This is a genomic window from Streptomyces sp. NPDC008313, assembly GCF_042956125.1.
Classification (GTDB): domain Bacteria; phylum Actinomycetota; class Actinomycetes; order Streptomycetales; family Streptomycetaceae; genus Streptomyces.
In genome coordinates this window covers 57672-115342 of record NZ_JBIBFR010000013.1, presented here as the reverse complement: position 1 = coordinate 115342, position 57671 = coordinate 57672, and the positions used below count along the sequence as shown (strand labels likewise).

The following is a 57671-nucleotide window of genomic DNA, read 5'->3' as shown; positions in this document are numbered from 1 at the left end:
AGCGGGAGGCGACGTCGCAGACGGCCTCGATCGCGGCCCGGGTGCCGTCCTTGGCGAGCGCCAGACAGGCGCCGACGACCGAGTCCGGGCCGGCGCCGGGTGCGCAGGCCGCGGCGACGGCCGCCGCGAAGACGCCGGCGGCCTCCCTCCCGTACGACGACTGGTGGGCGCCCGCGACGTCCAGCGCCTCGGCGTACGCGCGCGCCGGGTCGGCGGCGTTGACCAGGCCGACCGGGGCCATGTACATCGCGGCACCGCAGTTGACGATGTTGCCCGTGCCGGCCTCACGGGGGTCCACGTGGCCGTAGTGAAGCCGCGCCACCAGCCACTTCTCGGCGAGGAAGATCCGCTGCAGGGGGAGTGCCTCGGCCTCCAGCTCGGGGATCCAGCGCGGGGTGGTCATCAGGTCGGGGACCAGGTGCTCGGCGACGGCGTACGCGTCGAGGTGGTCGCGGACGGCCGCGTACACCCGTACCAGCGCGTGCGTCATCAAGGTGTCGTCGGTGACGTGCCCGTCGCCTTTGTGGTACGGGGCGATGGGGCGGGCGGTGCGCCAGGCGTCGCCGTTCCAGGGGCCGACGACGCCGTGCACCCGGCCGCCGTGCCGTTCCGCGATCTGCTCGGAGGCGTACCCCTCGACGGGGCCGCCCAGCGCGTCGCCGACGGCGGCTCCGACGAGGGCGCCGGTGATCCGTTCGTCGAGACCCGCCGTTCCTGTTGCTTTGGGCGTCATGCCCGAATCATCCCGCTGTGGCGGCCAGTTCCGTGGCTTCCAGGAGGTCGGCGAGTTGAACCAGGTCCGTGCCGGTGAGGCGGGGCAGGGCGCAGCCGGAGAGGGTGCGGCAGGACTCCCGCCAGGCGGCGGGGATCGCGGCGCCGCCGCCGAGTGCGCCGGTCAGCGCGCCCACGAGGGCGGGAGCGGAGTCGGCGACGCGGGAGAGACAGGCCGCGGCGGGCACGGCCTCCGCGATCCGGCCGCGGGCCGCGGTGGCGAGGGCGAGGGCGACCGGGACGGTCTCGGCGGCGGCGATGCCGTAGCTGTAGACGTGGTCGACGATCTGGTGCTCCAGGAGGGGTACGAGACCGAAGACGCCGTCGGCCTCGCGGGCGAGGGCGATCGCGTGCCGTGCGTTGCGGCCGATCTCCGTCGCCTCGGGGAGTTCGGCCAGCGCGGCGGTCACGCAGGCGTCGACGTCCGCGCCGGCCAGGGCCAGCGCGAGCGCCGCCGCCATGGCGCGGGCGCCGTGCACGCCGTCCCCGTCCTGGGTGTAGCGGGCGTCGAACTCGGCGAGTCCGGCGGCGGACCGCGGCTCGCCCGGGTGGACCACGGCCAGCACGCAGGCCCGGACGCAGGCCGCGTCGTCGAAGTAGTGCGGATTGTCATGGCCGGTGGCCGGCGGGCGCAGCCCCGCGGCGAGGTTGCCGAGACCCGCCCTCACGGAGATCCGGGCGCGCAGCGGCAGCACGGCCGACTCGACCTCCGGGGCGCGTTCCGCGGCGGCGGCGACCTCGCCGGCGACGGCGCTCCACGACAGGTCGATGCTCGCCCGGATCCGCCGCTCCCGGCTCAGGTCGCCGAGCACGCTGCCGTCCCCGGCGCGCAGCACGGCCTGCGCGGTGAACACGGCCCACTCGGCGTCGTCGGAGGGGCCGAGCCTGAGCGGTTCCGGCGGCTGGTTCAGCGCGATCGGCACGGGCAGGGTCGTGGTCGCGTTCTGCTCGGCGAACGTGTCGAGTTCCCGGGTGAGGCGCCGCGTCCACTCGGGCATCCGCGCGGCCCGGTGACGCGCGGCCGGCCACCCGGAGGCGTCCCCGGCGGCCAGCCCCAGCAGCAGCCCCTCGACCCGCCGGACCGCGCCCGCCCCGGCCCCGGCGGCCGGGGCGACGACGGCGTCCGGGAAACCGGGCGGCAGCAGGACCACGGTGCCGGCCGGGGACGCGCCGCCCGGACGGGCCGAGCCGTCCCCGAAGGTGCCGGTCGGGCCCCCGCCGCCCCCGTCGGCGTTCGGGGGTCCGTCCGGCCGGCCGGCGCTCATGAGAGCACCCCGTCCGCCGCGCCCGCCCCGGCGTTCGCGTGCGTGCCCGGTGCCGCCTCGTCCGGGGCGGGGCGGGGCGTCTGCGGGGGCCATCTCTCGTCGTCGGCCGGGGTCAGCAGGTCAGCGACGTCCAGGACGTGGTGGCCCGCCATCGAGGGGAGGCAGGTGCCCCGGGCCGGGCCGATGGCGGCCGCCCAGGCGGCGGGGACGGCGGCGGCGCCCCGGCTCGCGCCCGCCAGCGCGCCGGCCACCGCCGCCGTGGTGTCCGCGTCGCGGCCCATGTTGACCGCCGCCAGCACCGACTCGGTGAAGTCGCCGTCCGCGGCGGCGTACGCGCCGAAGGCGAGGGCGACCGCCTCCGGGGCGAGATCCGTCCAGGGGTAGCCGCCGATCACCACCGCGGAGCGGACCGCCCGCTCGCCGCCCTGCGCCGCGGCGACCGCGCGCCGCAGCGACCGCGCCGTCCACGAGTCGTCGGGGACGACCGCCAGCGCCGAGGCGACGACCACGACGGCCGGCGCCCCCACCATCGCCGCCGCGACCCCCGCCGCGACGGCCTGGCCGCCGTAGATGCCCTCGCCCTCGTGACTGACCGAGCCGTCGATCGCCACCAGGCGTGCCGCCTCGGCCGGGCGCCCCGCCGCGAACACCCCGAAGGGCGCCGCCCGCATCGCCAGCCCGTCGCTCCACGCGTGCCGGTGCTGCGCCGAGATCGGCGCGGCCAGCCCCCGGCGCAGGTTCTCCAGCGTGCCCCGCTCGCTGAACCCCGCGCCCCGGAACGGCCCCTCGTCCCGGTCCGCGATCCACTGGTGCCAGGCCGTCTCCACCTGCGCCACCGTGAGCGCCGAACCGTGGCGGGCGAGCAGCAGGCCGGAGAAGATCGCGTACTCCGTGTCGTCCGTACCGGCCGGGTTGTCGACGACGTACCCGGTGATCCGCCCCCAGCGGGCGCGGATCTCGGACGGTTTCATGTTCTCGGCGGGTGCGCCCAGCGCGTCACCGACGGCGAGACCGAGCAGCGCGCCGCGGGCCCGATCGCGCAGACCGACGGCCTCTTGGGGCGCCGGGACCGAGGGAATGCAGGCGGTGGAAGCCATACGTGCCTCTCCTCTCGGGGTTCCGGCCGGCACGCGGAGGGTGGTGGGCGGCGCTCGGAACCCTCCCCGCATGTGTCCCACCGGAGCGGCCCGCCCGAGCCTCGCGGGCACCGGCGTCACCCGGTCGACATCTGTGCACAAGGCTCCACGGATGAGCGAAGCGGCGTGAAAGCGCAGGTAAGTACGGCCTTCCTTGCTGGCGGGAAGGAAATTCGAGGCGTACGTTCAGTGTTGTCCAAAAGTGGAAACAGTCCAACGAAGCAGGTGGGGGACCCCGATATGGCCATCATCGACACCGAGGCGACGCTGCACGAGGCGCACCGCGACAACCACACCCACCGGGATGTGAACGGCGGCTGGCTGCGCCCCGCCGTCTTCGGCGCCATGGACGGCCTCGTCTCCAACCTCGCCCTCATGACCGGCGTCGCCGGCGGTGATGTCTCCCACCGCACGATCGTCATCACCGGTCTCGCGGGCCTCGCCGCCGGTGCCTTCTCCATGGCCGCGGGCGAGTACACCTCCGTCGCCTCTCAGCGCGAACTCGTCCAGGCCGAACTGGACGTCGAGCGACGCGAGTTGCGCAAGCACCCCAAGGACGAGGAGCGCGAGCTCGCCGAGCTGTACGCGTCCCGTGGCGTCGAGCCCGCGCTCGCCCGCGAGGTGGCCAGGCAGCTCTCCCGCGACCCCGAACAGGCCCTGGAGATCCACGCCCGCGAGGAGCTCGGCATAGACCCCGGCGACCTGCCCTCCCCGGCCGTCGCCGCCGTGTCCAGCTTCGGCTCCTTCGCCCTGGGCGCCCTGCTGCCCGTACTGCCGTTCCTGCTGGGCGCCACCGCCCTGTGGCCCGCGCTGCTGCTCGCCCTGCTCGGACTCTTCGCCTGCGGCGCCGTCGTCGCCCGGGTGACCGCGCGGTCCTGGTGGTACAGCGGGCTGAGGCAGCTCGTGCTGGGCGGCGCCGCGGCCGGTGTGACGTACGTCCTGGGCAACCTGTTCGGTACGGCCGTAGGATGACACCGCCGGAACGATCATTTATGCAGGACCCCGCATAAATAGTTGTTACTCGGCGGTTTCGATCGTATGACCACGGGGCATGAGCCGTAAGCGCCGCGGGCAATGACGCCCACGCCGCACCACGAGACACCCCTGTGACACCCTGAGACACCTCGCGAGGCGGGCGACGCTGCCCGCCGCGCCCCGGTCCCACGGGCACTGATCTGCCCGGCCGGACCGCCCCCCGCCGCCACCCCGCGGTGCCCCCCGCCGCACCCCGCCACGCACCCCCCGCGACACTCGCTGCCACCCTCGCGAGTGTCCACATGCTGGAACGAGTCATTCAGTTCACGAGATGCGCTCCATCATGTAACCTGCACCAAATTTCAGCACCCCACAGCAGAGGGCCAACGTCGTCCCTCGGCAACAGCACATTGCCACGACGACGACGGGAGAGCCGATGCGTACGCCGCGCCAGCCGTCCCAGCACTCCGCGAATGGCCAGAACTGGTCCTTCATGGATGCTCGCCCTGCCGCGCAGGGTATGTACGACCCCCGCAACGAGCACGACGCCTGCGGCGTCGGCTTCGTGGCCACCCTCACCGGCGAGGCGAGCCATGCGCTGGTCGAGCAGGCGCTCACGGTTCTGCGCAACCTCGAGCACCGCGGCGCCACCGGCTCCGAGCCCGACTCCGGCGACGGCGCGGGCATCCTGTCCCAGGTCCCCGACGCCTTCTTCCGCGAGGTCGCGGACTTCGCCCTGCCCGAGGCGGGCGCGTACGCCGTGGGCATCGCCTTCCTGCCCGAGGACGGCACCGACGCCGCCGTCTCACAGATCGAGACGATCGCCGCCCAGGAGGACCTCACCGTCCTCGGCTGGCGCGAGGTCCCGGTCGCCCCCGGACTGCTCGGCGCCACCGCCCGCTCGACCATGCCCGCCTTCCGGCAGATCTTCGTGAGCGCCGGCGACGCCCGGGGCATCGAACTCGACCGCAAGGCGTTCGTGCTGCGCAAGCGCGCCGAGCGCGAGGCCGGCGTGTACTTCCCGTCGCTCTCCGCCCGGACCGTCGTCTACAAGGGCATGCTGACCACCGGCCAGCTGGAGCCCTTCTTCCCGGACCTGTCCGACCGCCGCTTCGCCTCCGCGATCGCGCTCGTGCACTCCCGGTTCTCCACCAACACCTTCCCGAGCTGGCCGCTCGCCCACCCGTACCGCTTCGTCGCCCACAACGGCGAGATCAACACGGTCAAGGGCAACCGCAACTGGATGAAGGCCCGCGAGTCCCAGCTCGTCTCCGACGTCTTCGGCGGCCGCGACCTCGACCGGATCTTCCCCGTCTGCACGCCCGACGCCTCCGACTCCGCGTCCTTCGACGAGGTCCTGGAACTGCTCCACCTCGGCGGCCGCAGCCTCCCGCACAGCGTGCTCATGATGATCCCGGAGGCGTGGGAGAACCACGACTCCATGGAGCCGGCCCGCCGCGCCTTCTACCAGTACCACGCCACGATGATGGAGCCCTGGGACGGCCCCGCCTGCGTCACCTTCACCGACGGCACCCAGGTCGGTGCGGTCCTCGACCGCAACGGCCTGCGCCCCGGCCGCTACTGGGTCACCGACGACGGCCTCGTCGTCCTCGGCTCCGAGGTCGGCGTCCTCGACATCGACCCCTCCAAGGTCGTCCGCAAGGGCCGCCTGCAGCCCGGCCGCATGTTCCTCGTGGACACCGCCGAGCACCGCATCATCGAGGACGACGAGATCAAGGCCTCCCTCGCCGCCGAGAAGCCGTACGCGGAGTGGCTGGAAGCCGGCGAGATCGAGCTGTCCGACCTCCCCGAGCGCGAGCACATCGTGCACACCCACGCCTCGGTCACCCGCCGCCAGCAGACCTTCGGCTACACCGAGGAAGAGCTGCGCGTCATCGTCGCGCCGATGGCCAAGGCCGGCGCCGAGCCGATCGGCTCGATGGGCACCGACACCCCCATCGCCGCGCTGTCGCAGCGCCCGCGGCTGCTGTTCGACTACTTCACCCAGCTGTTCGCGCAGGTCACCAACCCGCCGCTGGACGCCATCCGCGAGGAGCTCGTCACCTCGCTGCGCTCCTCGCTGGGCCCCCAGGGCAACCTGCTGGAGCCGACCGCCGCGTCCTGCCGCAGCGTCACCCTGCCCTTCCCGGTCATCGACAACGACGAGCTCGCCAAGCTCATCCACATCAACGCCGACGGCGACATGCCCGGGATGAAGGCCGCGACCCTCTCCGGCCTGTACCGGGTCAGCGGCGGCGGCGACACCCTCGCGGCCCGGATCGAGGAGATCTGCTCCGAGGCCGACGCGGCCATCGACAACGGCGCCCGCCTGATCGTCCTGTCCGACCGGCACTCCGACGCCGAGCACGCGCCGATCCCCTCGCTGCTGCTCACCTCCGCCGTCCACCACCACCTCATCCGCACCAAGCAGCGCACCCAGGTGGGCCTGCTGGTCGAGGCCGGCGACGTCCGCGAGGTCCACCACGTGGCCCTCCTCATCGGCTTCGGCGCCGCCGCCGTCAACCCGTACCTGGCGATGGAGTCCGTCGAGGACCTCGTCCGCGCCGGCACGTTCCTCAGCGGCATCGAGGCCGAACAGGCCATCCGCAACCTGATCCACGCCCTCGGCAAGGGCGTCCTCAAGGTCATGTCCAAGATGGGCATCTCCACCGTCGCCTCCTACCGCGGCGCCCAGGTCTTCGAGGCCGTCGGCCTCGAGGCGGCCTTCGTCGAGAAGTACTTCAACGGCACCGCCAGCAAGATCGGCGGCGCCGGCCTCGACGTCATCGCCAAGGAGGTCGCCGCCCGGCACGCCAAGGCCTACCCCGCCTCCGGCATCGCCCCCGCGCACCGCGCCCTGGACATCGGCGGCGAGTACCAGTGGCGCCGCGAGGGCGAACCGCACCTGTTCGACCCGGAGACGGTCTTCCGCCTCCAGCACTCGACGCGCACCCGCAGCTACGACATCTTCAAGAAGTACACGGACCGCGTGAACGAGCAGTCCGAGCGCCTGATGACGCTGCGCGGCCTGTTCGGCTTCAAGAGCGGACGGCAGCCGATCCCCGTCGACGAGGTCGAGCCCGTCTCCGAGATCGTCAAGCGCTTCTCCACCGGCGCCATGTCGTACGGCTCCATCTCCCAGGAGGCGCACGAGACCCTCGCCATCGCCATGAACCAGCTGGGCGGCAAGTCCAACACCGGTGAGGGCGGCGAGGACCCGGAGCGCCTGTACGACCCGGCCCGCCGGTCGTCCATCAAGCAGGTCGCCTCCGGCCGCTTCGGCGTGACCTCGGAGTACCTGGTCAACGCCGACGACATCCAGATCAAGATGGCGCAGGGCGCCAAGCCCGGCGAGGGCGGCCAGCTGCCCGGCCACAAGGTCTACCCGTGGGTGGCGAAGACCCGGCACTCGACGCCGGGCGTGGGGCTCATCTCCCCGCCGCCGCACCATGACATCTACTCCATCGAGGACCTCGCCCAGCTCATCCACGACCTGAAGAACGCCAACCCCCAGGCGCGCATCCACGTCAAGCTGGTCTCCGAGGTCGGTGTCGGCACCGTCGCCGCGGGCGTCTCCAAGGCCCACGCGGACGTCGTCCTCATCTCCGGGCACGACGGCGGCACGGGTGCCTCGCCCCTGACGAGCCTCAAGCACGCGGGCGGCCCCTGGGAGCTCGGCCTCGCCGAGACCCAGCAGACCCTCCTGCTCAACGGACTGCGCGACCGCATCGTCGTCCAGACCGACGGCCAGCTGAAGACCGGCCGCGACGTCGTCATCGCCGCGCTGCTGGGCGCCGAGGAGTTCGGTTTCGCGACCGCGCCGCTCGTCGTCTCCGGCTGCGTCATGATGCGCGTCTGCCACCTGGACACCTGCCCGGTCGGCATCGCCACCCAGAACCCGGTGCTGCGCGACCGCTTCTCCGGCAAGGCCGAGTACATCGTGAACTTCTTCGAGTTCATCGGCCAGGAGGTCCGCGAGATCCTCGCCGAGCTCGGCTTCCGCTCCATCGAGGAGGCCGTCGGCCACGCCGAGAACCTCGACGTCACCCGGGCCGTCGACCACTGGAAGGCGCAGGGCCTCGACCTCGCCCCGCTCCTCCACGTGCCCGCGCTGCCCGAGGGCGCCGTCCGCCACCAGGTCGTCGCCCAGGACCACGGACTGGAGAAGGCGCTCGACAACGAGCTGATCAAGCTCGCCGCCGACGCCCTCGCCGCGAACTCCGAGGCCGACGCCCAGCCGGTCCGCGCCCAGGTCGCCATCCGCAACATCAACCGCACGGTCGGCACCATGCTCGGCCACGAGGTGACGAAGAAGTTCGGCGGCGCCGGCCTGCCCGACGACACCATCGACATCACCTTCACCGGGTCCGCAGGCCAGTCCTTCGGCGCGTTCCTGCCGCGCGGTGTCACGCTCCGCCTGGAGGGCGACGCCAACGACTACGTCGGCAAGGGCCTCTCCGGCGGCCGTGTCGTCGTCCGCCCGGACCGGGCCGCCGACCACCTCGCCGAGTACTCGACGATCGCCGGCAACACCATCGCCTACGGCGCGACGGGCGGCGAGCTGTTCCTGCGCGGCCGCACCGGCGAGCGCTTCTGCGTCCGCAACTCCGGCGCGACCGTCGTCTCCGAGGGCGTGGGCGACCACGGCTGCGAGTACATGACCGGCGGCCACGCCGTGGTGCTCGGCGAGACCGGACGCAACTTCGCGGCCGGCATGTCCGGTGGCGTCGCCTACGTCATCGACCTCGACCCGGACAACGTCAACGCCGGCAACCTCGGCGCCGTCGAAGCCCTCGACGACACCGACAAGCAGTGGCTGCACGACGTCGTGCGCCGCCACCAGGAGGAGACCGGCTCCACGGTCGCCGAGAAGATCCTCGCCGAGTGGGACAGCGCCGACGCAGGCGTCTCCCGCTTCAAGAAGATCATCCCCAGCACGTACAAGGCAGTGCTCGCCGCCAAGGACGCCGCCGAGCGAGCCGGACTCCCCGAGTCCGAGATCACCGAGAAGATGATGGAGGCGGCGACCAATGGCTGATCCCAAGGGCTTTCTCAACCACGGCCGCGAGGTCGCCAGGACCCGCCCGGTCGGCGAGCGCGTCAAGGACTGGAACGAGGTCTACGTGCCCGGTTCCCTGCTCCCCATCATCAGCGAGCAGGCGAGCCGCTGCATGGACTGCGGCATCCCGTTCTGCCACAACGGCTGCCCGCTCGGGAACCTGATCCCCGAGTGGAACGACTACGCCTACCGCGAGGACTGGTCGGCCGCGCAGGAGCGTCTGCACGCCACCAACAACTTCCCGGAGTTCACCGGCCGCCTGTGCCCCGCCCCGTGCGAGTCGGCGTGCGTGCTCGGCATCAACCAGCCGCCGGTGACCATCAAGAACGTCGAGGTGTCGATCATCGACCAGGCGTGGGACCGCGGCGACGTCGCGCCCCAGGCCCCGGAGCGCCTCTCCGGCAAGACGGTCGCGGTCATCGGCTCGGGCCCCGCCGGCCTCGCCGCCGCCCAGCAGCTGACCCGGGCCGGCCACACGGTCGCCGTGTACGAGCGCGCCGACCGCGTCGGCGGCCTGCTGCGCTACGGCATCCCCGAGTTCAAGATGGAAAAGCGCCACATCAACCGCCGTATCGAGCAGATGCGCGCGGAGGGCACCAAGTTCCGCACCGGCGTGGAGATCGGCCGCGACATCGACGCGGCGAAGCTGCGCAAGCGCTACGACGCGGTCGTCGTCGCCGCCGGCGCCACCACCGCCCGTGACCTGCCCGTCCCCGGCCGGGAGCTGAAGGGCATCCACCAGGCGATGGAGTACCTGCCGCTCTCCAACAAGGTGCAGGAGGGCGACTTCGTGGCGCCCCCGATCACCGCCGAGGGCAAGCACGTCGTCGTCATCGGCGGCGGCGACACCGGCGCGGACTGCGTGGGCACCGCCCACCGCCAGGGCGCCGCCTCCGTCACCCAGCTGGAGATCATGCCGCGGCCCGGCGAGGAGCGGAACGCGGGCCAGCCGTGGCCGACCTTCCCCATGCTCTACAAGGTCACCTCCGCGCACGAGGAGGGCGGTGAGCGGGTCTACTCCGTCAACACCACCCACTTCGAGGGCGACGAGGACGGCAACGTCCAGTGGCTGCACATGGTCGAGGTCGAGTTCGTCAACGGCAGGCCGGCCCCGAAGCAGGGCACGGAGCGCAAGATCCCCGCCCAGCTGGTCACCCTCGCCATGGGCTTCACCGGTACGGACGTCGAGAACGGGCTGGTTACCCAGTTCGGCCTGGACCTCGACGAGCGCGGCAACATCGCCCGCGACGCGGACTTCGCGACCAACGTCCCCGGCGTCTACGTCGCCGGTGACGCCGGCCGCGGCCAGTCGCTGATCGTCTGGGCCATCGCCGAGGGCCGCTCCGCCGCCCGCGGCGTCGACCGCTTCCTCACGGGCGCGAGCGAACTGCCGGCACCGATCCGCCCCACGGACCGTTCCCTGACGGTCTGACCCGCCCCACAGTCGTCCCGTACAAAGGCGTACGGAACTGAACACGGCGCCTGCCAGTCCCCGACCGGACTACGGCAGGCGCCGTGGTGCCTCCCGGCCCCGCCGCAGCAGGCGGGCGCCCCGGTCCGGTCAGCCCCTGGGGGGTGTCTGACACATGCCCGTGGCGTCGCGCACGCCCATGTGTCAGACACCCCCCAGCGCCCCCACCTTCCCCACCGCCAGCAGCACCAGCAGCACCAGCAGCCCCGCACACACCGCCCCCTGCACCACACCTCGCCGCGGCCCCCGGGGGACATAGGCGAAGGCCAGCGTCACCACCGCCCCCGACAGCAGCCCCCCCAGGTGGCCCTGCCAGGACGTCAGCCCCGCCGACACCAGCAGCCACACGAGCAGCCCCGCCATGAACCGGTTGACGCCCCGCATGTCCGCGCCCAGCCGGCGCGCCATGACGTAGTACGCCGCACCCAGCCCGAAGACCGCCCCGGACGCGCCGACCGTGCTCGCGCCGGGCGCGAGCAGCAGCACGAGGACCGAACCGCCGAGCGCCGAGAGCAGATACAGGGCGAGATAGCGGGCGCGGCCCAGCTGCGCCTCCACGACCCGCCCCAGGTTCCACAGCGACACCATGTTGAGCAGGATGTGCATGATCCCGAACGTCCCCTGGTCCGGCGGCAGGTGCAGGAACGCCCCGGTCAGCAGCCGGTACCACTCCCCGTCCACGACCCCCTCCGCGTGGAACCCCGCGGGGTAGGCGTCCTGCCACAGGTAGTGCCCGCCGTCCGGGCCGACCAGACCGGCGCCCAGCATGGCGAACCGGTCCACGACCGACGTCCGCACCAGCTCCGCGAGGTAGGCGAGCACGTTGAGCCCGATCAGCGCGTACGTCACCACGGGCACCGTCGAGACCCGGCCGCCGAAGACCGTGCGGGCCTGCCGGACGGAGCGCGCCCCCTCCCGCACGCACTCCACGCACTGGTGGCCGACGGCCGCCTCGCGCATGCAGTCCGGGCAGATGTAGCGGTCGCAGCGGGTGCACCGGACGTGCGACTCCACCCTGGGGTGGCGATAGCAGGTGGTGACGGCGGACTCGGATTCCACGTCCGGCTCCTCAAGGACTCATGGTGGTACGGGGACGATGAACGAGCCGGTGGGGACGGCGACGAACAAAATAGCGAACACGCTCGGACAAGCGGGCGGTGAGGGTCGGCCGTGACGTACTCTCACCACGCCCGTCACCGGCACGGCCGTTGACGGACACGCGTTCGCACAGGTACCGAGGGGGAGCTCGATGGCGGCGATCAGCCTGACCAAGGTGAAGGAGACCGCGCCCGCGCTGGTCGACCTGTACAAGAAGGCGGGCGACAGTCTCGGCCGGCACGGGCTCGACGGCCGGCGGGCCGCCGTCTACCTCGTCGTCGACTACTCGGGCTCCATGAAGCCGTACTACAAGGACGGCAGCGTGCAGGCCCTCGCCGACCGGGTCCTCGGCCTGGCCGCCCACCTCGACGACGACGGCAGCGTGCCGGTCGTCTTCTTCTCCACCGACATCGACGCGGTCACCGACATCGCGCTCGCCGACCACCAGGGGCGCGTCGACCGGATCGTGGCCGGACTCGGCCACATGGGCAAGACCAGCTACCACCTCGCGATGGACGCGGTCATCGACCACTACCTGGACAGCGGCTCGACGGACCCGGCGCTCGTCGTCTTCCAGACGGACGGCGGCCCCATCAACAAGCTCGCCGCGGAACGGTACGTGTGCAAGGCGGCGCGGCTGCCGCTGTTCTGGCAGTTCATAGGCTTCGGGGACCCCGGCAGCCGCCAGTTCGAGTTCCTGCGCAAGCTCGACGAACTCGCGGTGCCGCAGAAGCGGGTCATCGACAACGCCGGGTTCTTCCACGCCGGCCGGAACCCGCGCAAGGTGTCGGACAAGGAGCTGTACGACCAGATCGTCGGCGAGTTCCCGGCCTGGCTCGCGGCGGCACGCGCCCAGGGCATCATCGCCGCCTGAGCGGACCGGGCCCGCACCCCGGGGGCCCGGCGCGCTACGTGTTGCACTCCAGCACCGTCCGGCACAGCCCGCAGCGCGCCTTCACCCGGCCGCGCACCGGCACCCTGATCCGCTGCCGGCAGACCGGGCAGGGGAACGAGACGCGCAGCCGCCCGTCGTCACCGGAAGCGAAGGCGTACGGGATGCCGGTCAGGGCACCCCGCCCGCGGCCCGGGGACGGACGGCCGCCCTCACCCCGCGCGTGCCGCCGGTGACCGGCGTACCGGCGGCGGTCCGTCCAGCCGGCCGCCGCCAGCGGAGGCTGCCGTTCGTCACGGCGGGCCAGCGCCATGCCCTCCGTGTACGCGGTGTACGCCTGCGGGCTGGTGAACCACACCGCCGGATCCTCGCCGAACACCAGCGCCCGCTTGGCGAGGACGTAACCGAACTCCTCCGGGGTGAGATACCCGAGCTTCTGCGAGGACGCCGCGTCCTCCCGGTAGGCGTCCAGGAGCAGCCAGCCCGCGCCGAGATACGTCGCCGCCGTGTCCGTGAGGATCTCGTTGTCCCGGGTCCCCGGGAACGACAGGCCGAGCCGGTGCAGCAGGACGTGCATCACCTCGTGCGCGAGGGCCGCGCCGATGTCCCGCCGGTGGGTGCGGAAGCGGTCGTTGAGCTCGATGAAGTACTCCGGTCCCGCCGCGAGTTCGACGTTCGCCGCGTGCGTCATCTCGCGGAAGCCGACGATCATCCGGGCGTCCGGCAGCCGGTAGTGGCGGACCATCTCGCGGGCCACGCGCTGCGCGCCCAGATGCAGGTCATCGGTGTCGCCGAAGGCCACGTCGGCGGGGGGCACGCTGGTCGCGAACGCGTGGACGGTGTCGTACGAGAGCCGCTTGTAGAGCGCGTTGACCGCGGCCCGCACCGTCTCCAGATGCGGGTAGCCGTGCTCGACCGGTCCGCCGTCGGCCACGTCCGCACCCCCTGAGGACCGCTGAGACCCCGAGTGGACTCCCGGATGGGACCCGGGTTCGTCGCCTCCACTGTAGGCGGCGCCCCGCCCGCGGGCGGAGCGCCCGGCCCGCGGGGGAGCGGTTGGCCGGAATGCCGTCCTTGTGGCCGGGGAGACCACGTTCCGATAATCCGAACGCGCGCACATGTCGGGTCCATGACATTACGATGGCCGGGTCCGCCCCCGTGCGCGACCCCCCCACGAAAGGAACCACGATGCACGCACCGAAGAAGCCGGGCCTCCTCGCGAGACTCTCCCCCCGCAGGACCACCCGAATTCTCCGGCGGGCCCTCGCCACCGGCGCCGTCGTCCTCGCCGCGGCCTCCCTCCAGCCACTGACCGCCCACGCCGCCCCCCAGCCCGTCGTCGGCGGAACCCGCGCGGCCCAGGGCGAGTTCCCGTTCATGGTCCGCCTCTCCATGGGCTGCGGCGGCGCCCTCTACGCCAAGGACATCGTCCTGACCGCCGCACACTGCGTCGACGGATCCGGCACCGACACCTCCATCACCGCCACCGCCGGAGTCGTCGACCTGCGCAGCAGCAGCGCGATCAAGGTCAGATCCACCAAGGTCCTCCAGGCACCCGGCTACGACGGCAAGGGCCGCGACTGGGCACTGATCAAACTGGCCAGGCCCATCGACCGGCCCACCCTCGAGATCGCCGCCACCACCGCCTACAACCACGGCGACTTCACCATCGCGGGCTGGGGCGCCGCCCGCGAGGGCGGCGGCCAGCAGCGCTACCTGCTCAAGGCCACCGTCCCCTTCGTCGACGACGCCACCTGCGAAGACGCGTACGGCGACGACCTCGTCCCCGGCGAGGAGATCTGCGCCGGCTTCGTCGAACGGGGCGGCGTCGACACCTGCCAGGGCGACTCCGGCGGACCCATGTTCCGCAAGGACGACACCGGCGCCTACCTCCAGGTCGGCATCGTCAGCTGGGGCGAGGGCTGCGCCCGCGCCGGATACCCCGGCGTCTACACCGAGGTGTCCACCTTCGCCGCCGACATAGCCCGAGCGGCCTCCGGACTCTGACCCGACCCGGGGGCGGCGCCCGCCGAACCCCGCGCGAACGCCGCCCCCGGGAACCCACCGCCCCCGCAGCCCCACCGGACTCACCGGCGCATCCCCGAATACCGTGATCACCCCCGCCCCCGCCCCGTAGGGTGGACGCCCATGACCACCAGCAACACCGACCAAGCCGGCGCCGGACCGAACGGTGACGCCGACCCCGCCGTCCGCGCCGAACTCGCCCGGCTGCGCGACAGCATCGACAACATCGACGCCGCCGTCGTCCACATGCTCGCCGAGCGCTTCAAGTGCACCCAGCAGGTCGGCCACCTCAAAGCCACCCACCAGCTGCCGCCCGCCGACCCCGCCCGCGAGGCCCGCCAGATCGCACGGCTGCGCCAGCTCGCCGAGAACGCCAAACTCGACCCCGCGTTCGCCGAGAAACTGCTGAACTTCATCATCGCCGAGGTCATCCGCCACCACGAGCGCATCGCCGACGACGTCGGCAACGGCGGCGACACGGGGGAGTGACACCGGACCCTCCCGGCCCTCCCCGCCCTCCCGCGACGGCACCCAGCACCCAGCACCCCGCACCACGCCGGCACCCGCCCGGCACCCGTCCAGGGCCCGGACAAAAGCCGTAGAACGCGCCCTCCTCTGTGCCGTGCCGAAGGCATCGGGCAGCATGGCCCCATGTCCGTACTGACGCGCGACGAAGCGCAGACCCGTGCCAAGCACCTCGACGTCCACCACTACACGATCGACCTCGATCTGACCACCGGCGACGAGACCTTCGACTCCCACACCGTCATCCAGTTCACGGCCCGCACGGACGCGGACACCTTCGTCGAGCTCAAGCCCGCCCAGCTGCGCTCCGCCACCCTCGACGGACAGCCCCTCGACCCCGGCACCCTCACCGAGAACCGGCTCCCCCTCACCGCCCTCACCGCCGGCCGGCACGAACTGCGCGTCCACGCCACCATGCGGTACTCCCGCACCGGCGAGGGCATGCACCGCTTCACCGACCCCACCGACGGCGAGACCTACGTCTACACCCAGCTCTTCATGGAAGACGTCCAGCGCGTCTTCGCCGCCTTCGACCAGCCCGACCTCAAGGCCGTCTTCGACCTCACCGTCACCGCACCCGACGGCTGGAGCGTCCTCGCCAACGGCATCACCGAACACCTCGGCGACAACCGCTGGAAAGCCCGCACCACCCCCCTCATCTCCACCTACCTCGTCGCCGTCGCCGCCGGCCCCTGGCACTCCGTCCGCACCACCCACGCCGGACTGCCCTTCGGCATCCACTGCCGCCGCTCCCTCGCACCCCACCTCGACGCCGACGCCGACGAACTCCTCGACATCACCCGCGCCCTCTTCGACCGCTACCACGAGAAGTTCGAGGAGCCCTACCCCTTCGACTCCTACGACCAGGCGTTCGTCCCCGAGTTCAACGCCGGCGCGATGGAGAACCCCGGCCTCGTCACCTTCCGCGACGAATTCGTCTACCGCTCCGCCGTCACCGACACCGAACGCCAGACCCGCGCCATGGTCATCGCCCACGAGATGGCCCACATGTGGTTCGGCGACCTCGTCACCCTCCGCTGGTGGGACGACATCTGGCTCAACGAGTCCTTCGCCGAGTACATGGGCTACCAGACCCTCACCGAAGTCGCCCACAGCAACGCCCGCGGATGCCCCGCCGCCCTCCGGGGCACCAACACCTGGACCGACTTCGGAGTCGCCCGCAAGTCCTGGGGATACGACGCCGACCAGCGCCCCTCCACCCACCCCGTCGCACCCGACCCCGACGCCGTCCCCGACACCGCGTCCGCCATGCTCAACTTCGACGGCATCTCCTACGCCAAGGGCGCCTCCGCACTGCGCCAGCTCGTCGCCTGGCTCGGCGAGAAGGACTTCCACGCCGGCATCAACAACCACTTCAACCGGCACAAGTTCGCCAACGCCACCCTCGCCGACTTCATCGACTCCCTCGGCGACGCCACCGACCGCGACGTCCACGCCTGGGCCGACGCCTGGCTGCGCACCACCGGCGTCGACACCCTCACCCCCCGCATCACCCCCGCCGCCGACGGCACCCGCACCCTCACCGTCGACCAGCAGGGCAACCGCCCGCACCGCATCGCCGTCGGCCTCTACGACCACGACCTCACCGAGGAAGGGCGCCTCACCCTGCGCGAACGCGTCGAGATCGACGTCCCGCAGACCGGACCCGCCCTGCCCATCGGCAAACAGCCCGCACTGCTCGTCCTCAACGACGGCGACCTCACCTACGCCAAGGTCCGCTTCGACACCGACTCCTTCACCACCGTCCGCGCCGCCCTCACCGGCCTCCCCGACCCCCTCACCCGCGCCGTCGTCTGGAACGCCCTGCGCGACGCCGTACGCGACGGCGAACTCCCCGCCACCGCCTACCTGGACACCGCCCGCACCCACCTCCCGCACGAGACCGACCTCGCCATCACCCAGGGCGTCCTCGCCTTCGCCACCACCCAGATCGCCGACCGCTACCTCACCGCCGAACAACGCCCCGCCGGCCTCGCCACCCTCAGCGACCTCTGCCGCGACCTGATCCGCCGCACCGAGGACGGCTCCCACCCCGGCCTCCGGCTCACCGCCGTACGCCACTTCATCGCCGCCGCCGCACAGCCCGACACCATCAGCGCCTGGCTCTCCGAGGGAACCGTCCCCGGCGGACCCGAACTCGACCCCGAACTGCGCTGGCGCATCCTCGGCCGGCTCGCCGTCCTCGGCGCCATCGACGACGACGTCATCGAAGCCGAACTCGTCCAGGACCCCAGCGCCAGCGGCCAGGAAGGCGCCGCCCGCTGCCGCGCCGCACTGCCCGACCCCGAGGCCAAGCGCCAGGCATGGCAGAAGATGTTCGCCACCGACGACCTCTCCAACTACGTGTTCACCGCCACAGCCCAAGGCTTCTGGCAGCCCGAACAGGCCGGCCTGCTCGCCCCGTACGCAGACCGCTACTGGGCCGACGCCGTCGCCCTCGCCGCCCGCCGCGGCCCCGCCATCGCCGAAGCCGCCGGCCGCTACGCCTTCCCGGCCCACGCGGTCTCCGCCGACACCCTCGCCCAGGGCGAGACCTGCCTCCGCGACGCCGCCCCCATCCCCGCCCTGCGCCGCAAGCTCACCGACCAGCTCGACGACCTCCGCCGAGCCCTCAAGGTCCGCGAGGCGTAACCCCCCTCCGGCACCGACCAGTTCCCCGCGCCCCACAAGGGACGCGGGGAACTGCGTGCTCACCCCCCACAGCCCCGCAGCAACCCACCGGACCGGGGGAGCCCGTCAAGAGGCGCGGGCAACCCCGCGAACCCAGGGGCGCGGGCAACCCCGCGAACCCCCTCACCCCCCACCCCGTCCCCCTTTCGGGTTCCCCTCACCCCGCATCCGGGCGCGCCGCCCCCCCCACGCGTACAAGCTGGAAACCGCAGCCCCGCGCCCCGGAGGACCCATGAGCACGCTCCGTCTCGCCTCAGGACCCGACGGGCCCGCCGCCCTGCGGCCACTGATCGCCACCGTGCTCCACGCCCTCGAAGACGGCGGACGCGCACGCGGCGGACCACTGCCCGCCGGAGGCCCCCACACCACCACCCGACGCCTGCGCGACGCCGCAGGCGACATCCTCCCCCCACACGGTCACCCCGACGCCCTCCACACCCTCGTCCACGCACTCGCCGAAGGCGCCGCCGACCCCGCCCACCCCCACTGCGCCGCCCACCTGCACTGCCCGCCCCTCGCCGTCGCCACCGCTGCCGACCTCGCCGCGAGCGCCCTCAACCCCTCCCTCGACTCCTGGGACCAGGCCCCCGCCGCCTCCGCACTCGAAACACTCGTCACCGACACCCTCGCCGCCGAGATCTACCCCCACACCCCCATCGACGGCACCCCACCACCCGACGCCCTCATCACCACCGGCGGCACCGAAGCAAACCAACTCGCCCTGCTCCTCGCCCGCGAGACACACGGACCCGTACAACTCGTCTGCGGAGCAGCCGCCCACCACTCACTCCACCGCGCCACCTGGCTCCTCGGCCTCCCCACACCCATCACCCTGCCCACCCCCACCGGCACCCTCGACCCCACCGCCCTCCACCACACCCTCACCCGCCTGCACGGCACCCCCCTCCTCGTCGCCGCCACCGCCGGAACCACCGACGCCGGCCACATCGACCCCCTCCCCGAGATCGCCGACCTCACCACCCACCACGGCGCACGCCTCCACATCGACGCCGCCTACGGAGGAGCCCTCCTCCTCAGCGAACGCCACCGCCCCCTCCTCACCGGCCTCGACCGCGCCCACACCGTCACCCTCGACCTGCACAAACTCGGCTGGCAACCCATCGCCGCAGGACTGCTCGCCGCACGCGACCCCCACGACCTGCACCCCCTGCGCCACCACACCGACTACCTCAACGCCGACGACGACACCCACGCCGGCCTCCCCGACCTCCTCGGACGCTCCCCGCGCACCACCCGACGCGCCGACGTCCTCAAAATCGCCGTCACCCTCAAAACCCTCGGACGCACCGGACTCGCCGCCCTCATCGACCAGGTCTGCGCCGCCGCCCAGCACCTCGCCACCCTCGTCGAAGCCCACCCCCGCCTCGAACTCCACGCACCGCCCACCATCAGCACCGTGCTCTTCCGGCCCACCGGCGCCCCCGACACCACCGTCGCCCACCTGCGCCGAACCCTCCTGCACGAAGGCCGCGCCGTCCTCGGCCGGGCCACCCTCGACAACCGGCTCTGGCTCAAAGCCACCCTCCTCAACCCCCACACCCGGCCCGCCGACCTCGCCGCACTCCTCGACCTGGTGGAAGGACACACCCCCCGATGAACCCCACCCCCACCCCCACCACCGCACCCCGCGACCTCGTCGGCATCGGAATCGGCCCCCTCAACCTCTCCCTCGCCGCCCTCGCCCACCCCCTCGCCGAACTCGACGCCGTCTTCTACGAACAACGCCCCACCTTCGACTGGCACCCCGGACTCCTCATCGACGGCGCCACCCTCCAAGTCCCCTTCCTCGCCGACCTCGTGACCCTCGTCGACCCCACCAGCCCCTGGTCCTTCCTCAACTACCTCAGAACCCGCGACCGGCTCTTCCCCTTCTACTTCGCCGAACGCTTCCACATCCAGCGCGCCGAATACGACGCCTACTGCCGCTGGGTCAGCGACCACCTGCCCGCACTCCACTTCGGCCACCACGTCGACAGCGTCCACTGGAACCCCCGGCACGGCCTCTTCGAAGTCGACCACACCCACCTCGACGACCACGGACACGCCCCGACCACCACCCGCACCCGAACCCGCAGCATCGTCCTCGGAATCGGCACCGCCCCCCACATCCCCGAACCCCTCAAACCCCTCATCGACGCCCCCGGCCCACCCGTCCTCCACGCAGCCGACTACCTCGAACACCGCGACCGCGTCCTCGCCGCCGACCACATCACCGTCATCGGCGCCGGCCAGTCCGGAGCCGAAGTCTTCCTCGACCTCCTCAGAAACCGCCCCACCGGACGCGAAAAAATCCACTGGCTCGCCCGCACCGAAGCCTTCGCCCCCATGGAGTACTCAAAACTCGGCCTCGAACACTTCACCCCCGACTACACCCGCTACTTCCACGCCCTCGACGAACCCGTACGCGACCGCCTCGTCGCCGCCCAATGGCAACTCCACAAAGGCATCGACGCCCACACCATCGCCGCCATCCACGACGAGCTCTACCGACGCAGCCTCCACGGCGGATGGCCCGACACCGTCCTCACCCCCGGCGTCCACGTCCGCACCGCCGGACGCCTCACCACCACCAAAATCGAACTCCACCTCGAACACATCCAGCAGAACACCCGCACCCGCCTCACCACCGACGCCGTCGTCCTCGCCACCGGCTACCGAGAACGCCCCCTCGACCGCTTCCTCGCCGGCCTCCACCCCCACCTCCACCGCGACAGCGCCGGACGCCCCCACATCGACGACCACTTCCGCCTCGCCCTCGACCCCACCGTCACCGGCCACATCTACGTCCAGAACGCCGAAATCCACACCCACGGAGTCGGCACCCCCGACCTCGGCCTCGCCGCCTGGCGCAGCGCCGCCATCCTCAACACCATCACAGGCAAAAACCCCTACCCCCTCCCCGACCGCACCGCCTTCACCACCTTCGGCCTGGAAAACAACCGGCCCCAGATCCCGCCCACACGCCACAACCGGACAAAAAAGCCCCTGGCGGACAGAATCTGAGGCCGACCCCCACCCCACACCACAGATCAGAACAGCGGCGAACCCTCACGCGTCAGACGCCAGTCCACCGACGCGAAGTCCGCCGGATCCAGCACACCCTTCGCCGTCACCCACTCCGCGATCCGCGTACGAATCTCCGTCGACTCCGCCCACACCTCCGGCGCCGACGCCACATGCGGGAACGCACCACCACCATTCGCCCGGTAATTGTTCACCGCCAGCACGAACCGCTGCGCATCATCCAGCGCCGCACCCCTGTACGTCAGATTCACGATCCGCGAACCCGGCACCTGCGCGACGTCGATGTCATACACCAACCCCGACACATAGTCGTAGTTGTAGTCCGGACGGTCGTTCGCGTTCGTCAGCTTCTCCACGTCGACCACCTCACCCACCGCCGTCCGCACGAAATACTCCGCCGAATACTCCAGATACGCCCGCACCTGCGCACCCGTCAGCACCTTCGCCACCAACGTGTTGTCATACACGTACAGACTCGACAGATCCCGGATCGTCACCTCACCCGCCGGAATCTCCGACGTACGCGAGAACGGCGACGCCTGCGCGATCACCGGCAACGACGCGTACTCCGTCCCCACCAACGCCGCCCGGACCACATCCTCCTGCACCCGCGTGATCAGATCGATGATCGGCGCATCCTTGTACCGCGCCTCCACCGTCGTCAGCGTCTCGGTCGCACTCCCCACCACCTGATTCACATACGCCACCACCGCCGCATGCTCATCCTTCAGCAGCCGCGTGATCCGCGGATCGTCCTCGACCGACCGCGCATCCCGCAACGACGCCGCCACCGACTCGACCTGCCACCGCCCCCTCTCGAAAACCAGCTCGAAGTCGAACAGCGACAACCGCTCCGCCCAGCACAACGGCTCCGACAACACCACCGTCCGGCCCGTCTTCTCATTCACCACCCGCAACTCCGGAATCTCCAGATGCGCGTGACCCACCAAAATCGCGTCGATACCCGGCACCTGCTGCGCCACCAGCGCCGCCGAGTTCTCCACGTACGGCAACTGGTCACCGTACGACGACGTCCCCGACGCACCGCTGTGCGCCGACACCACGACGACATCCGCACCCATCGACCGCAGCTTCGGCACCCACTTCGCCGCCTGCTCCTCCAGCCCCGGGAACGTCAGCTTCCCCTGCACGTACGCCTTGTCCCAGATCGCGATACCGGGATTCGTCAACCCCAGCACCGCCACCTTCACCGGCGGCAGACCCCGAGGACGGAACGTCTTCATGAAGTACGGGGGAAACGCCGGCTTCAGCGTCTTCGCGTCCAGCGCGTTCGCCCCCAGCAGCGGGAAATCACACTGCGACTCGAACTTGCGAAGCGTCTCGATCCCGTAGTTGAACTCGTGGTTCCCGAGCGCCACCGCGTCGTACTTCATCGCGTTCATCGCCTGCGCCATCGGATGCACCGGACCACCCTTCGCGGTGATCGGATCCACCTTCGCGAAGTAGTACGTCAGCGGCGTGCCCTGAATCGTGTCACCCGCGTCGATGAGCAGCGTGTGACCCCGCCCCTTCTCCTCACGAACCTGATCGACCAGCGTCGAGATCCGCGCCAGACCGAGCGCGTTGCCCTTCGCGTCGGAGTACTCAGCGTCTTTGAAGTAATCCCAGTTGAAGACGTGGCCGTGCGTGTCGGTCGTCCCCATCACGGTCAGCGAGAACCGCTTCTCACGCCGCCTCCCGCCCCCCTTCACCGACTGCGCCGCCTCGGCGGCCGGAGCGGCGGCCACGCCCGTCAGGGCGACCCCCGCACCCGTCACAGCGGACTTCTTCAAGAACTTCCGGCGGTTCAACGGCATGTCTCTCGCTCCTCGCGCGACGATCGGACAACGCGCGTAGATTCTGACGCGGCCATGACTCTGCGCAACAGGCCCATCAGGTTTCAAAACGATGACTGTCAGAAGCGGCACCCCACCCGCCCACCCGCCGACGCTCATCGGAGCACCCCCACGCACACGTCAACACTTGTCAACACCCCTACACGCAAAGGACGTTGAGTAGTCACCCGCGACCAACTACCTACCCACCGGTAAGCCCTAGGGTCGAACCATGCGCCGAGCGAAAATCGTCTGCACCCTGGGCCCCGCCACCGACTCGTACGACCAGATCAAAGCACTCGTCGAAGCCGGAATGGACGTAGCCCGCTTCAACCTCAGCCACGGCAGCCACGCCGAACACGAGGAGCGCTACCAGCACGTACGCAAGGCCGCCGACGAGACCGGCCGCAGCGTCGGCATCCTCGCCGACCTACAAGGCCCGAAGATCCGCCTCGGGCACTTCACCGAAGGCCCCGTACTCCTTGAACGCGGCGACACCTTCACCATCACCGTCGAACCCGGCGCCCAAGGCGACCGCCAGAGCTGCGGCACCACCTACAGCGGCCTCGCAGCCGACGTCACCCCCGGTGAACGCATCCTCGTCGACGACGGCAAAGTCACCCTCGAAGTCACCGGCATCGACGGCCCCCGCGTCCACACCCACGTCCTCGAAGGCGGAATGGTCTCCGACCACAAGGGCCTCAACCTCCCCGGCGTCGCCGTCTCCGTCCCCGCCCTCTCCGGCAAGGACGAGGCCGACCTCCGCTGGGCCCTCGACACCGGCTTCGACATCGTCGCCCTCTCCTTCGTCCGCAGCGGACGCGACATCGACGCCGTCCACCGCATCATGGACGAAGAAGGCCGCCGCCTCCCCGTCATCGCCAAGATCGAGAAACCCCAGGCCGTCACCGCCATCGACGACATCGTCGCCGCCTTCGACGGCATCATGGTCGCCCGCGGCGACCTCGGCGTCGAAATGCCCCTCGAACAAGTCCCCGTCGTCCAGAAGCGCGCCATCAAACTCGCCAAGCGCAACGCCAAACCGGTCATCGTCGCCACCCAGATGCTCGACTCGATGATCGAGAACTCCCGCCCCACCCGCGCGGAAGCCAGCGACGTCGCCAACGCCGTCATCGACGGCACCGACGCGGTCATGCTCTCCGGCGAGACCAGCGTCGGCGCGTACCCCGTCGAAACCGTCGCCACCATGGCCCGCATCGTCGAGGCGGCGGAAGAGGACATCCTCGCCAAGGGACTGGCACCCCTCACCGAACGCAACAAACCCCGCACCCAGGGCGGAGCCGTCGCCCGCGCCGCCGCCGAGATCGGCGACTTCCTCGGCGCCACGTTCCTCGTCGCCTTCACCCAGTCCGGCGACACCGTCCGCCGCCTCTCCCGCTACCGCTCCCCGATCCCCCTCCTCGCCTTCACCCCCGACCCGGCCACCCGTTCTCGGCTGAGTCTCACCTGGGGCGTCGAGACGTTCCTCGGCCCGCACGTCGACTCCACCGACGCGATGGTCGCCCAGGTCGACGAGGAACTCCTGAGGATCGGCCGCTGCCGCGAGGGCGACACGGTCATCATCACCGCCGGCTCACCCCCCGGAGTCTCCGGCACGACAAACCTGGTCCGCGTCCACCACATCGGCGAGTCCCGCCCCAAGTAACGGGGACACCTCAGTACTTGGGCCCCACGTGAGCATCCATCAGGGCGACGGAGGCTTTGCGGGCGATGGAGATGTTCAGTGGGTCACTGCCACGGGAAAGGGTGGTCCACCCCACGCCAACCGTGTCCAAGGTGTCGGTGAACAGCTTCCGGATGTCGTCCGATTTGTTGGTGAAGAAGTAACGGGGGTACTCGTAGCGCTTCCGCTCGCCACCGACGAGCCGGGTCGTCCAGTTGGTGATCCGACACCCGTCGGAATGGATAAGTCCCCGGATGAATTCCCAGGGGTAACTGTCCACGATCTCCTGTTGCCAGCTCTCAAGGACGATGGCGCGGTCGTGCTTCTTGCCGGGGCCATGCTGAGGGAAGAGGCAGGGCCAGTGCTTACTTGAGCTGGTGACTGCCTTGCAGCCTTGCTTCTTGACGCGGTAGACACTGTTCTCGGGACGGACGCTGCGCATCGCGGCTTCACACGCATCGATGAGGCCGGGCCAAGCGTTGTCGCAGACGATACGCAGGACGTAGACACCTCTGCGGCTGGCGTTGATGCAACCGTCCCCGAGGTAGAAGCCCAGCAGGTACGCGTACGCCGCCGGGTCCTCGGGTTTGTCCGGTTGCTTTCGGCAGCGTGGGCAAGGTTGGCCGGTGCGCCGATGGGGCTCAAGACGGACCTGCCATGAGCGGATGGCAGCCCGGGAAATACCGGTTTCCTTGCTGACGGAGTTGAGGCTGCGCCCCTGAGCGACGTCGGCGAGGATTCGCTCCCGCGTGTGGGTGTCGTACATGCGGCCACTCTGCGTGACTGGCGATCGCGACGCGCAACAAAAAGTGGATGTTCACGAGAACGAGAACATCCACTTCGTTGTGCTCATCTTGGAATCCAAGGAAAAGTGCCCCAGGTGGGATTCGAACCCACACTGTCCGCTGTTTGAGAGCGGCCTCTCTAACCAGTTGGAGTACTGGGGCCTTGGAAAAAAAGGGATAGCGCGACCCCTCGGGAACCCACCATACCGCAGCTAGGTAGGCTCTTGACAGCAGTATCTGCCTGCCCTGGAACGAGGAGCCACCGTGACCGCCCCCGAGTCGCCGCAGCCCGTAGACGTGCCCGATGACGACAAGTCGCACGTGCCTCCGCTGACGACCCGCGTCGTCATCGCCGAGGACGAGGCGCTGATCCGTCTCGACCTCAAGGAGATGCTGGAGGAGGAGGGCTACTCCGTCGTGGGGGAGGCCGGGGACGGTGAGCAGGCCGTCGCGCTGGCCCGGGAGCACCGGCCGGACCTGGTGATCCTCGACGTGAAGATGCCGAAGCTGGACGGCATCTCCGCGGCGGAGAAGATCGCCGAGGAGTCGATCGCGCCGGTGCTGATGCTGACGGCGTTCTCGCAGCGGGATCTGGTGGAGCGGGCGAGGGACGCCGGGGCGATGGCGTACTTGGTGAAGCCGTTCAGCAAGAGTGATGTGGTGCCGGCGATCGAGATGGCGGTGTCGCGGTTCACGGAGTTGAAGGAGCTGGAGAAGGAGGTCGCCGACCTCAGCCAGCGTCTGGAGACGCGGAAGCTGGTGGACCGGGCGAAGTCGGTGCTGCAGACGGAGTACGGGCTGACGGAGCCGGCGGCGTTCCGGTGGATCCAGAAGACGTCGATGGATCGGCGTATGTCGATGCAGCAGGTGGCGGAGGCGGTCATCCAGGACGCGGAGGAGAAGAAGTCCGCGAAGGGCTGATGGCTGTTCCGGGGTGTGCATGAGGCCCGCGTCCCCTGGTGGGGGGCGCGGGCCTCGTCGTGTGCGTGGGTGGTTGCCGTCAGTCTTCGCCGAGGTAGGCCTTGCGGACGGATTCGTCGTGGAGGAGGTTCTGTCCGCTGCCGGAGAGGACGATGTTGCCGACTTCCATGACGTGGCCCTGGTCGGCCAGGGAGAGGGCGGCCTGGGCGTTCTGTTCGACGAGCAGGATGGTGGTGCCGCCGGCTTTGAGTTCGGCGATGGTGGACATGATCTTCTGCATCATGATCGGGGAGAGGCCCATGGAGGGTTCGTCGAGCATGAGCAGTTTGGGCTGGGACATGAGGGCGCGGCCCATGGCGAGCATTTGCTGTTCGCCGCCGGAGAGGGTGCCGGCGGCTTGCTTGCGGCGTTCTCCGAGGATGGGGAAGAGGTCGTAGGCGCGCTGGATGTCTTTTTCGATGCCGGCTCTGTCGCTGCGCAGGAAGGCGCCGAGGCGCAGGTTGTCCTCGATCGTCATGCGCGGGAAGATGTGCCGGCCCTCGGGGGAGTGGGCGAGGCCGAGGGAGACGATCTGGTGGGCGGGCACCTTCTTGAGTGACTTGCCGCCGAACTTGATCTGGCCGCCGACGGGCTTGAGCAGTCCGGAGAGGGTGCGCAGGGTGGTGGTCTTGCCGGCGCCGTTGGTGCCGATGAGGGTGACCACTTCGCCGGCGTCGACCTTGAAGGAGATGCCCTTGACGGCTTCGATCTTGCCGTAGGCGACGCGGAGGTCTTCGACCTCGAGCAGTGCGGTCATCGGTCGTTCTCCTTGCCGGCCGCGGTGTCCGTGGTGGTGTCGGCCTGTGCTGCCTCGGTGGCGTCGGGCTCCGCTGCCTGGGCGGTGTCCGTGTCCGCGGGTGTCGCCCGGTCGGGTGTGGCTGCTGCTGCCTGGGCGGCTTCGGCGGCTTCCACTTCGGCGGCTTCCGCGGCGCCGGGGTCGTTCTCGAGGGGTTCGCCGAGGTAGGCGGCGACGACGCGTTCGTCGCCCTGCACGGTGGCGCTGTCGCCTTCGATGAGCTTCTGGCCCTGGACGAGTACGGCGACGCGGTCGCAGAGGTTGAAGATGAAGCGCATGTCGTGCTCGATGACGAGGACGGCGATGCCCTTGTCGCGGATGGCGAAGACGAGTTCTTCGGTGGTGCGCGTCTCCTGCGGGTTCATGCCGGCTGTGGGCTCGTCGAGGAGCAGGAGGCCGGGTTCGCTGGCGAGGGCGCGGGCGATCTCGAGCTTGCGCTGTTCGCCGTAGGGGAGGTTGCGGGCGAGGTGGTCGGCTTTGGCGGCGAGGCCGACGAACTCGAGGAGTTCGAGGGCGCGTTCGCGGGAGGCCTTCTCCGCCTTGTGGAAGCCGGGGCCGCGCAGGACGGCTGACCAGAAGCCTTCCTTGGTGCGGGTGTGGCGGCCGACGAGGACGTTTTCCAGGACCGTCATGTTGGCGAACAGGCGGATGTTCTGGAAGGTGCGGGCGATGCCGGCGGCGGTGACCTTGAAGGATTTGGCGGGCAGGACGCGGTCCTTGTAGCGGACTTCGCCTTCGGTGGGGATGTAGAGGCCGGTGAGGCAGTTGAAGAAGGTGGTCTTGCCGGCGCCGTTGGGGCCGATGAGTCCGACGATCTCGCCGCTGTTGACGGTGAGGTCGACGCCGTTGACGGCGGTGAGTCCGCCGAAGCGCATGGTGACGCCGCGTGCGTCGAGGACGGTGGTGCCGGGTGCGGGGGCGCCTGGCGTGGTGTCCTTGGTGGTGGTGTCGGTGGTCATGGTGGTCAGGCCCCTGTCTTGCTCAGGACTGTGGGCGCTTCGGCCTCATCGTGGAATTCCAGCTGGCGGCGTCGGTTGGGGATGAGGCCCTCTGGACGGAAGCGCATCAGCAGGACGAGCGCGAGTCCGAAGGCGAGGAGCTGGTAGTCGCCGAGGAACTGGAGCTTGTTGGGGATCAGGAAGAGGAGTGCGGCGCCGACGAGGGGGCCGGCGATGGTGCCCATGCCGCCGAGGACGACTGCGGCGAGCAGGAAGGCGGAGTTGGGCGGGGTGGCGCCGGCGAAGAGGTACTGCTCGGGTGTCACGGTGTAGGTGACGTGGGCCTGGACGGTGCCGGCGAGGCCGGCGAGGGTGGCGCCGACGGCGAAGGCGATGAGTTTGACGCGGAAGCCGTTGATGCCCATGGCGAGGGCGGCGGTTTCGTCTTCGCGGATGGCGACCCAGGCGCGGCCGATGCGGGAGTCGCCGCTGCGTCGGAAGACGAGGACGACGACGGCCGTGATGATGAGCATCAGGAAGAAGTAGTTGGCGAACCGGCCGATGGTGAAGCCGGCGATGTCGTGCTGGATGCCGAGGTCGAAGCCGAGGATGTTGAGGTCGGGGATCGACGAGATGCCGTTGGAGCCGTTGGTGACGTCGGGGCCGGAGGTGCCGTCGAGGTTGTTGGCGGTGATGCGGAAGATCTCTCCGAAGCCGAGGGTGACGATGGCGAGGTAGTCGCCGCGCAGCCGGAGGGTGGGGGCGCCGATGAGGACGCCGAAGATCAGGGAGGCTGCGGCGCCGACGAGGACGGCGGCGAGGAAGGGGAGGTGGACGTGGAAGGGGGAGCTGGGGGATCCGGAGACCATGGAGGCGGCGTAGGCGCCGACGCCGAGGAAGGCGACGTATCCGAGGTCGAGGAGGCCGGCGAGGCCGACGACGATGTTCAGGCCGAGGGCGACCGTGGCGAAGATGAGGATGTAGACGCCGAGGGTGGCGTACTGGTCGTCGGTCTGGGTGAAGGGGAAGCAGGCTGCGGCGACGAAGGCGCCGCAGACGGTGATGTTCTGGTGCCGGGCGGTGATCTGGCTTGCCTGGGCGATGAGGCCGGCCTTGTTGAAGGCGGCGAAGCCGAAGCCGGAGGTGATGAGGAAGCCGACGAAGAGTTCGTCGTAGTCGGTGCCGATGCCGTAGGTGAAGACGAGCAGGCCGAGGGCGAGGATCCCGGCGATGATGAGGATCTCGGCGTAGGCGGGGAGTGCCGGGACGGGCCGGGGCTTGGTGGCGGAGGAGAAGGCGGCCCTGAGGGTCTGCCACTTCTGGGAGGCGGTGTGCTTGAACTGCTCCCAGCCGGTGTCGTCGGGGTCGAACGGGTCGGGCTCGGGCCGTTCGAAGGGGAGGGCGAGGGAGCCGAGGAGGGCGGTCAGGGTGGCGGCGACGACGACGTAGCCGCCGGGTTCGAGGTTGACGACACCGCCGAGTTTGGTGCTGATGGCGATGATCGTGTACCAGGCGGTGACGAGGGTGCCGAGTGCGGCGAGTTTGAGGGAGGCGTCGGCGCCGGCGGGTGCGACGGCGCGGAGTCCCTTGATGCCGTACGAGGCGAGGCCGAAGAGGGTGGTGAGGGCTCCGCCGATGAGGACGAGGACCTGCAGGCCGCCCGGGTAGCCGTAGACGGTGAGGTCGCCGGGGAATTCGGCGGTCCAGGTCCAGGCCATGAAGGTGGAGGCGATGGTGAGGATGCCGCCGCCGGTGGCGAGGGCGCGTCCGATGTGCGGGGGTATGCCGATGAGTCCGGTGGGGGTGCCCGTGGGCGTGGTGCCGGCGGCCGTGGGTGCGGTGGTCTGTGTGGTCATCGGTGTCACGCCCTGTCCGCGACGCGTTCGCCGAGCAGGCCCTGTGGCCTGAACAGGAGCACGAGGATGAGGAGGATGAAGGCCCAGACGTCGGCCCAGGACTGGCTGCCGAACTGGTCGAGGCCGGGGATGTCGGCGATGTAGGCGGTGGCCAGGGTTTCGGCGACGCCGAGGACGATGCCGCCGATCATGGCGCCGTAGATGTTGCCGATGCCGCCGAGGACTGCCGCGGTGAAGGCCTTGAGGCCGAGGATGAAGCCCATCTTGAAGTCGATCTGGCCGTACTTGAGGCCGTTGGCGACGGCTCCGACGGCGGCGAAGAGGGCGCCGAGGGCGAAGGCGACCACGATGATGCGGTCGGTGTTGATGCCCATGAGCTTCGCGGTGTCGGGGTCCTGCGCGGTGGCCTGCATGCCGCGTCCGGTGCGGGTGCGGGCGACGAAGTAGGCGAGGAAGGCCATGCTGATCGGCGCGGCGACGAGCAGGAAGATGTCGCCGGTCTGGAGGGTGGCGTTTCCGAGGTGGAAGGGGCCGCCTTCGATCTGCGGGAAGGGGATCTTCGACTTCGCGTGGGGGTAGAACGCCCATACGGCCTGCTGGAGGGCGAGGGAGAGGCCGATGGCGGTGATGAGCGGGGCGAGGCGGGGGGCGTTGCGCAGGGGGCGGTAGGCGAAGCGTTCGGCTCCGACGGCGACGCCGACGGAGACCAGCATGGCGCCTATCAGCATGAGGGGCAGGGCGATCCACATGGAGGTGCCGTCGGGCAGGATGTAGAGATAGACCGTGAGTGCGCCGAAGGCGCCGGTCATGAAGATCTCGCCGTGGGCGAAGTTGATGAGCTGGACAATGCCGTAGACCATCGTGTAGCCGATGGCGATCAGCCCGTACATGGATCCCAGTAGCAGGCCGTTGACCAGCTGCTGCGGCAGTTCGTTCACCGCATGTCCTCCGAGACTTTCGGACGTTCGACGGATGGGGCCGGGTGTGGCCGGATGCGAGTGCGCGCGGGGCGCTTGTGGAACAGCGCCCCGCGCGGCTCGTGGTCAGTGGTGGCGGGCGGTGGGTCAGCTGTAGGTGCCGGACTTCACGGCCTTCCAGGCACCGTTCTCGACGGCGTACACGGTGAGCTGCTTGTTGGTGGCGTCACCGAACTCGTCGAAGGAGACCTTGCCGGTCACACCGTCGAAGGAGACCTGCTGCATGGCGTCGACGACCTTGGCGCGGGCGTCGGAGGGGAGCTTTCCGTCGTTGGCGTCGACGACCTTCTTGACGGCCTCGATGATCGCCCAGGCGGAGTCGTAGGAGTAGCCGCCGTAGGCCTCGTAGGCCTCCTTGTATCCGGCGTTCTTGTAGTTGGCGACGAATTCCTTGGCGGAGGGGAGTTCCTCGACGGGTGCGCCGACGGAGGTCGCGAGGTCGCCGGTGCCCTTGGCGCCGGCGAGCTTGATGAAGTCGGCGCTGTAGATGCCGTCGCCGCCGACGAGGGGGACCTTGGCTCCGGCTTCCTTGATCTGCTTGCTCAGGGGGCCGGCCTGGGGGTACTCGCCGCCGTAGTAGACGACGTCGGCGCCGGAGTTCTTGACCTTGGTGGCGACGGCGTTGAAGTCTTTGCTGTCCGGGTTGATGTGCTCGGTGCCGACGACCTTGCCGCCGAGCTTCTTGAACTCCTCGGTGAAGGTGCCGGCGAGGCCGGCGCCGTAGGTCTTCTTGTCGTCGATGACGAAGACCTTCTTCTTCTTGGAGTCGTTGTAGACGTACTGCGCGGCGAAGGGGCCCTGGACGGCGTCCGTGGTCGCGGTGCGGAAGTACGACTTGTAGGGGCGGACCTTCTTCTTCTGCCAGTCCAGGCCCTGGGTGAGCGACGGGTTGGTGTTGGCCGGGGAGACCTCGACGAGCTTGGCGGTGTCGAAGACCTTCTGCATGGACTCGCCGACGGAGGAGTTCAGCGGTCCGACGACGCCGAGGACGTCCTTGTCGGCGACGAGCTTGGTCGCGTTCTGCTGGCCGACGGAGGGCTGTCCCTGGTCGTCGAGGGCTTCGACCTTGAAGGTGACGCCGTCGACGGTCTTGTTCTTGTTGGCCGTCTTGGCCGCGAGGTCCACCGAGTTCTTGATGCCGAGGCCCAGCGCGGACAGGTCGCCGGTCAGCGGGGCGTCGACACCGATGACGACGGTGGTGCCACCGCCGCCGTTGCCGGAGTCCGAGCCGCCGTCGTCGTCACGCGAGCCGCAGGCGGTGAGGGTGAGCGCCCCCGCCGCGAGGGCGGCGGTGATGGCGATGAGCGAACGTTGGCGCACGATCAGTCCTTTCCCTGGCACAGCCGCTTCCCCGTGGAGGCGGCCGAGTCGAGCGCTGGGCCGAAGTGACATTCCGACGGCGCGGTGACTGGACGTGACACTAAGCGTGTGTGGGGAAGGTGGAGGAGGGTCTGAGTCAGGCTGTGACTCTCTTGTTATGACACGGGGTAATGCAGAGCGGTGTCGGTGGGGAGGAAGAGCGGAATTCAGGCCGATTCGCCCTGTCCACATCGTGAGACTTTGCAGGACGGGCAGGCTGTGTTCAGGTGTCTGGGGCGTTTTGGTGATTACCTGGAATCGTTGCTGCAGGCGACCTCGAGGGCCCGGGAGAGGTGGCGCGCGTAGCTCCGGCCCAGGATGAAACTGTGGGCTTGCATTGCCCGCGTATTACGCAGCGTTACATCCAGGAAAGGGAGCCCGGGGTTCCGGGGCGCCATTTCGCAATCCGTCACCCGCAGCGTGACAATGATCTTGCGGGAGGAATGCGATTTTGTCTGGAAAGGTGCCGCGGGGGCCGAGGTCACCGAGAGGCCGGCCGAGGGCTGGGCGATCCGGGTCACGGTGACGGGCGGACCGGACCGCACGCTCAGCCGCACCGTGAATCTGAAACCGTTCCTCCCGGCGCCGCCGGGCGCCGCGTCCAGGTAGTCGAGGCCGACCGCCTGCGCGGGGTACGGGGCCGGGGGAGCGGGCGCCTGCCGCGGCCGGCCGGCGTACAGGAGGACGCCGGCCGCCAGGGCGGCGAGGGCCGCGGCGCCGGTGAGGGCGGTCCGGGGGTGGCGGCGGAGGAGCCGGGCGGGTCGCCGGCGCGGCCGCGGGATGTCCCGGGCGTCCCAGGCGTCGGTGTCCTGCCCCGGCTCGACGGGGCCGATGCCGCTCGTCACTGCCACGGACCGCCGCTCGGACCGCCGTGGCGGTACTGCCGGGCGCACGCCCGGCGCACCTGCCGCTGCGTCGACTCCTCGTCCGCCGGACCGTCTTGACCGCGTGTCCGGGCCCGGGCGGCGTCCACGACCTTCCGCAGGATGTCGTACTGCCGGTTGGACAGCCCCATCGACTGGTAGTCGCCGTAGGAGTCGGGGCGGGCCGACAGCTCGCGTGCCCAGTAGCCGACGGCGCTCACGCACAATTCCTCGGCGGACAGGGCTGGTCGGGGCGCCGTCGGCGCGGACTCCGGGTGAGTGCCGCTCGGACCTGCCCGCCCCGGACCCGCTCGTCCCGTACCGGAGTTGCCGCAGCCGGCCACCACGACGGCGGCCAGTAACGGCGCGAGCAGCATCGGCGCGCGTGCGGACCGTCCCGGCGTGAACCGCGACCGCCGGCCCCGGCCAGGGGCCTCTCCCCGTCCCATGCTCCGACGCTAGGGTGCGGGGCGGGCGGAGGCAATGGCGCGGGCCGGGGCGGTGCGGGGGAGGGGTGCCGGGGCCGGCCGTGCGCGGCTCAGGCGGTGGGGGCCGCCGGTACCCCGTCGCCGGGGTTCACCTCACGCAGCATGCAGGTCAGCCGGGCGGTGCACACCCGCCGGTCCTGCTCGTCGCTGATCACGATCTCGTACGTCGCCGTCGAGCGGCCTCGGTGGACCGGGGTGGCCACCCCGGTGACCAGTCCGGTGCGGGCCCCGCGGTGGTGGGTGCAGTTCAGGTCGACGCCCACGGCGATCTTGGAGATGCCGCCGTGCAGCATCGAGCCGACCGATCCGAGCGTCTCGGCCAGTACCGCCGAGGCGCCGCCGTGCAGCAGGCCGTAGGGCTGGGTGTTGCCCTCCACGGGCATGGTGCCGACGACGCGGTCGGCGGACGCCTCCAGGATCTGGACGCCCATGCGCGTACCGAGGTGCCCGGCGGAGAACAGCGCGGGCAGGTCGACGCCGAGCGTGGCGTACTCGTCGACGACCTCCTGCGGGAACTGCACCTGCTGCTGCTCGCCCATGGGCCCGGCTCCGTTCGTTCGGGTTGTGCGTCTGTCGTGGTGATGTGTGTCTGTTCGCCTGTCGGCTCGGCTGAGCAAACGCTCAGTCGGCCGCCGATTGTTCCAGACGCACCACGACGGACTTGCTGGCCGGGGTGTTGCTGGTGTCCGCGGTGGCGTCGAGGGGCACCAGGACGTTGGTCTCCGGGTAGTAGGCGGCGGCGCAGCCCCGGGCCGTCGGGTAGTGGACGACGCGGAAGCCGGGGGCGCGGCGTTCGACGCCGTCCTTCCACTCGCTGACGAGGTCGGTGTAGGAGCCGTCCGCGAGTCCGAGCGCGTGGGCGTCGTCGGGGTTCACGAGGACGACGCGGCGGCCGTTCCTGATGCCCCGGTAGCGGTCGTCGAGGCCGTAGATGGTGGTGTTGTACTGGTCGTGGGAGCGCAGGGTCTGCAGCAGCAGGCGGCCTTCGGGCAGTGCCGGGTATTCGACGGGCGCTGCGGTGAAGTTGGCCTTGCCGGTGGCGGTGGGGAAGCGGCGTTCGTCGCGGGGTGCGTGGGGCAGGGCGAAGCCGGCCGGGTCGGCGACGCGTGCGTTGAAGTCCTCGAAGCCGGGGACGACGCGGGCGATGCGGTCGCGGACGGTGGCGTAGTCCTTCTCGAACTCTTCCCAGGGGGTGCGGCTGTCCTGGCCGAGGACGCGGCGGGCGAGGCGGCAGACGATGGCCGGTTCGGACAGGAGGTGGGGGCTCGCGGGTGTGAGGCGGCCGCGGGAGGCGTGGACCATGCCCATGGAGTCCTCGACGGTGACGAACTGTTCGCCGCTGTCCTGGAGGTCGCGCTCGGTGCGGCCGAGGGTGGGCAGGATCAGGGCGCGGGTGCCGGTGACGGCGTGGGAGCGGTTGAGTTTCGTCGAGACGTGGACGGTGAGGCGGGCGCGGCGCATGGCGGCCTCGGTGACGTCGGTGTCGGGGGAGGCGGACACGAAGTTGCCGCCCATGGCGAAGAAGACCTTGGCGTCGCCGTCGCGCAGGGCGCGGATGGCGCGTACGACGTCGTAGCCGTGTTCGCGGGGCGGGGCGAAGCCGAACTCCTTCTCCAGGGCGTCGAGGAAGGCGGGGGCGGGGCGTTCGAAGATGCCCATGGTGCGGTCGCCCTGCACGTTGGAGTGGCCGCGGACGGGGCAGACGCCGGCGCCGGGGCGGCCGATGTTGCCGCGGAGCAGGAGGAAGTTGACGACTTCGCGGATGGTGGGGACGGCGTGCTTGTGCTGGGTGAGGCCCATGGCCCAGCAGACGATGGTGCGCCGGGAGGCGAGGATCATCCGCAGGGCCTCGTCGATCCTGTCGCGGGTGAGGCCGGTGGCGGTGAGGGTCTCGTCCCAGTCGGCGGCGCGGGCGGCCGCGGTGAAGTCCTCGTATCCGTGGGTGTGTTCGCGGACGAAGTCCTCGTCGACGGCGCCCTCGGTGTCGAGGATCAGCTTGTTGAGGAGGCGGAAGAGGGCCTGGTCGCCGCCGAGGCGGATCTGCAGGAACAGGTCGGTGAGGGCGGCGCCCTTGATCATGCCCTTGGGGGTCTGCGGGTTCTTGAAGCGTTCCAGGCCGGCTTCGGGCAGCGGGTTGACGGTGATGATCTTCGCTCCGCCCGCCTTGGCCTTCTCCAGGGCGGAGAGCATCCGGGGGTGGTTGGTGCCCGGGTTCTGTCCGGCGACGATGATCAGGTCGGCCTGGTGGAGGTCGTCGAGCAGGACGCTGCCCTTGCCGACGCCGAGGGTCTCGGTGAGGGCGGATCCGGACGACTCGTGGCACATGTTGGAGCAGTCCGGCAGGTTGTTCGTGCCGAGTTCACGGGCGAACAGCTGGTACAGGAACGCTGCCTCGTTGCTGGTGCGGCCCGAGGTGTAGAAGAGGGCCTCGTCGGGGGAGCCGAGTGCGGCGATCTCCTCGGCGACGATGTCGAAGGCCTGTTCCCAGGACACCGGCTCGTAGTGGTCGGCGCCCTCGGCGAGGTACATGGGCCGGGTGAGGCGGCCCTGCTGGCCGAGCCAGTAGCCGCTGCGGGTGGCGAGGTCGGTGACGGAGTGCGCGGCGAAGAAGCCGGGGGTGACCCGGCGCAGGGTGGCCTCCTCGGCGACGGCCTTCGCGCCGTTCTCGCAGAACTCGGCGGTGTGCCGGTGCTCCGGTTCGGGCCAGGCGCAGCCGGGGCAGTCGAAGCCGTCCTTCTGGTTGACCCGCAGCAGGGTGAGCGCGGTGCGGCGGACGCCCATCTGCCGCTGGGCGATGCGCAGGGTGTGCCCGACGGCGGGCAGTCCTGCCGCGGCGTGCTTGGGCTCGGCGACCTGGGGGGCGTCCTGGACGGGATCACCCTTGGGCGGCTTGCTGGCCATCGCTGAACCCCTTCGCGTGCATGTGTGACCTGTGCGTCGATCCTCGCATGGGCCTCGGACGGTGACGCCGCCCGCTCCGGACCGGGGTGTGTACGGGGTGGCGGTGCCGGGTCCGGCGGGCGGGGCCGGGGGCGGACGGTGCCTCGTTGTCGGTGGGGCGTGGCAGGATCGGGGGCGTGGCAGAAACAGCATCGAAGAAGACCGAGAAGACCTCCGGCACGCGTCCGCGGCTGATGCTCATGGACGGGCACTCGCTGGCGTACCGTGCGTTCTTCGCGCTGCCCGCGGAGAATTTCACGACCGCGACGGGCCAGCCGACGAACGCGATCTACGGCTTCGCGTCGATGCTGGCGAACACGCTGCGCGACGAGGCGCCCACGCATTTCGCGGTGGCGTTCGACGTGTCCCGCAAGACGTGGCGGTCCGAGGAGTTCACCGAGTACAAGGCGAACCGGTCGAAGACGCCGGACGAGTTCAAGGGGCAGGTCGAGCTGATCGGCGAGCTGCTGGACGCGATGCGTGCGGAGCGGTTCGCGGTGGAGGGGTTCGAGGCCGACGACGTCATCGCGACGCTGGTCACGCAGGCGGAGGCCGCGGGTTTCGAGGTGCTGGTCGTCACCGGTGACCGGGACTCGTTCCAGCTGGTGAGCGAGCACACGACGGTGCTGTATCCGACGAAGGGTGTCTCGGAGCTGACCCGGTTCACCCCGGAGAAGGTCTTCGAGAAGTACGGGCTGACGCCCGCGCAGTACCCGGACTTCGCCGCGCTGCGCGGTGACCCGTCGGACAACCTGCCGGGTATTCCGGGTGTCGGTGAGAAGACGGCCGCGAAGTGGATCAATCAGTTCGGTTCGTTCGCGGAGCTGGTCGAGCGGGTCGACGAGGTCAAGGGCAAGGCGGGGCAGAACCTCCGGGACCATCTGGAGGCGGTGAAGCTGAACCGCCGTCTCACGGAGATGGTGCGTGACGTGGAGCTGCCCAGGACGGTCACCGACCTGGAGCGGGCGGCGTACGACCGCACGGCCGTCGCGATGGTCCTGGACACCCTGGAGATCCGCAATCCGTCGCTGCGGGAGCGGCTGCTGGCCGTGGATCCGGGTGGCGAGGAGGCGGAGGAGACGCCGGTCGTCGCGGGTGTGGAGCTGGACGGCAGGGTGCTCGGTGCGGGTGAGCTGGCGCCGTGGCTGGCCGAGTACGGCGTGGAGGTTCTGGGGCTCGCCTCGGTCGACGCGTGGGCGCTGGGCGCGGGCGCGGTGGCCGAGGTCGCGCTGGCCGCCGCGGGGGGTGCCGCCGCCTGGTTCGATCCGTCGGGGCTGGACGAGGCCGACGAGAACGCGTTCGCGGGGTGGCTCGCCGATCCCGCCCGCCCGAAGGTGCTGCACAACGCGAAGGGCGCGATGCGGGTCTTCGCCGAGCACGGCTGGAGCGTCGAGGGCGTGTCCATGGACACCGCGCTCGCCGCGTACCTGGTGAAGCCGGGCCGTCGTTCCTTCGCGCTGGACGCGCTGTCGCTGGAGTACCTGGGCAGGGAGCTGGCGCCCGCCGCCGCGGCCGACGGGCAGCTGGCCTTCGGCACGGACGAGGAGGCCGAGGCCGAGGCGCTCATGGTGCAGGCCCGCACGATCCTCGACCTGGGTGAGGCGTTCGGCCAGAAGCTGGCCGAGGTCGGCGCGGCGGACCTGCTGCGTGACATGGAGCTGCCGACGTCGGCGCTGCTGGCCCGCATGGAGCGGCACGGCATCGCCGCCGACCGCGCCCACCTGGAGGCCATGGAGCAGATGTTCGCGGGCGCGGTGCAGCAGGCCGTGAAGGAGGCGCACGCCTCGGTGGGGCACGAGTTCAACCTCGGTTCGCCCAAGCAGCTGCAGGAGGTCCTCTTCGGCGAGCTGGGCCTGCCGAAGACGAAGAAGACGAAGACGGGCTACACCACGGACGCGGACGCGCTGGCCTGGCTGGCCGGCCAGACCGACCACGAGCTGCCCGTGATCATGCTCCGTCACCGTGAGCAGGCCAAGCTGCGGGTCACGGTCGAGGGGCTGATCAAGACGATCGCCGCGGACGGCCGCATCCACACGACGTTCAACCAGACGGTCGCCGCGACCGGCCGGCTGTCGTCCACGGATCCGAACCTGCAGAACATCCCCGTCCGCACGGACGAGGGCCGCGCCATCCGCCGCGGGTTCGTCGTCGGCGAGGGCTTCGAGTCGCTGCTCACGGCCGACTACAGCCAGATCGAGCTGCGTGTGATGGCGCACCTGTCCGAGGACGAGGGCCTGATCGAGGCGTTCACCTCCGGCGAGGACCTGCACACCACCGTCGCCTCGCAGGTGTTCTCCGTGGAGCGGTCCGCCGTCGACGCGGAGATGCGCCGCAAGATCAAGGCGATGTCGTACGGACTGGCGTACGGGCTGTCGGCGTTCGGTCTGTCCCAGCAGCTGAACATCGAGGCGGGTGAGGCGCGCGCGCTGATGGACACCTACTTCGAGCGGTTCGGCGGGGTGCGGGACTATCTGCGCCGCGCCGTCGAGGAGGCCCGGGCGACGGGGTACACCGAGACCCTGTTCGGTCGCCGCCGCTATCTGCCCGACCTGAACAGCGACAACCGTCAGCGTCGTGAGACGGCCGAGCGCATGGCGTTGAACGCCCCGATCCAGGGCACCGCCGCCGACATCGTCAAGATCGCGATGCTCAAGGTGGGCGAGGCGCTGACCGAGGCCGGCCTGAGCAGCCGCATGCTTCTCCAGGTCCATGACGAGGTCGTCCTGGAGGTCGCCCCCGGTGAGCGGGACCGGGCCGAGGAGCTCGTGCGCCGGGAGATGGCCTCCGCGGTCACGCTGCGGGCGCCCCTGGACGTGTCGGTGGGCACGGGTGCGGACTGGGAGTCGGCGGCGCACTGAGTGCGCGCCGCCGGGGGCCCGCGGGAGCCGTCACCCGCGTGGCCCCCGCGAACACGCCCCCGGTCCGGGGGCGCCGTCAGGATGCGGGCATGGGTATACGCCTGCTCCACCGCCGCGCGGCCCTGATCGCGGCCGTCGCCGCGATGCCGCCCGCCGCACGGTCCGCCGTCGCGCGGGACGCGAGCGCCGCGCAGTTGCGCACTCCGTGCCGTTCGCCCCGTGGTCCCGCCCTAGCCGCCCGTCTCGGCCGTGATCTGCGGGCGGCGCTGTCGGCGCGGCCCGTCCCGGCGCTGGTGCTGCCGGAGCACGACGCCGAGGCGGCGCTGAGCTGTGACGCCGTGAGCCGGCGCCGGGAGGAGGACGCGGCGGCGGACGGCACCCGGACGCTGGTCACGGACGTCCGGGAGGCCGCCTCGCGAGGCCGTGCGCACGGCAGACGGCTGCTGGCGAGGGCCCGCGTCGGCAGGCGCCGCGAGACAGGACGCCGAGGTGCAGGCCGCCGAGGTGGGGGACGCCGGGACTCAGGACGTCGGGGCGGCCGGTCCGCGCGTCGGCACGGTCGCCTGCGCGCGCGGTTCACGGCGCACCTGGCAGGACACCGCACCGTTCACGCCCGGCCCTCTGCCGGCGCCGCCACGGCCCGCGCCGGCCGGGGCGGACGGCCGGGGGCGGGGTACGGCTGGTGGGTGCACACCGTCGACGTCGGCCCCCTCACCGGCGCCCACCGCACCTACCGCGTCGTCGTCCTGCCGCCCGACGCCCTGGCACGGAACGTCCCGGGCCGGGACCGGGGACCCCGGTCCGCCCACGGCTCACGGCCCCCGGCCGCACCGTCGTCCCACCGGCCGCCCGCCGGCGGCCCGGTGCTCCCGTACGGTCCGGCCGCCCCCTACCGGATCCGCGCCCTCGGCCGTATCGCACGGGTTGTGCGCCGCGGGATCACCGCCCTCGGCGGGATCAGCGCAGCGACGCGGGACGGCTGGGCTCCGTGCCCGGCTCCGCACGGCCCGCGGCCGTACGGGCCGCCGCACGGCCGGGGCGAGCCGGGGCCGGGCGCCACCGCCTGACCACGGCCGCGTACAGCAGCAGCCCGGCCACCAGCCCCGCCGGAAGGACCACCAGCGAGCGACCCGCAGGCCCGCGCCGGCCAGCGCGCAGCACCCGATCACGGCGATCGCCGCCGGCCGGTCCGCTCCCCGCAGCACGGGAACGCCGACGGGTCCGGCCGGCGGTGTCCGGCGCAGGGCGGTCACCGCGAAGCAGAGGATCACGACGGCCGCCACCGCCGAACCCCCGTACTGCAGATACCAGTACAGCGGCGAGCCCGCCACCTCCCGTCCCAGGACCGGCAGCAGCCGCATGCCCCACCGGTCGAGGTGCGTGAACGCGTCCCACACGACGTGCGTCAGCGCGCCGAGCACGGCGGAGGCGTACCACCGCAGGACCAGTGCCGGGCGCGGGTGTTCGCGTGCGGCGCCGCAGCGCAGCAGGGCGGCGGCCCGCCCCTGGCGGGCGCGCGGCAGCAGGGCCACCAGCGGCTCCCGCAGGACCAGCCAGATCCCCACCAGCGCCCAGGCGATCGGCACATCGACGGTGAGGACACCGGCGAAGGAGTGCGTGACCGTGCCGAACTCCATGGCCCCGGACAGCACACTCGCCGCGTAGTAGGTCATGTCGGGCGCGAACGAACCGGCGATCAGGACGGCGGGCACCAGCGGCCCCCGCCCCGTCCCGTCGCGGCGCACGGCGGGCAGCACGGCCGCCGCATGGCTGAGAGTGAACGGCACGTCGGCCCCCGCGACTGCTCATGATCGGACCTGTTGGCCGGTGATCACGGACGCCAGTATGCGGGATGTGCGCAAATGCCCGGCGTGCAGTGGCCCCGGCGGCGCCCCGTGAGGCATCACGTATGGCCAACTGGTGAAAACCGGGCGGGAACCGGTGCCCAGGCGCGACAAGTTGTCGTAGGGTCACCTGGGTTGCATTCGCGCGAGGCGCGGCCGGCCGTCAAGGGAGGGGTTCACTCGATGGGGGCGCATTTCGGCAGGAGGCTGCGCACGGGCGCGGCTACCACCGCCGTGGCCGCGCTGGCGGTCGCCGCACTGTCCGCGTCGCAGGCTCCGGGAGTGACCACCGACGCCCAGGGCAGACAGATATCCGACACGCAGCCCTCCCCGGACGGCGGCGACAGCGGCGGCGCGCCCGGCGACTCGTCGTACTACACCGACCTGCCCCCGCTCAACAGCCCGTCCCCGGCGCCCGGTTCGGGCGGCTCGTCGGGTGCGGCCGGTGACGAGTCCGGCATCCCCGCGACCGTTCTCGACGCCTACAAGAAGGCCGAGAGCTCGCTGCGCGAGTCCAAGCCGGGCTGCAACCTGCCCTGGCAGCTCCTCGCGGCCATCGGTCACGTCGAGTCGGGCCACGCGCGCGGCGGACGCGTCGACGCCGACGGCACCACGTACGCACCGATCCTCGGGCCGGTCCTCAACGGCGTCGGGTTCGCGAACATCAGCGACACCGACCACGGCGCCTACGACGGCGACCGCGTCCACGACCGCGCGGTCGGGCCGATGCAGTTCATCCCGTCCACCTGGGCCTGGGCCGGCCGGGACGGCAACGGCGACGGCAAGAAGGACCCCAACAACGTCTACGACGCGGCCCTGGCCGCCGGCCACTACCTGTGCCGCGCCGGCCGCGACCTCTCCGTCCAGGCGGAGATGAACCAGGCGATCCTCAGCTACAACCAGTCGCAGGAGTACCTGAACCTGGTCCTGACGTGGCTGGAGTACTACCGCAAGGGCACCCACGAGGTACCGGACGGCACGGGCACGGTGCCGTCGCACCGCAACGACGACACCGCGGTGGACCCGGGCCCCCTGCCCTCGGTGCCGGGCACCCCCACCGCGCCGCACACGCCCTCCACGCCGAGCACACCGAGTACGCCCTCCACGCCGAGCACTCCGGACACGCCGAAGCCGGACGAGCCGGACACGCCCACCACGCCGCCGGGCACCCCCACCGACACGGTGCACCACCTCGAGAACGCCGGGACGGCGAAGCTCACCGCGACGGCCGGGGACACCTTCGGCAAGAGGATCACCGTGCGGGCCGAGACCAAGGCCGGCAAGGCCGTGCCGAAGGTCCGGGTGCGGTTCACGATCGTCGGCGACACGGACACCACCTTCACCGGTGGTGAGAGCGTCGCCACCGTCCTGACCACCAGCGCGGGAACCGCCACGGCGCCCTCCCTGAAGGCGGGGGAGAAGACGGGCGGCTTCACCGTCCACGCCGCCGTGGTGGGCCGCTCCGTCGGCATGGACTTCACGGCGACCGTGACAGCCCGTCAGGCCGACGCCCTCACCCGTACCGGCGACGCCGCCCTGACCTGCGTGCCGGGCGGCACGTTCGCGGACCGGGTGAGCGTGAAGGCCACCTACAAGGGCGCCGTCGCGGGCAAGGTCGCGGCCACCGCGACGCTCGTCAAGTCGGCGGACGACCCGGCCGTCAACGACAAGGGCCCCTACTTCAAGGACGCCGACGACAAGCCCGTACGCACCCTGACCGGTCTCAGCACGGACGCCGACGGCGCCCTCGTACTGCCGAAGCTGTACGCGGACGACACCACCGGCACGTTCCTGCTCCGGATCACCACCACGGGCGGGGCGACGCTCACCGTCGAGCTCGAGGTGGCCGCCGCCGGCTCGGCGACGCCGACCGCGTCGGCCTCCCCGTCCGCCTGAATCCCGGCCGGACCGCTTGAGCCCCGGCCTGGACCGCCGGACGCCCGCCCCGGGCATCCGGTGGCCGGGGCGGGGCCGGACGCCTGACGCCGGCGTCGGTCACCGTCTGAGCCTCGCGTTCGTGAACCGCGTAGGCTCGGCGGTCGCGGGATCCTCGGGCCACGGGTGCCTGGGGTAGCGTCCGCGCAGCTCCGCCCGGACCGCCCGGTACCCGTCCGCCCAGAACGAGGCCAGGTCGGCGGTGACGGCGGCGGGCCGTCCGGCCGGTGAGAGCAGATGCACCAGCACCGGCACACCGGCGACCCGGGGCGTGCCGGCCGCCCCGAACATCTCCTGCAGCTTCACCGCGAGCACGGGCCGCTCCGGATCGGTGTAGTCGACCCGGATCCGGGAGCCGCTCGGCACCTCGATCCGCTCGGGCGCGAGCTCGTCGAGCCGCGCCGCCTCACCCGTCGCCCACGGGAGCAGCCGGCCCAGGGCCTGCCCGGCGTCGATCCGGCCCAGATCGGCCCGCCGCCGCGCCCGGCTCAGCTCGGGCTCCAGCCACTCGTCCACGCGCGCGTGCAGGGCGTCGTCGGACACGTCGGGCCAGGGCGCCCCCTCGTGGAGGCGGAGGAAGGCCAGCCGCCGGCGCAGGCTCTTGGCACCCGGTGACCACCGCAGCAACGCGGGCCCCTCGGCCCGCAGCCCTTCGACGAGCGCCTCGCGTACCAGTCCGGGGTCGGGGTCGCGCAGCGGACGCACCGTCAGCTCCACGGCCCCCAGCCGCTCGACGCGCCGGGCGAGCACGTCCCCGTCCGTCCAGCGGACCTCCTCGCCCTCGTCGTACAGCGCCCCCGCGGCCCGCCGCGCGGTCGCCTCGTCGACGACGGCGCCGAGCCGCACGCGCGCGTGCCCCGCGCCCACGGGCCGGTCGGCCACCGCGACGGCGATCCAGGGCGCGCCCCGCAACGCCGACCCGGCCCCGGCCTCGGCCCGGGTCCCGGACAGCATGAGGTAGGCCCCGCCCTGGTCCCGGGCGACCCGTTCGGGGAAGGCGAGAGCGGCCACCAGTCCCGCGGCCCGGTCGTCCCCGCCCCCCGAGGCGGTCCCGGCGGCAGCGGCCGCCGCGCGCCCCCGGCCGTCCCCGGCGCCGGCCGCGTCCGGGCCACCGGCCTTCGCCCCGGCGCCCGCGCGGCGCGGCCCGCTCGCGCCTCCCGCCGCCCCGGAGGCCGCGGTGCGCAGACGGCGGGACTCCGCGCGCCAGCGGGCGGCGTAGGCGTCCCCGCCGCTGCGGGCGGTGCGCCAGGCCGCGGCGAGGTCGTCGCCGTACTCCCGCGGAGGTTCCTCGCTCAGCAGTGCCACCACCTCCGCGGCGCGCTCCGCGCCGACCTCCGGGGCCGCGTCCAGCAGTGCCCGGGCCAGCCGGGGATGCAGGCCGAGCCGGGACATCCGCGCGCCCCGGTCCGTGGCCCGCCCCGCCGCGTCGACCGCGCCGACGGCCGCCAGCAGCGTGCGCGCCGCCGTCATCGCCCCGCCCGGAGGCGGGTCGAGCAGGGCCAGACCGGACGCGTCGGGGTCACCCCAGCACGCCGCCTGCAGCGCGAACGCCGCCAGGTCGGCCACCTTGATCTCGGGGGCCGGGAAACGTGGCAGCCGGGTGTCCTCGGCCTCGGTCCAGCAGCGGTACACGGCGCCGGGGGCCTCGCGCCCGGCGCGTCCCGCGCGCTGCCGTCCCGCCGCCTGCGAGGCCCGCACCGTCGTCAGCGCGCTCAGCCCGCGCGCGTGGTCGACGCGGGGCTCCCGCGCGAGGCCGGAGTCCACGACGGCCCGCACCCCGGGGACCGTCAGCGACGACTCGGCCACCGAGGTCGCCAGCACCACCCGGCGGCGCGCGCCGGGGGACAGCACGGCGTCCTGCACGGCGGCCGGCGCCCGGCCGTGCACCTGGAGGACCTCGATGGCACCGAGTCCGCCCAGCAGGCCGGCGACCCGCGTGATCTCGCCGACCCCGGGGAGGAAGCACAGCACGTCCCCCGCGCGTTCCGACAGGGCCCGCCGCACCACCGACGCCACATGCGTCAGCAGCGCCGGGTCCACCCGCATCCCGTGCGGCGGCCGTACCGGGCGCGCGGGCGGCGCCCAGACCACGTCCACCGGATACGACACGCCCTCCGCCTCCACCACCGGCACGTCACCGAGCAGCCGCGCCCAGCCCTCGGCGTCGGTCGTCGCGGAGGCGGCCACCAGCCACAGGTCGGGACGGAGCGCGGCCCGTACGTCCAGCAGGAACGCCGCCACCGTGTCCGCGTCCAGATGCCGCTCGTGGCACTCGTCGAGGACGACGGCGTCGACGTCCGCCAGTTCCTGGTCGTGCTGCAGCCGCTGCAGCAGCACGCCGGTCGTGACGACCTCCACGCGCGCGCGTGGACCCACGACACGCTCCCCGCGCACGGTGAAGCCCACGCTCTCGCCGACCTTCTCGCCGAGCAGCCACGCCATCCGTCGCGCCGCCGCCCGCGCCGCGATCCGCCGGGGCTCGGCGACCACGACACGGCGGGCCGGGCCCTCGCCGAGCAGACCGGCGAGGGCGAGCGGCACCAGGGTGGTCTTGCCGGTGCCGGGCGGTGCGACGAGGACGGCGGCGCCGCGCTCGTCCAGACGGCCGCGCAGGGCGGGCAGCGCGCCGCGTACGGGCAGCGGTTCCAGGGCGTCGTAACGGATCACGCCCCCAGTCTCGTACGAGCGCCCGCGCGGGTCACCGCCCCGTTCCCGTACGGACGCCCGCGAGGGTCACCGCCCGCGGGTCACGCCCGCTCGCAGACGAGGATCGCCGTCCCCGGGATCAGGTTGCCGCGCAGCGGGGACCAGCCGCCCCACTCCTGGGTGTTCCAGGCGGGCCACTCCGGCTCGACGAGGTCGACGAGCCGGAAGCCGCCGGCCACCACGTCCCGCACCCGGTCGCCGATCGTCCGGTGGTGCTCCACGTACACGGCGCGCCCCTCCTCGTCCTGCTCGACGTACGGAGTGCGGTCGAAGTAGGACGCGGACACGGACAGACCCTCGGGGCCCGGCTCGTCGGGGAACGCCCAGCGCACCGGATGCGTCACGGAGAAGACGAAGCGCCCGCCGGGACGCAGCACCCGGTGGACCTCCCGCAGGACCCGGACCGGGTCGGCGACGAACGGCAGCGCCCCGTACGCCGAGCACGCGAGGTCGAAGGAGCCGTCGGCGAACGGCAGGGCGCCCGCGTCGGCCTCCACCAGGGGCACGGCCCCGCCGATCCGCAGCGCGTGCTGCAGCTGGCGGTGGGAGAGGTCCAGGGCCACCGGCCGCGCCCCCTGCGCGGCCAGCCACCGCGAACACTGGGCGGCGCCGGCGCCGATCTCCAGGACGTCCCTGCCCTTGAGGTCCTCGGCGGGGCCGAGGAGCTCGGCCTCGACCTCGTCCAGCCCCTCCGGGCACCACACGAAGCGGTCGTCGCCCAGGAACGTGCCGTGCTCGGTCTGGTAGTCGTCCGCGTTCCGGTCCCACCAGCCGCGGTTGGCACGGGAACTCTCCGTGACGTCCGCCGTACGCCGGGTGGCTTCGGGTTCGAACGGTTCGGGCTCTTGGATGATCGGCTCCCTCGTAATAGTCTGCGGCTCTTCCGGCAGGCCCGTCCCGGCGCGGTCACGGAGGGGACATCGAGGGCCCGCGTGGCCTCGTGGGACTGGTCTTGTGCCGGTTTTGCGCCGATTGGCCCCGGGTGTGCGCCTTCGCGCATTGACCCTGCCCGGCTGCCCCCGTATGCTACAAGTTGCGCTGCGGGCCTGCGCTCCTCAGACGTAGCAGGCTGCGCTCGCATCTGTATGTATGTCCCCTCGGTTGTCGAGGCGCCACCGGCCGTGTCCTTCGCGGGCACGATCCGGATCCTGGCGCTTCCTTGGCTGTCCGGCCTTCTGCAGAGCGAAACGGGCTCCCGGCGTAAGCAGTACCTACGACTCACTGTCCGTACCGGAGCCCTTTCCCACATGACGAGCAGCACCGAGACCACCGCCACCACCCCGCAGGTTGCGGTCAACGACATCGGTAACGAGGAAGCATTCCTCGCCGCGATCGACGAGACGATCAAGTACTTCAACGACGGCGACATCGTCGACGGCGTCATCGTGAAGGTCGACCGGGACGAGGTCCTGCTCGACATCGGTTACAAGACCGAAGGTGTCATCCCGAGCCGCGAGCTCTCGATCAAGCACGACGTCGACCCGAACGAGGTCGTCAAGGTCGGCGACGAGATCGAGGCCCTGGTTCTCCAGAAGGAGGACAAGGAAGGCCGCCTGATCCTCTCGAAGAAGCGCGCCCAGTACGAGCGCGCCTGGGGCACCATCGAGAAGATCAAGGAAGAGGACGGCATCGTCACCGGTACCGTCATCGAGGTCGTCAAGGGTGGTCTCATCCTCGACATCGGCCTCCGTGGCTTCCTGCCGGCTTCTCTCGTCGAGATGCGCCGTGTCCGCGACCTCCAGCCCTACGTGGGCAAGGAGCTTGAGGCCAAGATCATCGAGCTGGACAAGAACCGCAACAACGTGGTCCTGTCCCGCCGTGCCTGGCTGGAGCAGACCCAGTCCGAGGTCCGCCAGACGTTCCTCACGACCCTGCAGAAGGGTCAGGTCCGCTCCGGCGTCGTCTCCTCGATCGTCAACTTCGGTGCCTTCGTGGACCTGGGTGGCGTCGACGGTCTGGTGCACGTCTCCGAGCTCTCCTGGAAGCACATCGACCACCCGTCCGAGGTTGTCGAGGTCGGCCAGGAAGTCACCGTCGAGGTCCTCGACGTCGACATGGACCGCGAGCGCGTCTCCCTGTCGCTCAAGGCGACGCAGGAAGACCCGTGGCAGCAGTTCGCCCGTACGCACCAGATCGGTCAGGTCGTCCCGGGTAAGGTCACGAAGCTCGTCCCGTTCGGTGCGTTCGTCCGCGTGGACGAGGGCATCGAGGGTCTGGTCCACATCTCCGAGCTGGCCGAGCGCCACGTGGAGATCCCGGAGCAGGTCGTCCAGGTCAACGACGAGATCTTCGTCAAGGTCATCGACATCGACCTCGAGCGCCGCCGCATCAGCCTCTCGCTGAAGCAGGCCAACGAGGCCTTCGGTGCCGACCCGGCCTCGGTCGAGTTCGACCCGACGCTGTACGGCATGGCCGCGTCGTACGACGACCAGGGCAACTACATCTACCCCGAGGGCTTCGACCCCGAGACCAACGACTGGCTCGAGGGCTACGAGACCCAGCGCGAGGTGTGGGAGACCCAGTACGCCGAGGCGCAGACGCGCTTCGAGCAGCACCAGGCGCAGGTCATCAAGTCCCGCGAGGCGGACGCTCAGGCCGAGGCCGAGGGCACGGCCACCCCGGGTGCGGCTCCGGCCGCCTCCGGTGGCGGTTCGTACTCCTCGGAGTCGGACGACAACTCCGGCGCCCTGGCGTCGGACGAGGCGCTGGCCGCCCTCCGCGAGAAGCTCGCCGGCGGCCAGAGCTGACCGCTCACCGCTAGGCAGTAGCCGACCGGCCGAGGCCCGCACCCTTTCGGGGGTGCGGGCCTCGGCGCGTTCGTCATGGGCGCGTTCGTCACGGGCGTGCTCGTCACGGGCGTGCTCGTCAGGGCGCGTCCGTCCTGGGGAACCGGCGACCCGCGCGAGCGGCGCCGGCCGGTGAGTGGCACCTCGGGGGCGACGCCGGGGAATGTCCGTGCCCGGTGACACGTTGTGCAGTACGAACACGAGGAGGAGCGGTCACAGTGCTTGATCCGCAGGGTTTGTACGCATGGGAGCCGAAGGGCCTGGCCGTCGTCGACACGGCGCTCGCGCAGGAGTCGGCCGGCCTGGTCATGCTCTACCACTTCGACGGATACATCGACGCGGGCGAGACCGGCGACCAGATCGTCGACCGGCTGCTCGATTCGCTGCCCCACCAGGTCGTGGCCCGCTTCGACCACGACCGGCTCGTGGACTACCGGGCCCGCCGCCCGCTGCTCACGTTCCAGCGCGACCGGTGGACCGACTACGAGGAGCCCACCCTGGAGGTGCGCCTCGTCCAGGACGCCACGGGTGCGCCCTTCCTGCTGCTGTCCGGCCCCGAGCCGGACGTCGAGTGGGAGCGCTTCGCGGCCGCCGTACGGCAGATCGTCGAGCGCCTCGGCGTCCGCCTCTCCGTCAACTTCCACGGCATCCCCATGGGCGTCCCGCACACTCGCCCCGTGGGCCTCACCCCGCACGGCAACCGCACCGACCTGGTGCCGGGCCACCGCAGCCCCTTCGAGGAGGCGCAGGTCCCCGGAAGCGCCGAGTCCCTCATCGAGTACCGGCTCATGGAGGCCGGGCACGACGTCCTCGGAGTCGCCGCGCACGTCCCGCACTACGTCGCCCGCTCCCCGTACCCGGACGCCGCGCTGACCGTCCTGGAGGCGATCACCGCCGGTACGGGCCTGGTGCTGCCCGGCATCGCGCACGCCCTGCGCACCGAGGCGCACCGCACCCAGACCGAGATCGACCGGCAGATCCAGGAGGGCGACGAGGAGCTGGTCGCCCTCGTCCAGGGCCTGGAGCACCAGTACGACGCCGCGGCGGGCGCCGAGACCCGCGGGAACATGCTGGCCGAGCCGGTGGAGATCCCGTCCGCCGACGAGATCGGCCTGGAGTTCGAGCGCTTCCTCGCCGAACGCGAGGGCGACCTCTGAGGGGGAGTCGGACGGCGGGGGCGACCTCTGAGTGGGGACGCCGGACCGGCCGTCCGGATCCGCCGGGTACCGCCTAAGCTTCCGCTCATGCTGAAAGTAGGCCTGACCGGCGGCATCGGCGCCGGCAAGAGCGAGGTGTCCCGGCTGCTGGTCGGGCACGGCGCGGTGCTGGTCGACGCGGACGCCGTCGCCCGCGAGGTCGTGGCCCCCGGGACGCCCGGCCTCGCCGCGGTCGCCGGCGCCTTCGGCGAGGAGGTCCTCGCACCCGACGGCACCCTGGACCGGCCGAAGCTCGGCTCGATCGTGTTCGCCGACCCCGGGAAGCTCGCCGTGCTGAACTCGATCGTGCACCCGCTGGTGGGCGCGCGTTCCCGCGAACTGGAGAGCGCCGCAGCCGAGGACGCCGTCGTCGTCCACGACGTTCCGCTGCTCACCGAGAACGGTCTCGCCTCGCTCTACGACCTCGTGATCGTCGTCGACGCGAGCCCCGCGACGCAGCTCGACCGGCTCGTACGGCTGCGCGGCATGACCGAGGACGACGCCCGCGCCCGGATGGCCGCCCAGGCCGCGCGCGAGGACCGCCTGAGGATCGCGGACATCGTCATCGACAACGACGTGCCCCTCCCGGATCTGCAGCGGCGTGTGCGGGAGGTCTGGGACGGGCTCGCCCGCCGGGCCGCAGCGGGGCCGGAATAGCCGCAGGAGTCCGGGCGTTGACGTGGACCGAAGAGGGAAGGACTCAGCCGTGCCCCAGATCAGCGGTTCCAGCGGACGCACTCCCGAGACCCACGTCATCGACTTCCGCGCCGCCGAGCAGCTGCTCGCCGCGCGTGATCCCAGGGGCGCGGTGAAGCTGCTCGACCCGGTCGTCGCAGCCCACCCCGAGAACACGGCCGCGCGGCTGCTGCGCGCGCGTGCCTTCTTCGCCGCCGCGCAACTGCGTCCCGCCGAGCTGGAATTCACCATCGTGCTGGAGCGGGAGCCGGACAACGCCTTCGCGCACTTCGCGCTCGCCCGCACCTACGAGCGCCAGCTCCGCCCGGAGCAGGCGAAGCGGCACTTCCGTCTCGCGGCGGCCCTCGACCCGAACCCCCAGTACCTGGAAGCGGCCCGCTTCGACACGTGAGCCGCGCGGGGCGCCGTGTCCGCCGGTCTAGGGGAGGCGGTGTTCGGGCGGCCGGTAGGGCGGGATGTCGGGGCCCGGCTGGTAGTGCGGGCCCTGGCGGATGTGCCGCAGGATCACGGTCATGTCGACGGTGCAGATCAGCCACAGCACCCCGCACGCGGCAGCCCAGCCGGGCTGCCCGACGAGGGCGAACCCGGCCGTCCCGGAGATCGCCCAGACCAGCCCCCAGACACTCAGCCAGAGGCGGAGGCGCAGAGCGCTGCGCGCTGTCATCGGTTCATTGCCTGTACGCATTCTGACCACTGCTCCCGCACCGATCATCGCTCCTACCGGGAACCGTACTCCTCGCGCCGCACGTTCCCCAGGGGAGAGCCGGTGGCACGGACGGGGGAGGGCGACGAGATGGGCCTTGAGACGCGCGCGGGGTACGGAGGGACGGGGCCAGGGGCGATCACGCCGGACGGCTGCGCGGTCGAGCTGTACGCGCGCCTGCCGGTCGGGGACGAGCCGGACGTCATCGCCGCCGCCGTGCCCGGCGGGGCGCACATCCTCGAACTGGGCAGCGGAGTCGGGCGGATGACCCACCCGCTGCTGGATCGGGGGTTCACGGTCACGGCCGTCGACGAGTCCGCGGACATGCTGGAGCGGGTGCGCGGGGCGCGTACGGTGCGCTGCCCGATCGAGGAGCTGGACCTCGGCGAGACGTTCGACGTGGTGATGCTCGCGTCGTTCCTCGTGCACGCCGGGGACGTCGAGGTGCGCCGCGGGCTGCTCAGAACGTGCGCACGCCACGTCCGGCCGGACGGCTGCGTACTGATCCAGCGCGAGGGGGAGGACTATCACACGAATCTGCCCCGTGAGCGCGTCGACCCCAGCGGTTTCACCCTGCGCATGCTCTCGGCGGACCCTGTCGGGGACGGGGTCGATTCGGTGCGCGCGGAGTATGTGTTCCCGGACGCCGTCTGGACCCAGACGTTCCTGGCCCGCCCGCTGAGCAGGGAGCAGTTCGAAGAGGCGCTGGCGGAGGCGGGACTGCGGGTGGACGCGTACCTGACGGAGGACCGGGTGTGGGTGCGGGCGGTACCGGCGGGGCCGGGCAGCCTGTCTGGCGGACGCGGTGCCGACGCGCGCCCGTGACCGCCAGGCCGTGAACGTTCCGTTCACTGGCGATGAGTTTCGCACCGTCGCCCGGTCTCCTTCTGTGACAGCGGCACGGCGCCGCCGACCGGCGCCGTGCATCACGGCACCGCTTCACACAGGAGATCTCCATGTCCGAGACCACCGTCCCCCTCGCCCAGGTCGCGTCCCCCTCCGCCGCCCGGACCGCCGCGCAGGGACGCCGTGACGCCGCCCGCGTTCCCCGGTCCCGCGGTGCCGGGCTGTCGCTGGGCGCGCTGCAGATCGTGCTCGCCCTCTTCTACGGGGTCGCGAGCGCTCTGCCCAAGCTGATGGCGCACCCGAGCGCCGTCGAGCCGTTCGAGGAGCTGGGCTGGGGCGACCCGGGCATGTACGCCATCGGCGCGCTGGAGCTGGCCGGGGCCGTCGCCCTGGTGATCCCGCTGCTGTCCTCGGTGGCCGCGACGGCACTCGGCGCGCTGATGGTGGGCGCGTTCGTCGTGAACCTCATGGTGCTGCACGGTCCGTACGTGGTTACCCCGCTGGTCCTGATCCTGCCGCTCGCCGTGATCGCCTGGGCCCGGCGCCACCACACGGTGGAGCTGATCCGGCTGGTGCGACGACGCGTCTGAGTCCGACGCGAGCGCGAGTGGGGGCTCCCCGGCCGCCGGGGAGCCCCTACTCGCGCTGTTGTCTCGTCAATGGTGCTGCGGGCGGCCGGGCGCGATGTCGTCCGGGGTGGAGTCGGGGGCGCCGAATCCGCGCAGGCGTTCCAGCTCGCGGCGGTCGCGCTTGGTCGGGCGGCCGGCTCCGCGATCGCGGATGCCCGCCGGGGCCACGGCCTCGCGGGGCGGTGGCGGCGGACTGTTGTCGACGTAGCACTCGACCGCGACGGGCGCGCCGACCCGCTTGCGGATCACACGCTTCACGATCACCACCCTCTCGCGGCCGCCGTGCCGCAGGCGCACCTCGTCGCCGGCACGCACCCCGTAGGCGGGCTTGACGCGCTCGCCGTTCACCCGGACGTGCCCGCCGCGGCAGGCGGTGGCGCCCATGGAACGGGTCTTGACCAGGCGTACGGACCAGATCCAGCTGTCGACGCGCACGCTCTCGCCGGCCGCCGGTCCGGCGGCCGCGACCGCGTCGGCGCCGCCCGCTCCGCGGCCGTCGTCCCTGCCCTCGTCAGCGTCCTCAGATGCCATGCCCCCGACGATAGCTCTCCGGGACGGCCGCACCGGACCGCTTTTTCCGTCCCCGCACCAGCCCGCACCCGCCCGCGCCTTCCCCTCGCCCGGCCCGTGGCCGCCGGGCGAGGGGCGTCGGCGGCCCGTCACCCCGGCCGTACGGTGGAGCCATGGACGGCGTGGACGGTACGGGCGGTACGGACGGCGGCGGCAGGGCGGACGGCAAGGCGGTCGCGGACGGCAAGGGTGGCGCGGACGGCAAGGGTGGCACGGCAGGTGGCCTGGCCGCGCTGGACGAGCGGATCACCCACTGCCGGGCGTGCCCGAGGCTCGTCGAGTGGCGCGAGGAGGTGGCCCGGGTGAAGCGGGCGGCCTTCGCCGACTGGACCTACTGGGGCCGGCCGGTCCCCGGCTTCGGGCCGCCCGACGCCTCACTGCTGATCGTCGGACTCGCCCCGGCCGCGCACGGCGCGAACCGGACCGGCCGGATGTTCACCGGCGACCGCTCCGGGGACGTGCTGTACGAGGCGCTGCACGAGATCGGCCTCGCGTCGCGACCCACGGCCGTTCACGCCGACGACGGCCTGACCCTGCGCGGCACACGGATCACCTCGCCCGTGCACTGCGCCCCGCCGGCCAACAAGCCGACGCCGGGGGAGCGCGACACCTGCCGCCCCTGGCTCGTCGGGGAACTGGAGCTGCTGCGGCCCACGCTGCGGGCGGTGGTCGTGCTCGGGGCGTTCGGATGGCAGTCGGCGCTGCCCGCGTTCACGGAGGCGGGCTGGGAGGTGCCGCGGCCGCGGCCCGCCTTCGCCCACGGGGCGCGGGTCGCACTCCCGTCCGTCCGGGAGGGCGGCCCGGACCCGCTCGGCGTCTACGGATGCTTCCACGTCAGCCAGCGGAACACCTTCACCGGACGGCTGACCCCGGCGATGCTCCGGGACGTGCTGCGTACGGCGGCCGAGGCGGCGGGGCTGCCGACGAAACCGGAGGCCCGGCGGGCGCCGGGAGGCCTGTGACCAGGTGTCGACTGCGTCTCAGTAGCGTCACGGGGCGAGCCGTTCACCCCATGCGGGGCGTTTGACTCTACGAGTACAACGCGACGTGGAGGTGCAGGGTGAACGGTCGTACGGTGCTGGAGCGCTTTCCCGCCGGTGGGCCGCGCGGATCGTGGCCCGCGGAGGAGTTCGCGCACGCGCGCCGCCTGGAGGGCCAGACCGTCGAGGTCGTCATGGATCTCGCCACGGACACGTTCCTGGTGGTCGCGAGAGGCATGGAGGCCGGCGACTGACGCCGACGGCCGGGAGCCCCGGGGACGCGGCGGCGGCCGGGTCCCCGTGGCGCGGGCCGGATCGGGACGGGTCGGGTCGGGTCGGGTCGGGGTTTCGGTGGCGCGGGCCGTCCGGCTCCCAGGGCGGGAGCGTGCGAGCGGCGCCGGGGTGGCGGCGGCCCGCCGGGTACGGAAGGCGGGCCGGCCGCCGCGCCGCGAACCGTCCGCTGGTCCGTCCGGGCCGCGCCGGGGATGGAGTCAGGCGCTGACCGTGTGCGACCAGGCGGGCGTGACGCCCGTCAGACGGCACAGGGTCAGATAGAGGGGGATCGGCGGCGTGTACGGGATCGTCCCGCCGGGGTGGTGGATGAGCCGGGGAGTGCGCGGGGCGTCCGGAACCAGCGCTCCCGCGGCGTAGTGCGAGGGCGCGGGCCACTCCAGGGCGTAGTCCGAGTCGGACGGGACGATCCACCACCAGTGCGTGCCGTCGTCGTACACGCAGCCCACGCGGGGCAGCCGCGGCATCAGCAGGGGCCCGAGGTCCGCGGGCACCGCCACCGCGTCGCATCCCAGCGGGGTGGTCATCTCCTCGGGCAGGACGAGCCGGCGCGACGCCTCAGCCTCACGCTGCTCGCGCTTGACGCGGACGAGCGTGTCCAGGCTCAGGGTCCTTCCACCGCTCGGTGTCACACCCATTCGGCCTCCGCGTCGCGCGGTGTGTCCTGTCCGGAGCCGCCGCCCTCGGACGGCGGTTTCTTCGCGCCCCACCCCAGGTCGAGGCGGGCGCCGGTGCCAAAGCCGGTGTCCCGTCCGGGTCCCGGTCCTGTCCACGTGCCGGCGTCGACGGTGCCGGCCGTGCCGACGGCGTCGTACGGCTGCGGCGTGCGGGGGAGTTCCGCCCAGACCAGCAGGCCGGGGCCCGTCTCCAAGGCCCCCCAAGCCCTGCAGACGGCCGAGACGAGGAGCAATCCCCTCCCGTGCTCCTCCTCCGGCCTCTGCGGCGAGGGGTGCGGCTCACCCGGAGCGCATCCTTCGTCACGGACGGCTATCCGCACGAGCTCGTCGTCGTCGTGCAGCTCGCAGACGACGTGCGCGCTCGCGGTGTGCACGATCGCGTTGGTGACCAGTTCGGACACGACGAGCGCTGCCGTCTCACAGGTGTCCTCGCAGACCGCCCAGCCCGAGAGCCGGGCACGCGTCAGACTCCGGGCCCGCGACACGGCGCCCGGATGGGCGGCCAGCTCGAAGCGGAACCGGCGCTCGGCGGCCGCGTCGGCGGTCACCCATGGGGTGGCGGCACGCAGACCGGAACGGTCTTCGGCGGCGTCTGTTCCTAACGGCGCGGGCGGAATCACGCTTGCCACTATCGCCCCGTCGTGAACACTTGGCAAGTGCCACTATGAAAAATGCAGAGTGCTGTGTGACTCTGTGGAAGCGCGTGGCACACTGCTCACAACAGCATGACGAGCGGCGCCAGTTGGGACCTGGGAGAAGGTCCTTGAACGGCGCCGCCGGGCTGTCCGGACCCGGTCGCCGGGACATCGGCCGGGTTCAGCCGGACCCAGGTGACGGGTTGTCAGGACTCAAAGGGAGGGTGGACGTGAGCGAACCGCGGTCGGCGCCGACGGTCGGCCAGGTCGTCCTCGGCCGACGCCTGCTGGACCTGCGGGAACGCGCCGGACTCAAGCGCGAGGAAGCCGCGCGCGTGCTGCGCGTCGCACCCGCCACGGTCCGCCGGATGGAGATGGCCGAGGTCTCCCTCAAGATCCCCTACCTCCAGCTCCTGCTGAAGTCGTACGGCGTCGGCGACGAAGAGGCCGAAGCGTTCGTCACGCTGGCCGAGGAGGCCAACAGGCCCGGCTGGTGGCAGCGGTTCCACGACATCCTGCCGGGCTGGTTCTCGATGTACGTCAGCCTGGAGGGCGCCGCCGCCCTCATCCGCGCCTACGAACCGCACTTCGTCCCCGGCCTGCTGCAGACGGAGGACTACGCCCGCGGTGTCCTGAAGTCGGGCGCCATCGGGCAGACGCGGCCCGACGACATCGAGCGCCACGTCGCCCTGCGGATGCAGCGTCAGAAACTGCTCACCCGCGAGGACGCGCCGCGGATCTGGATCGTCATGGACGAGACCGCGCTGCGCCGCCCGGTCGGCGGCCCCGAGGTGATGCGCGCTCAGATCGACCGGTTGCTCGAGGCGACGAAGCTGCCGAACGTGACACTCCAGGTGGCCCCGTTCTCCTCGGGGCCGCACCCGGGCACGTACGGGCCCTTCGTCCTCTTCCGATTCGCCATGCCCGAACTGCCGGACATGGTGTACAGCGAGTACCTGACCGGCGCGGTCTATCTGGACGCGCGCCCGGAGGTGGCGACCCACCTCGAGGTCATGGACCGCATGGCGGCCCAGGCCGCCACGGCGCAACGCACGAAGGAGATCCTCCGGGATCTCCGCAAGGAGCTGTGAATGGATCGCAATGGCCCGAAGGCGCGGAAACGCGTCTACAACGGCATGCCCGCCCGCGAACTCGGCAGTGAGGGCTGGCACAAGCCGTGGAGCGGCGGCAACGGCGGCAACTGCCTGGAGGCGATGAAGCTCGCCGACGGCCGGATAGCCGTCCGTCAGTCCGCCGACCCCGACGGACCCGCCCTGATCTACACACCCGGCGAGATCACCGCGTTCATCCAGGGCGCGAAGGCGGGGGCGGCCGACTTCCTCCTCTCCTGACGGCACGCCGGCTCCTTGCCGGCAGGCCCGCGCCCCGGCCGTCCATCCGCTACCGGCCCTCTTGCGCACCCTTGCTAAATGCCACACGAACCGCCCCGAAGCCGATACCGGCTCGTCCGCTTCTGACGGACCCTCAAACCCCTGACGACCTCGACCCCTTCGAGGACCGGCGGGCTTTCCGCGCCTCACCGCACCACCGGTGACGTGCGGGGAGCCCGCCACCCTCACGTCAGGGCCAGCACGTACGACAGTGCCGCCGCGGACGACGCGACCGTACGGACGTGGTTCCAGGCCGTCCACCCAGTCACGTACGCACGCCAGTGGTCCGCGGTCTCCGCGGCACCGGGAGCCAGGGCGGCCAGTCGGTCGTTGCGCGGCACGTGGGCCGCGGCGGTCACCCCGAACGAGCCGAGCAGATACAGCGCGCTGCCCAGGAGCATCTCCACCGCTCCGTCCCCGGGCCACCGTATGAACGTGACCACGGCGAGGACGGCGCACAGCAGCGCCGACCCGGCGAACAGCGCCATGAACGG

47 protein-coding genes, 1 tRNA gene and 1 pseudogene (2 of these 49 cut by a window edge) are annotated in these 57671 nt (G+C 71.6%); 24 read left to right on the top strand and 25 right to left on the bottom strand.

The genetic code is table 11. From position 1 onward, the window contains the following. The 3 genes in view from ACFY93_RS19125 to ACFY93_RS19115 are tightly spaced (at most 7 nt apart) and all read right to left on the bottom strand, a layout consistent with a single transcriptional unit that may run on beyond the window. On the bottom strand, window positions 1-733 hold the 5' portion of the coding sequence (locus tag ACFY93_RS19125) for an ADP-ribosylglycohydrolase family protein (RefSeq protein WP_391360178.1). 425 nt of this gene lie to the left of the window's left edge; the window shows 733 of its 1158 coding nt (coding positions 1-733); its start codon is at window positions 731-733; its stop codon lies beyond the left edge, outside the window. Window positions 734-740: 7 nt separating this feature from the next. After that, window positions 741-2036 carry an ADP-ribosylglycohydrolase family protein gene (locus ACFY93_RS19120; RefSeq protein ID WP_391360176.1) on the bottom strand — a complete coding sequence of 432 codons (1296 nt, stop codon included), beginning with the start codon at window positions 2034-2036 and terminating at the stop codon, window positions 741-743. After that, window positions 2033-3133, bottom strand: a complete 1101-nt coding sequence (locus ACFY93_RS19115; RefSeq protein ID WP_391360170.1) for an ADP-ribosylglycohydrolase family protein — start codon at window positions 3131-3133, stop codon at window positions 2033-2035. The genes ACFY93_RS19120 and ACFY93_RS19115 overlap by 4 nt, the downstream gene beginning before the upstream one ends. Window positions 3134-3412: 279 nt before the next feature. On the opposite strand from ACFY93_RS19115, the gene ACFY93_RS19110 reads away from it, so the two are divergent. The 3 genes from ACFY93_RS19110 to ACFY93_RS19100 all read left to right on the top strand — a co-directional run bounded on the left by ACFY93_RS19110 (window position 3413) and on the right by ACFY93_RS19100 (window position 10638). Further along, window positions 3413-4144, top strand: coding sequence for a VIT1/CCC1 transporter family protein (locus ACFY93_RS19110; protein WP_391360167.1), 732 nt, complete (start codon window positions 3413-3415; stop codon window positions 4142-4144). Window positions 4145-4583: 439 nt separating this feature from the next. Beyond that, window positions 4584-9185: a glutamate synthase large subunit gene (gene gltB, locus ACFY93_RS19105; protein WP_391360164.1), complete on the top strand. Its 4602-nt coding sequence runs from the start codon at window positions 4584-4586 to the stop codon at window positions 9183-9185. Beyond that, the gene (locus ACFY93_RS19100; RefSeq protein ID WP_391360161.1) at window positions 9178-10638 is read left to right on the top strand and encodes a glutamate synthase small subunit; all 1461 of its coding nucleotides are present in this window, start codon (window positions 9178-9180) and stop codon (window positions 10636-10638) included. The genes gltB and ACFY93_RS19100 overlap by 8 nt, the downstream gene beginning before the upstream one ends. Window positions 10639-10821: 183 nt before the next feature. Here ACFY93_RS19100 and ACFY93_RS19095 read toward each other — a convergent pair whose 3' ends face one another. Beyond that, a complete protein-coding gene (locus ACFY93_RS19095; protein ID WP_391360158.1) occupies window positions 10822-11736 on the bottom strand; it encodes a rhomboid family intramembrane serine protease in 915 nt (304 codons plus the stop codon). A 190-nt stretch (window positions 11737-11926) separates the two neighbouring features. On the opposite strand from ACFY93_RS19095, the gene ACFY93_RS19090 reads away from it, so the two are divergent. Beyond that, window positions 11927-12649 carry a VWA domain-containing protein gene (locus ACFY93_RS19090; RefSeq protein ID WP_391360155.1) on the top strand — a complete coding sequence of 241 codons (723 nt, stop codon included), beginning with the start codon at window positions 11927-11929 and terminating at the stop codon, window positions 12647-12649. 34 nt (window positions 12650-12683) lie between these two features. Here ACFY93_RS19090 and ACFY93_RS19085 read toward each other — a convergent pair whose 3' ends face one another. Next, on the bottom strand, window positions 12684-13601 hold the full coding sequence (locus ACFY93_RS19085) for a hypothetical protein (protein ID WP_391360152.1): 918 nt from the start codon (window positions 13599-13601) through the stop codon (window positions 12684-12686). Between the two features lie 254 nt (window positions 13602-13855). Here ACFY93_RS19085 and ACFY93_RS19080 point away from each other — a divergent pair, with 254 nt between their 5' ends. The 5 genes from ACFY93_RS19080 (at window position 13856) to ACFY93_RS19060 (ending at window position 20932) form a co-directional block, all read left to right on the top strand. Next, window positions 13856-14674 (top strand): trypsin-like serine protease, encoded by an 819-nt coding sequence (locus ACFY93_RS19080; RefSeq protein ID WP_391360150.1) that lies wholly within the window; start codon window positions 13856-13858, stop codon window positions 14672-14674. Between the two features lie 141 nt (window positions 14675-14815). Continuing rightward, entirely contained in the window at window positions 14816-15181 is a 366-nt protein-coding gene (locus ACFY93_RS19075; RefSeq protein ID WP_391360147.1) for a chorismate mutase, read from the top strand. A 162-nt stretch (window positions 15182-15343) separates the two neighbouring features. Next, window positions 15344-17869 carry an aminopeptidase N gene (pepN, locus tag ACFY93_RS19070; protein WP_391360145.1) on the top strand — a complete coding sequence of 842 codons (2526 nt, stop codon included), beginning with the start codon at window positions 15344-15346 and terminating at the stop codon, window positions 17867-17869. Window positions 17870-18140: 271 nt separating this feature from the next. Then, window positions 18141-19526: an aminotransferase class V-fold PLP-dependent enzyme gene (locus tag ACFY93_RS19065; protein ID WP_391360142.1), complete on the top strand. Its 1386-nt coding sequence runs from the start codon at window positions 18141-18143 to the stop codon at window positions 19524-19526. After that, a complete protein-coding gene (locus tag ACFY93_RS19060; RefSeq protein ID WP_391360140.1) occupies window positions 19523-20932 on the top strand; it encodes a SidA/IucD/PvdA family monooxygenase in 1410 nt (469 codons plus the stop codon). Before ACFY93_RS19065 ends, ACFY93_RS19060 begins: the two co-directional genes overlap by 4 nt. A gap of 26 nt (window positions 20933-20958) precedes the next feature. Here the strand turns inward: ACFY93_RS19060 and ACFY93_RS19055 are convergent, their stop codons facing one another. Continuing rightward, entirely contained in the window at window positions 20959-22770 is a 1812-nt protein-coding gene (locus ACFY93_RS19055; RefSeq protein ID WP_391360137.1) for a 5'-nucleotidase C-terminal domain-containing protein, read from the bottom strand. Window positions 22771-23020: 250 nt separating this feature from the next. Here ACFY93_RS19055 and pyk point away from each other — a divergent pair, with 250 nt between their 5' ends. Continuing rightward, window positions 23021-24454, top strand: a complete 1434-nt coding sequence (pyk, locus tag ACFY93_RS19050) for a pyruvate kinase (protein WP_391360134.1) — start codon at window positions 23021-23023, stop codon at window positions 24452-24454. Window positions 24455-24464: 10 nt separating this feature from the next. Here pyk and ACFY93_RS19045 read toward each other — a convergent pair whose 3' ends face one another. Both ACFY93_RS19045 and ACFY93_RS19040 read right to left on the bottom strand, forming a co-directional pair. Next, window positions 24465-25238 (bottom strand): transcriptional regulator, encoded by a 774-nt coding sequence (locus tag ACFY93_RS19045; RefSeq protein ID WP_391360131.1) that lies wholly within the window; start codon window positions 25236-25238, stop codon window positions 24465-24467. A 106-nt stretch (window positions 25239-25344) separates the two neighbouring features. After that, window positions 25345-25419 (bottom strand) — tRNA-Leu (locus ACFY93_RS19040). Between the two features lie 102 nt (window positions 25420-25521). On the opposite strand from ACFY93_RS19040, the gene ACFY93_RS19035 reads away from it, so the two are divergent. Continuing rightward, on the top strand, window positions 25522-26178 hold the full coding sequence (locus ACFY93_RS19035; protein ID WP_391360129.1) for a response regulator: 657 nt from the start codon (window positions 25522-25524) through the stop codon (window positions 26176-26178). Between the two features lie 79 nt (window positions 26179-26257). On the opposite strand, the gene ACFY93_RS19030 is transcribed toward ACFY93_RS19035, so the two are convergent. The 9 genes from ACFY93_RS19030 to ACFY93_RS18990 all read right to left on the bottom strand — a co-directional run bounded on the left by ACFY93_RS19030 (window position 26258) and on the right by ACFY93_RS18990 (window position 36395). Continuing rightward, entirely contained in the window at window positions 26258-26974 is a 717-nt protein-coding gene (locus ACFY93_RS19030; RefSeq protein ID WP_391360126.1) for an ATP-binding cassette domain-containing protein, read from the bottom strand. Next, window positions 26971-27972: an ATP-binding cassette domain-containing protein gene (locus ACFY93_RS19025; protein ID WP_391360124.1), complete on the bottom strand. Its 1002-nt coding sequence runs from the start codon at window positions 27970-27972 to the stop codon at window positions 26971-26973. Before ACFY93_RS19025 ends, ACFY93_RS19030 begins: the two co-directional genes overlap by 4 nt. Window positions 27973-27977: 5 nt before the next feature. Further along, a complete protein-coding gene (locus ACFY93_RS19020) occupies window positions 27978-29807 on the bottom strand; it encodes a branched-chain amino acid ABC transporter permease (protein WP_391360121.1) in 1830 nt (609 codons plus the stop codon). A 5-nt stretch (window positions 29808-29812) separates the two neighbouring features. Next, window positions 29813-30745, bottom strand: coding sequence for a branched-chain amino acid ABC transporter permease (locus tag ACFY93_RS19015; RefSeq protein WP_391360119.1), 933 nt, complete (start codon window positions 30743-30745; stop codon window positions 29813-29815). Window positions 30746-30871: 126 nt separating this feature from the next. Further along, window positions 30872-32104, bottom strand: coding sequence for an ABC transporter substrate-binding protein (locus ACFY93_RS19010; protein ID WP_391360116.1), 1233 nt, complete (start codon window positions 32102-32104; stop codon window positions 30872-30874). Window positions 32105-32391: 287 nt separating this feature from the next. Beyond that, window positions 32392-32994 carry a Tat pathway signal sequence domain protein gene (locus ACFY93_RS19005; RefSeq protein WP_391360114.1) on the bottom strand — a complete coding sequence of 201 codons (603 nt, stop codon included), beginning with the start codon at window positions 32992-32994 and terminating at the stop codon, window positions 32392-32394. Beyond that, window positions 32985-33227 carry a hypothetical protein gene (locus tag ACFY93_RS19000; protein WP_391360112.1) on the bottom strand — a complete coding sequence of 81 codons (243 nt, stop codon included), beginning with the start codon at window positions 33225-33227 and terminating at the stop codon, window positions 32985-32987. Before ACFY93_RS19000 ends, ACFY93_RS19005 begins: the two co-directional genes overlap by 10 nt. A gap of 317 nt (window positions 33228-33544) precedes the next feature. After that, a complete protein-coding gene (locus tag ACFY93_RS18995; protein ID WP_391360109.1) occupies window positions 33545-34033 on the bottom strand; it encodes a hotdog fold thioesterase in 489 nt (162 codons plus the stop codon). An 82-nt stretch (window positions 34034-34115) separates the two neighbouring features. Further along, on the bottom strand, window positions 34116-36395 hold the full coding sequence (locus tag ACFY93_RS18990) for an FdhF/YdeP family oxidoreductase (protein ID WP_391360107.1): 2280 nt from the start codon (window positions 36393-36395) through the stop codon (window positions 34116-34118). A gap of 176 nt (window positions 36396-36571) precedes the next feature. Here ACFY93_RS18990 and polA point away from each other — a divergent pair, with 176 nt between their 5' ends. Together polA and ACFY93_RS18980 are read left to right on the top strand one after the other, a co-directional pair. Next, a complete protein-coding gene (gene polA, locus ACFY93_RS18985) occupies window positions 36572-39292 on the top strand; it encodes a DNA polymerase I (protein WP_391360105.1) in 2721 nt (906 codons plus the stop codon). A gap of 89 nt (window positions 39293-39381) precedes the next feature. Then, window positions 39382-40359 (top strand): hypothetical protein, encoded by a 978-nt coding sequence (locus ACFY93_RS18980; protein WP_391360102.1) that lies wholly within the window; start codon window positions 39382-39384, stop codon window positions 40357-40359. Here ACFY93_RS18980 and ACFY93_RS18975 read toward each other — a convergent pair. Then, window positions 40250-41079, bottom strand: a pseudogene (locus ACFY93_RS18975) (DUF4184 family protein). The gene ACFY93_RS18980 and the pseudogene ACFY93_RS18975 overlap by 110 nt on opposite strands. A 240-nt stretch (window positions 41080-41319) precedes the next feature. Between ACFY93_RS18975 and ACFY93_RS18970 the strand changes: the two are divergent. Beyond that, window positions 41320-43032 (top strand): lytic murein transglycosylase, encoded by a 1713-nt coding sequence (locus ACFY93_RS18970; protein WP_391360099.1) that lies wholly within the window; start codon window positions 41320-41322, stop codon window positions 43030-43032. A 99-nt stretch (window positions 43033-43131) separates the two neighbouring features. Here ACFY93_RS18970 and ACFY93_RS18965 read toward each other — a convergent pair whose 3' ends face one another. Beyond that, window positions 43132-45738 (bottom strand): ATP-dependent helicase C-terminal domain-containing protein, encoded by a 2607-nt coding sequence (locus ACFY93_RS18965; RefSeq protein ID WP_391360097.1) that lies wholly within the window; start codon window positions 45736-45738, stop codon window positions 43132-43134. Window positions 45739-45818: 80 nt separating this feature from the next. Next, on the bottom strand, window positions 45819-46667 hold the full coding sequence (locus tag ACFY93_RS18960; protein WP_391360495.1) for a methyltransferase domain-containing protein: 849 nt from the start codon (window positions 46665-46667) through the stop codon (window positions 45819-45821). Window positions 46668-47024: 357 nt separating this feature from the next. Here ACFY93_RS18960 and rpsA point away from each other — a divergent pair, with 357 nt between their 5' ends. From rpsA to ACFY93_RS18940, 4 genes are all read left to right on the top strand, one after another. Continuing rightward, entirely contained in the window at window positions 47025-48524 is a 1500-nt protein-coding gene (gene rpsA, locus ACFY93_RS18955) for a 30S ribosomal protein S1 (protein ID WP_391360095.1), read from the top strand. A gap of 257 nt (window positions 48525-48781) precedes the next feature. Then, a complete protein-coding gene (locus tag ACFY93_RS18950; RefSeq protein ID WP_391360092.1) occupies window positions 48782-49720 on the top strand; it encodes a PAC2 family protein in 939 nt (312 codons plus the stop codon). 87 nt (window positions 49721-49807) lie between these two features. Further along, a complete protein-coding gene (coaE, locus tag ACFY93_RS18945) occupies window positions 49808-50416 on the top strand; it encodes a dephospho-CoA kinase (protein ID WP_391360090.1) in 609 nt (202 codons plus the stop codon). Window positions 50417-50465: 49 nt separating this feature from the next. Then, window positions 50466-50846, top strand: a complete 381-nt coding sequence (locus tag ACFY93_RS18940) for a tetratricopeptide repeat protein (protein WP_391360088.1) — start codon at window positions 50466-50468, stop codon at window positions 50844-50846. Window positions 50847-50873: 27 nt separating this feature from the next. Here ACFY93_RS18940 and ACFY93_RS18935 read toward each other — a convergent pair whose 3' ends face one another. Further along, complete coding sequence (locus tag ACFY93_RS18935) at window positions 50874-51140, bottom strand: DUF6343 family protein (protein WP_391360085.1); 267 nt, start codon at window positions 51138-51140, stop codon at window positions 50874-50876. Window positions 51141-51248: 108 nt separating this feature from the next. Between ACFY93_RS18935 and ACFY93_RS18930 the strand changes: the two genes are divergently transcribed. Together ACFY93_RS18930 and ACFY93_RS18925 are read left to right on the top strand one after the other, a co-directional pair. Continuing rightward, entirely contained in the window at window positions 51249-51983 is a 735-nt protein-coding gene (locus tag ACFY93_RS18930) for a methyltransferase domain-containing protein (RefSeq protein WP_391360492.1), read from the top strand. A 131-nt stretch (window positions 51984-52114) separates the two neighbouring features. Then, window positions 52115-52594: a DoxX family protein gene (locus ACFY93_RS18925; RefSeq protein ID WP_391360083.1), complete on the top strand. Its 480-nt coding sequence runs from the start codon at window positions 52115-52117 to the stop codon at window positions 52592-52594. A 66-nt stretch (window positions 52595-52660) separates the two neighbouring features. Here ACFY93_RS18925 and ACFY93_RS18920 read toward each other — a convergent pair whose 3' ends face one another. Next, window positions 52661-53164: a S4 domain-containing protein gene (locus ACFY93_RS18920; protein WP_391360081.1), complete on the bottom strand. Its 504-nt coding sequence runs from the start codon at window positions 53162-53164 to the stop codon at window positions 52661-52663. 152 nt (window positions 53165-53316) lie between these two features. On the opposite strand from ACFY93_RS18920, the gene ACFY93_RS18915 reads away from it, so the two are divergent. Both ACFY93_RS18915 and ACFY93_RS18910 read left to right on the top strand, forming a co-directional pair. After that, window positions 53317-54165 (top strand): uracil-DNA glycosylase family protein, encoded by an 849-nt coding sequence (locus ACFY93_RS18915; protein WP_391360078.1) that lies wholly within the window; start codon window positions 53317-53319, stop codon window positions 54163-54165. Between the two features lie 98 nt (window positions 54166-54263). After that, window positions 54264-54437 carry a hypothetical protein gene (locus ACFY93_RS18910; protein WP_391360076.1) on the top strand — a complete coding sequence of 58 codons (174 nt, stop codon included), beginning with the start codon at window positions 54264-54266 and terminating at the stop codon, window positions 54435-54437. Between the two features lie 237 nt (window positions 54438-54674). On the opposite strand, the gene ACFY93_RS18905 is transcribed toward ACFY93_RS18910, so the two are convergent. Together ACFY93_RS18905 and ACFY93_RS18900 are read right to left on the bottom strand one after the other, a co-directional pair. Beyond that, window positions 54675-55112, bottom strand: a complete 438-nt coding sequence (locus ACFY93_RS18905) for a hypothetical protein (protein WP_391360073.1) — start codon at window positions 55110-55112, stop codon at window positions 54675-54677. After that, window positions 55103-55780, bottom strand: coding sequence for an ATP-binding protein (locus ACFY93_RS18900; RefSeq protein ID WP_391360071.1), 678 nt, complete (start codon window positions 55778-55780; stop codon window positions 55103-55105). Before ACFY93_RS18900 ends, ACFY93_RS18905 begins: the two co-directional genes overlap by 10 nt. Before the next feature lie 236 nt (window positions 55781-56016). Here ACFY93_RS18900 and ACFY93_RS18895 point away from each other — a divergent pair, with 236 nt between their 5' ends. Further along, window positions 56017-56877 (top strand): Scr1 family TA system antitoxin-like transcriptional regulator, encoded by an 861-nt coding sequence (locus ACFY93_RS18895; RefSeq protein WP_391360070.1) that lies wholly within the window; start codon window positions 56017-56019, stop codon window positions 56875-56877. Then, entirely contained in the window at window positions 56878-57138 is a 261-nt protein-coding gene (locus tag ACFY93_RS18890) for a DUF397 domain-containing protein (protein ID WP_391360068.1), read from the top strand. Between the two features lie 224 nt (window positions 57139-57362). Here the strand turns inward: ACFY93_RS18890 and ACFY93_RS18885 are convergent, their stop codons facing one another. Further along, window positions 57363-57671, bottom strand: the 3' portion of a protein-coding gene (locus ACFY93_RS18885) for an anthrone oxygenase family protein (RefSeq protein WP_391360065.1). Its footprint extends 171 nt past the window's final position; the window shows 309 of its 480 coding nt (coding positions 172-480); its start codon lies off the right edge, out of view; it ends in the stop codon at window positions 57363-57365.

Bases quoted from the DNA above. Each gene is read 5' to 3' on its own strand.
- ACFY93_RS18915 (WP_391360078.1), top strand. From the start codon at position 53,317: ATGGACGGCGTGGACGGTACGGGCGGTACGGACGGCGGCGGCAGGGCG.
- ACFY93_RS19065 (WP_391360142.1), top strand. From the start codon at position 18,141: ATGAGCACGCTCCGTCTCGCCTCAGGACCCGACGGGCCCGCCGCCCTG.
- rpsA (WP_391360095.1), top strand. From the start codon at position 47,025: ATGACGAGCAGCACCGAGACCACCGCCACCACCCCGCAGGTTGCGGTC.
- ACFY93_RS18925 (WP_391360083.1), top strand. From the start codon at position 52,115: ATGTCCGAGACCACCGTCCCCCTCGCCCAGGTCGCGTCCCCCTCCGCC.
- ACFY93_RS18980 (WP_391360102.1), top strand. From the start codon at position 39,382: ATGGGTATACGCCTGCTCCACCGCCGCGCGGCCCTGATCGCGGCCGTC.
- ACFY93_RS19060 (WP_391360140.1), top strand. From the start codon at position 19,523: ATGAACCCCACCCCCACCCCCACCACCGCACCCCGCGACCTCGTCGGC.
- ACFY93_RS18990 (WP_391360107.1), bottom strand. From the start codon at position 36,395: ATGGCCAGCAAGCCGCCCAAGGGTGATCCCGTCCAGGACGCCCCCCAG.
- ACFY93_RS19030 (WP_391360126.1), bottom strand. From the start codon at position 26,974: ATGACCGCACTGCTCGAGGTCGAAGACCTCCGCGTCGCCTACGGCAAG.
- ACFY93_RS18970 (WP_391360099.1), top strand. From the start codon at position 41,320: ATGGGGGCGCATTTCGGCAGGAGGCTGCGCACGGGCGCGGCTACCACC.
- ACFY93_RS19090 (WP_391360155.1), top strand. From the start codon at position 11,927: ATGGCGGCGATCAGCCTGACCAAGGTGAAGGAGACCGCGCCCGCGCTG.
- ACFY93_RS18890 (WP_391360068.1), top strand. From the start codon at position 56,878: ATGGATCGCAATGGCCCGAAGGCGCGGAAACGCGTCTACAACGGCATG.
- ACFY93_RS19075 (WP_391360147.1), top strand. From the start codon at position 14,816: ATGACCACCAGCAACACCGACCAAGCCGGCGCCGGACCGAACGGTGAC.
- pepN (WP_391360145.1), top strand. From the start codon at position 15,344: ATGTCCGTACTGACGCGCGACGAAGCGCAGACCCGTGCCAAGCACCTC.
- ACFY93_RS19025 (WP_391360124.1), bottom strand. From the start codon at position 27,972: ATGACCACCGACACCACCACCAAGGACACCACGCCAGGCGCCCCCGCA.
- ACFY93_RS19120 (WP_391360176.1), bottom strand. From the start codon at position 2,036: ATGAGCGCCGGCCGGCCGGACGGACCCCCGAACGCCGACGGGGGCGGC.
- ACFY93_RS18995 (WP_391360109.1), bottom strand. From the start codon at position 34,033: ATGGGCGAGCAGCAGCAGGTGCAGTTCCCGCAGGAGGTCGTCGACGAG.
- ACFY93_RS19110 (WP_391360167.1), top strand. From the start codon at position 3,413: ATGGCCATCATCGACACCGAGGCGACGCTGCACGAGGCGCACCGCGAC.
- ACFY93_RS18905 (WP_391360073.1), bottom strand. From the start codon at position 55,112: ATGGGTGTGACACCGAGCGGTGGAAGGACCCTGAGCCTGGACACGCTC.
- ACFY93_RS18930 (WP_391360492.1), top strand. From the start codon at position 51,249: ATGGGCCTTGAGACGCGCGCGGGGTACGGAGGGACGGGGCCAGGGGCG.
- ACFY93_RS19055 (WP_391360137.1), bottom strand. From the start codon at position 22,770: ATGCCGTTGAACCGCCGGAAGTTCTTGAAGAAGTCCGCTGTGACGGGT.
- coaE (WP_391360090.1), top strand. From the start codon at position 49,808: ATGCTGAAAGTAGGCCTGACCGGCGGCATCGGCGCCGGCAAGAGCGAG.
- ACFY93_RS18935 (WP_391360085.1), bottom strand. From the start codon at position 51,140: ATGCGTACAGGCAATGAACCGATGACAGCGCGCAGCGCTCTGCGCCTC.
- ACFY93_RS19100 (WP_391360161.1), top strand. From the start codon at position 9,178: ATGGCTGATCCCAAGGGCTTTCTCAACCACGGCCGCGAGGTCGCCAGG.
- ACFY93_RS18920 (WP_391360081.1), bottom strand. From the start codon at position 53,164: ATGGCATCTGAGGACGCTGACGAGGGCAGGGACGACGGCCGCGGAGCG.
- pyk (WP_391360134.1), top strand. From the start codon at position 23,021: ATGCGCCGAGCGAAAATCGTCTGCACCCTGGGCCCCGCCACCGACTCG.
- ACFY93_RS19045 (WP_391360131.1), bottom strand. From the start codon at position 25,238: ATGTACGACACCCACACGCGGGAGCGAATCCTCGCCGACGTCGCTCAG.
- ACFY93_RS19115 (WP_391360170.1), bottom strand. From the start codon at position 3,133: ATGGCTTCCACCGCCTGCATTCCCTCGGTCCCGGCGCCCCAAGAGGCC.
- ACFY93_RS19080 (WP_391360150.1), top strand. From the start codon at position 13,856: ATGCACGCACCGAAGAAGCCGGGCCTCCTCGCGAGACTCTCCCCCCGC.
- ACFY93_RS19020 (WP_391360121.1), bottom strand. From the start codon at position 29,807: ATGACCACACAGACCACCGCACCCACGGCCGCCGGCACCACGCCCACG.
- gltB (WP_391360164.1), top strand. From the start codon at position 4,584: ATGCGTACGCCGCGCCAGCCGTCCCAGCACTCCGCGAATGGCCAGAAC.